The sequence below is a fragment of the Frankia sp. QA3 genome, from assembly GCF_000262465.1.
Lineage (GTDB): Bacteria > Actinomycetota > Actinomycetes > Frankiales > Frankiaceae > Frankia.
This window is the reverse complement of the sequence record NZ_CM001489.1, coordinates 3534725-3592395: the sequence shown is the minus strand read 5'-3', so window position 1 is coordinate 3592395 and position 57671 is coordinate 3534725. Positions and strand designations below refer to the sequence as shown.

The window sequence follows — 57671 nt, the reverse complement described above, 5'->3', positions numbered from 1 at the left end:
GGACAGGCGCCGTCGCAGTGCGCGCGCTGCGCGCGGCGCTGGTCGAGGCGCTCGGACCGGCCGCCGCGCGGGCCGACGACGACGACCTCGCCGCCGCGCTGCGGCGCACCGCTCAGCCCACGGCGCCGACCGCCGACGGGGTCGAAGCCGGTGCCGCCGGTGACGCCGATGCCGGTGACGCCGATGCCGGTGGGGGTGGTGGCGGTGCCGGTGGCGTGGGTGGTGTCGGGATGGCGGCGGGCGAGCCCGGCGGGACCGGCGCTGCCGGGTCCCTGTTGCTCGCGGCCTGAGCCCCGCCCGCGACCAGCGCCGCGAACGGGTCGCTCAGCCGGGCCTGTTCGGGGACCAGCGCGCTCACCGGACGGTCGCCCGCGAGCCGGCGCAGGGCGTCGAACGCCGCGTCGACGGAGGCGTCGAAGTAGGCGTCGAGGAAGCGCGGATCACCCGCCCGCAGCACCGAACCGTCCGCTGCGCGCGGGGCGGACGCGGGCACGTGCAGCAGCCGGGGGTGCGGCGCGAGCAGTTCAGCCCAGGCCCGGCTCTGCGCGGTCAGCTCCGCCGGCGCCGTGCCGGACAGCGCCGCGATGATCTCGATGAGCTCCGGCTCCGGCACCACCATGACCACCCGCACGTCGGGCCCCGCGTCCCCCAGCAGCCGCGCGCTGGGCGCGCTCGGCTCCGGTGACTCGGTGAGCACATGCGCCCAGACCCGGCGCGGGGAGTTGTCCGGGCGGCGCAGCCAGTCCTGCATGATCTCGTCGGCGAGGGCGAAGTCGAGTCGTGCCCCACCGTGTACCGACCGGGCCGCGCGGGCGAAGCTGCCCAGGCCCCAGCCGAGCGCCTTGGCCAGCAGTGCCGCCACCGTGTAGGAGCCGGTCCACTGCAGGCCGGTGACGACGACCCCCTGCGCGCCGACACCGGACGCGTCGGTCGGGGCGTGGTGGGCCGTGGGCTCGTGCGGCGCCGTGAAGCGGTGGACGATCAGCGGCGGCAGCGGGCCCGCGGGCAGCCCCTCGACCAGCAGCGGCGTGGCGTCCCAGCTCGCGGCGGTGCGCTCGAAGACCTCGGCGAAGTCTCGTTCGGCGTCGGCCCGCTCGCTGATCGCGTCGACGCGTTCGAGCAGGACATGGTCGGCGAAGTGGCAGCGGTGGCGCCGGCCCCGCCAGTGCGGCCGCACCGTCACCGACCACCGCCCGTCGCGGGCCGCCGCCGCCGCGAACAGCGCGCCGCCGGTGGTCCGGCCCTCCTGCGCGGAGCGTGCGCGAAGCTGCCACTCCCGCTCCTCGGCCTGCTCGGCCCGGCGGACGAGCTTGCTGATGGACGGGCTGCGCAGGCCGTAGGCGGCGAGCATGTCGCTTTCGTGGGCGCCGACGGCCCGGGCGAGCTCGATGATGGCGTGCGCCGGGACGGTCGTCTCGTTGCTCAGCCAGCGGCGCAGCTTGTGGGTGCCCTGCAGGTCGAGCGGGCCGGCCACCCGCTCGGCGAGCGCGGGCAGGCTGATCTGCTCGCGGTTGAGCACCGTCTTCATCGCGTCCGCCCAGTGGGCCTGACGCGGATCGTCACCGACCCGTGTCGGCAGGCTGTGCGGCTGGAACCGGCGCGCCTGCCGGGCGGGGCCGCGTCCCGGCGCGCCCGTGCCGTTCACCGAAGCCGACCGATCCCTCCTAGCCATCCCTTCATCGTGACTGATACCACCGGTTTGCCGGCCTACAGTCGCCGGGTACTGATCAGAATGTAGTTACCCTTTAACATCCTGTAATGATGATGGAGGTGGGAGTAATGGCGCTCTCCACCCGAAGCACGCCCGGCAGCGGGGCCGCCCTGGGCCGCTGGGACCCCTTCCGCGAGATCGAGGAGGCCTGGAGCCGGATGGGCAGCCTGCTCGGCGACGTCGCGGGCGGCTCGGGCCGGCCGCTCGGCGTGCTGGCCGGGGCGGCGCTGCCGGTCGACATCGAGGAGACCGACGACGCCTACGTCGTCGAACTGGAGCTGCCAGGCGTCCGGCGCGAGGACGTCTCGATCGACCTACGGGACAACGAGCTCCACGTCAGCGGGGAGATCCGCGAGCGTGAGCGGACAGGTGTCGTGCGCCGCCAGTCGCGGCGGGTCGGTCGGTTCGAGCATCGGATCACCCTGCCCGGCGAGGTCGACACCGAGGGCGTCTCGGCGAGCCTGGCCGACGGGGTCCTCACGGTGAGCCTGCCCAAGGCCCGCCGCAGCCAGCAGCGGCACATCGAGATCACCGCCGGTGACCGGGATGAGGCCGGGACGAGCGCCCAGCGCTCCGCCGAGTTCCCGGGCGGCGGGACGTCGACGGCCGGTGGGCGCGCCGGCCAGGGCGGGCTGACCACCGGTGACAGCGGCGTCGACCGTGGCCAGGCCGGGGGCCGGCAGGCCGGGTCGGCTGATCGCGACACGGGCTCGGCCCAGCGGGAGACAGGACCGGCCGGCCGGCAGACGGAGTCGACAGGCCGGCAGACGGAGTCGACAGGCCGACAGACGGGGTCGACAGGCCGACAGACGGAGTCGACAGGCCGGGAGGCCGGGTCGGCTGGCCGGGAGACGGGCTTCGCAGGTCGGGAGGCCGGCTCACCTGGTCGGGAGGCAGGCCCCGGTGGGCGGGAGTTCCGCTGATCCGCTGACTGGCGGCCCCGCCTGACCGATGACGGTCGGCTTTCGGACATGTCGCGGAAGGAGGCCGGAAAACGACCCTCGCGCGGGCACACTATGGTGCGTCTGGCGATCGAGGGAGAGTGCTGGTGGCAGGGACCCCGCTACGCGTCCACACCCCGGCCGGGGAGGTGACGCTCACCGGCGACGAGCCCGTCGTGGTGGGGCGGGCCCGGTCCGCGGACATCGTGATCAACGACGGGCGGGTGTCGCGCCGGCATCTGGTGCTGCACCCCTCGGCGGTCGGCTGGCGCGTCGAGGACATCAGCGCCAACGGGCTGTGGTGCGACGGCCGCCGGCTGGGCGACGTCGACATTGTCGGCGAGCTGCGGCTGCGCCTCGGCGCCGCGGATGGCCCGGAGGTGGTGCTCCTGCCCCGGCCGGCCCGACCGGTGATCCCGCCGACGGCCCCGACCCGCGGGCCGGATGCGGCGCCCATCTCCGTCGAGGACCTCGCGGCCTTCGCACCCACGCCGGCCACGTCGCTCACGTCGGCGCCGGTGGGGCCGGCTGCGCCTGGCGGGCCCCCGGGGCCGGCCGGCGGCGTGCCGGGGAACGCGGAGCCGGGCGGGCCGGGGGTGCCGGGGCAGCCGTCGGGGCCGGCCCGCGCTGCGCCGGGGGTTTCGGGGGGCCTACCGATCGACCCGGCGACGGCGCAGAGCGCGGTCGTGCACGACCGGCGCCGCGTGCATCCCCTTCAGCCTGGCCGGATGCGGATGGGGCGCTCCCGCGACAACGAGATCAACGTCGGGGATCTGCTCGCCTCTCGTCACCACGCCGAGCTGCACATCTCGCTCGGCGGGGTGGAGCTGGTCGACCTCGCGTCGGCGAACGGCACGTTCGTCAACGGCCACCGGATCAGCCGGGCCCCGGTGATGCAGCGCGACGTCATCGCCATCGGCCACCATCTGTTCCAGCTCGAGGGCAGCTCGCTCGTCGAGTACGTCGACTCCGGTGATGTCGCCTTCGAGGTCCAGGACGTCTCCGTCTGGGCCGGCACGAAGCAGCTCATGCACGACATGACCTTCCGGCTGCCCGGCCGGTCCCTGCTCGGCGTGGTCGGCCCGAGCGGCGCCGGCAAGTCCACCCTGCTCAACGCGCTCACCGGCTTCCGGCCCGCCGACCGCGGCTCGGTGCGCTACGCCGGCCGGGACCTCTACGCCGAATACGACGAGCTGCGCCGACGCATCGGCTACGTGCCTCAGGCCGACCCGCTGCACGACCAGCTCACCGTGCGCGAGGCCCTGCTCTACGGCTCCGAGCTGCGCTTCCCGGCCGACACCACCGCGGCCGAGCGGCGTGCCCGGGTCGAGGAGGTCATCGGCCAGCTCGGGCTGTCCGCGCACGCCGACACCCGGGTCTCCCAGCTCTCCGGCGGCCAGAAGAAGCGCACCAGCGTCGCGCTCGAACTGCTCACCCGCCCGTCGCTGCTCTTTCTCGACGAGCCGACCTCCGGCCTCGACCCGGCCAACGACCAGTCGGTGATGGAGACGCTGCGTGGCCTCGCGAAGGGCGGCGGCGCCGGGTCCGCGGACGAGAGCGGCCGGACCGTCATCGTCGTCACGCACAGCGTGCTGTTCCTGGACCTGTGCGACTTCATCCTGGTGCTCGCGCCCGGTGGGCACGTCGCCTACTTCGGCCCGGCCGACGGGGCGTTGCGCTTCTTCGGCAAGCAGGACTTCCGCGAGTTCGCCGCGGTGTTCCGGGAGCTGGAGGCCACCCCGGGCGATCAGATGGCCGCCCGCTTCCGGGCGTCGGAGTTCTTCGTGCCCTCGGCGGTCGTGGCGCCGGCGGTGCGCAAGGCGCCGCCGGAGCTGCCCAGCGTCCGCCAGCAGCCGGTGACCGCGCAGCTCGCGACGCTGACCCGCCGCTACTGGCGGGTCGTCCTCGCCGATCGGTCCTACCTGCGACTGATCATTGCCTACCCGTTCCTGCTCGGCATCGTGCCGCGGGTGCTCAAGGCTCCCGACGGCCTGGGCCCGTTGCCGCAGACGCCGAACGCCGACGCCACCAAGGTGCTCGTCGTGTTGGTGCTGTGCGCCTGCTTCATGGGGATGGCCAACTCGATCCGGGAGATCGTGAAGGAACGCGCGATCTACCGGCGAGAGCGGACGATCGGGCTGTCCCGCACCGCCTACCTCGGTTCCAAAATCATCTTGTTGACCGCGATCACCACCGCGCAGTGCCTGGTCTTCACGCTCATCGCGGTGGTGGGCCGCACTCCGCCGCAGGCCGCCGCGCTGGGTTCGCCGCTACTGGAGTGCCTGCTCGCGGTGATCGTCGCGGCCCTGGCCTCGATGATGATCGGACTGTTCGTCTCCACCCTGATCGACAACGCGGACAAGGCGATGCCGATCCTCGTCCTGGTCACCATGGGCCAGCTCGTGTTCTCCGGCGGCCTGACCTCCATGACCGGGCGGCTCGTGCTGGAGCAGATCAGCTTCCTCGTCCCGGCCCGGTGGGGGTTCGCGGCGCTGGCCTCCACCGACGATCTCAACGTGGTGAGCAAGCTCGGCAACCCGACCCTGCGCACCGACCCCCCCGACCGGCTCTGGGAGCACAGCGCCGGCACCTGGGCGCTCGACATCCTGATCGCTGTCGTGATCGGCGCCGTCGCGCTGGCGCTCACCACGCTCATGCTGCGCCGGATCGAACCCAAGGTCACCCGGGCGGCGGACGCCGTGCCGGCGGCGGGCGCGGCGGGGCCGCCCGGGTTCGGGCCCGGGCCGGTCCACGGGCAGCCGCCCACGGGCCGGATGCCGCTGCGCGGCTGACCGCCGGTGGGGGCCTGACCGCCGGTGGGCGGCCGGAGGTCAGCGGCGGCCGGCCTTCGGGGCGGGGACGCCGGCCAGCCCGCGTCCGCCGAGGAGGTCGGCGATCTCCTCGCACCAGAAGGCCAGCCCGCACAGCTGGTAGGTCAGCGGGCCCTCGGTCAGCGCGGGGCGGTTGTGCTCGAACAGCACGTGCCCGGCCACCTGCACGGCCCAGCTCGCCGCGAACACCGGCAGGCCGATCCTGGGCCGGGCGAGCACGACCGGCAGCGAGAACGCCACCCCCGGGATGCCGACCAGATGGGTCAGCCGGATGGCCCGGCCGGTGTGCTGGGAGCGGTAGTACGCCATCTTCTCGGCGAACGGCGCCGAACGGTCCGGTACCCCTGCGCCGGCCGTCCCGGCTGCCCGCGTCCCGCGTCGGATGTTCATCGCCGCCCACCTCCTGCCGGCCCCGGCGCCGGGGTGAAGGTCCCCGCCGAGCCCCGGTCGGCTCGCCCGCCGGCTGCTCGTCCGGTCATATTTACGTTGCCAGGTACCGCGCCCGCGGGGTAGGACCCAGAGATGGGCGAGGTGGACGAACCGGTGCAGGCGGGAACGTCCCGCCCGGGTCGCCTGCTCGCCGTCCTGACGGCCGCGACGCTGCTGCAGTGGCTGGGTTCCTTCGCCATCGCTCCGCTGCTGCCGCTCTACCTGGCCGACCGGCACATCTCCGCCGCCGGCGTCGGGGTCGTGATGGCGGCGTTCTTCCTCGGTGCGCTGCTGTCGCAGTACGCGGCCGGGCGTGCGGCGGCGGCTCGTGGTCACCGCGGGGTGCTGCTCGCCGGGCTCGCCGCCTACGCCGCCGGCTGCCTCGGCCTGTTCGCCTCGACGGGGGTCGGGATGGACGCGGCCATGCGCATGCTGCAGGGCGCCGGCGCGGGCGCGTTCGAGGTCGCCGCGCTGACCGCGGTCGCCGCGACGGTCACCCCCGGTATGCAGGGACGCGCCTTCAGCGCCGTGCACACCGGGCAGCTTCTCGGCATCGCGATCGGCCCGCTGCTCGGCGGGTTCGCCGGCGAGCACCGGATGGACCTGGTTTTCCTGACCAGCGGCGCGGCCGCCGTGCTGGCGTCGCTGCCGGTGCTGTGGCTGCTGCCCACGGGTGCCCGCACCGGGGCGGCTCCCACTGCTGGTGTCGCTGCCGGGGTAGGCAATGCCGTGACGGGGCCGGAGCGTGACCCCCCGGCCCGGCGGCTGCTGCGCCGGGGCGTCGTCGGGCTGCTGCTCGTCGCCGGCTGCAACGGGTTGATCAGCGGCGTCTACGAGACGTGCTGGAGCCTGCTGATGGAGCGTGACGGCGCGTCCACCACGTTGATCGGGCTCACCTTCACCCTCTTCGCGCTGCCGTACCTCGTCTTCGCCTGGCCCGCCGGCTGGCTCGCGGATCGGTTCGACCGGCGCTGGCTGATCGGGGTGACCACACTCGTCCTGTCCGTGACGGTCGCCAGCTACCCGTTCCTGCACTCGATCCCGCTCATCGTCCTGTTGAGCTGTCTGGAGGCGGCGGTCCTCGCCGTCGCCTTCCCCGCGGCCCAGTCCCTGCTCGCCCAGGAGAGCGCCGCCGGTGACGGCGCCGGCCGCGGCCAGGGCCTGTTCGCGACGACGCAGACCGGCGCGACCGTGCTCGCTGCCCTGGTCTCCGGGGCGCTGTTCGCGGCGGATCCGCGGCTGCCGTTCGTGCTGGCCGCGCTCGCGGCGCTGGTCACCGCAGCCCTGCTGCCGCCGCTGTGGCGGGAGGTCACCGGCACGGTCGCCCAGGCGCGGGCCCAGGCGCGGGCCGCCGGGAGGCCAGGGCTGGCCGGGAGGCCAGGGCTGGTCGGGACGGGCGCGGCGGTCGGGACGGGCGCGGCGGTCGGGATGGCGGCGGGGCCGGACTCGGCGGCGACACCCGGCCGGCCGTAGGCCGCGGGGCGGCCCCCGGTGGTGGCGCGCCGGATCAGTTCGCGAACCCGGGCGTCCGGCCGGCCACAGCATGCAGGGCCTGCGCGAGCAGGCCGACGGCGGTCGGGATGTCCTCGTTGCGGATACCGGCGTAGGACAGGCGAAGATGGCCCGCCTCCTGCTCGCCGATGGTGAAGAACCGGCCCGGGGCCACCGCGACCCCGAGCCGCCCGGCGCTGGTCGCCACCGCGATGTCGTCGACCCCCTGGGGGAGGCGCAGGAAGAGGTTCACCCCGCCGCGCGGCGGGGTGAAGGAGCATTCGGGCAGCTCGCGGGCGAGCGCCGCGCCCAGCGTTGCCGCCCGCTCCCGCAGGGCGCTACCCACCGTCCGGACCTGCGCCGACCAGGCCGGCCCGCTGACCAGCTCGATCGCCGTGTGCTGGACCGGGCGGGCGACGAAGGAGTCGTCGACGATCCGCATGGCCGCGATCCGGCTCATCACCGGCCCGCGGGCGATGACCGCGCCCACCCGCAGGCTGGGGGCGAGAACCTTGGTCAACGAGAGGATCGTGATGACCTGCCCGTGGTCGTCGTCCTGCCACAGCGGGGGCGGCGGGACGGCGGCGAAGCCGAGCCAGCGGGCGAAGTCGTCCTCGACGATGAACGCGCCGGCCCGCCGGCAGATGTCGAGCACCTCGCCGCGGCGCTGCGCCGCGAGCACGCTGCCGTCCGGGTTGGCGTACGTGGGCTGGATGACCAGCAGCCGGGCCGACGTCCGCGCGAACGCGTCGCGCAGCAGCTCGGGCCGAATCCCGTCCTGGTCGCCGGGCACCGGGATGGGGATGAGCCCGGCACTGCGGGCGACGGCGAGCGCGCCGGGATAGGTGGGGGTGGCGAACAGCACGGGATGGCCGGCGGGCAGGATCGCGCGGAACGTCGCCGACAGCGCGCCCTGACTGCCAGGGGTGATCAGTACGTTCTCCGGTTCGGCGCCGATCTGCCGGCTGAACCAGCTCCGCAGCTCCGGGATGCCGGCCGTGGGGGAGCTGGCCCAGGCGTCCGGCCGCCGCGCCGCCCGGCTGGCGGCGGCGGCCAGCCGGGTGTCCGCCCGCAGCCCAGGATCGAGATAGCCGGCCCCCAGTTGGAATCCCGGGGTGCCCATGAGCTGGAACAGCACGTCGAGGCCGGAGGTCTGCACGGGGCTCGGGCCGAGCGCGACCTGCTGCCAGTCGGTGTCGCTGGCCTGGACGGTGCGCCGGGCCGAGACGAACGTGCCCGCGCCGGGCCTGGTCACCAGCCTGCCCTCGGCGACCAGGCGGCCCAGCGCCCGCTGCACGGTCACCGGGCCGACGCCCAGCCGTTGCTGCAGCGCCCGCGTGCTGGGCAGCTTCTCCCCGACAGCCCCGCTGTCCGCGAGCCGGCGAAGCTCGACCACGACCCGGTCGATACTGCTATCGTTGACCATGAGATTAGATGATAGCGCTATCGCGTGTCAGCCCACAGTGCTTTCGCACCTCGGCATTGTCGGGCGGGTTCCCGATGCCTGAACTTCTGCTACTGGGGCTGTTCGCGATTCTGGTCGGACTGGCCGCGGTGTTCGGGCCGGATACCCGCGACCGGAGCTACGGCCTGCCCGCCCCGCGTCCCGGGAAGGCGCGCCGGGTGTCACGGCCGGGTGTCGGTCGCTGAGTCGCCGCCGTCCGGCCGGTGTCGTCTCGCCGAGTCGTGGTCGTTCGGCCGGTGTCGCCCGCGTGTCCGTGTGCCGCCGGTCGACTCGTGGGGGGCGGTTGTCCGGCCTGGTGTTTTCCGGTTGGGCAGCGTGTCAACGTGCAGGTCAGATGGCGCTCGGGCGGCACTTCTCTTACGTTAAGGTTAAGATCCTCAGCGTTTGCTAATGGCCGAAACCCCCCGCGGCAGCTCGATAAGCTGGCGCTATGGTGAGCCGTCCGGAGTTCGCCGCCGTGGGGGATGGGTATGGAGATCGTCTTCTTGTGCGAGCAGTATCCGCCGATCATTTGGGATGGGGCGGGTGTCTACACGCACGACATCGCTCACGCGCTGGCCGCGCTCGGCCATCAGGTCCATATCCTCTGCGCCCAGGGACGTCGCCGCACCGACGAGGATCATGACGGGGTCAAGGTGCATCGGCGCCCGTTGCTCCGTTTGCCGGTCAGCAGATATCTCGGCCCGCTGGGGCGGTCGTTTCAGGGGAAGAACCATCCCCGCGATTCCCTCTCCCTGCGGGTGGTTCTCGCCGTCTCCTATGCTTTCTGGCTGCGCCGCCTCGGGCTGCGCCCCGACGTCATCGAGACCCAGGACGGCGAGACCCGGGGATTGCGTACCGCGCTGCGCCGCGACGTTCCCCTCGTCATCCATCTGCACACGCCGACGATGATGGACGTCCGCCTGCGCGAGGGCGAGCTGCACGGCCGGGGCGCGCTGGCCGACCGGCTCGACCGGTTCTCCGCGCTGCGCGCCGACGCGCGGACGGCCCCGTCCGAGCTGATCGTCACCACCCTGCGCGGCTTCGGCTGGCTGAAGACGAACACCGACGCCGACGTCATCCCCTACCCGTTCGACCGCTCCTCGTACCTTGCCGTGCCGCCGCCGCAGCAGACCGACCCCACGCTGCTCGTCGTCGGCCGGCTCGAATGGCGCAAGGGCCTCGACGTGCTGATCGAAGCCGCCGCGCTGCTCGGGGAGCGCGGCGTCAAGCCGACGGTGGTCTTCGCGGGCCAGTCGTCCGGCCTCATCGACGGCGTCCCCACCGGCACCTGGCTGGCGCGCCGCGCCGCCGAGCTCGGCGTCACCTGCCGTTTCGCGGGCCACCTCACCAGGCCCGAGCTCGTCAAGGCGTACGAGGAGGCGCGGGCGGTCGTCGTCCCGAGCCGGTTCGAGAGCTTCTCCATCGCCGGCCTGGAGGGGATGGCCTCGGGCCGGCCGGTCGTCGCGACCGCGACCACGGGCGTCGCGACCTGGGTGGCGAAGTGGGAGGGCGGCACGGTCGTCCCGCCGGAGGACGCCCCCGCGCTCGCCGACGCGCTGGAGCCGTACCTCACCGACCCGGAACTCGCCGCCGCCGTGGGCGCCCGCGGCCGGGCCGGCACCGAGGAGCTGGAGCCGAAGCGGATCGCCGCCCTGCGCGTCGAGGTCTACCAGAAGGCCATCGACCGGCACCGGACGCGCCGCGGCCGTGGCCGCGGCAAAGGGTCGCCGGCCCTCGCCTGACCGGCGGGCGGTGCGGCGGCGGCCCCTAGGCTGGCGGGCATGAGTGCTCTGGCGGGCGTCGCCCTGGAACACCCGGTCATGAACGCGGCCGGCACGTGCAAATCGGTGGAGGATGTCGACGCCTTCGCCCGGTCCGCGGTCGCGGCGATCGTCGTCGGCTCGATCACCCGCCAGCCGCGGACCGGCAACGCGGGCAACGTCTACTGGCCCGGGCGGGTCTACTCGATCAACGCGCTCGGGCTGCCCAACCGCGGCCTGGACTACTACGGCGCGCACCTGCCCGGGATGGTCGAGCGGGCGCACGAGGCGGGCAAGCCGTTGATCGTCAGCGTCGCCGGGTTCGACGTCGGGGAGTACCAGGAGATCGCCGAGGTCGTCGCGGGGACCGGGGTCGATCTCATCGAGCTGAACCTGGCCTGTCCGAACGTCTGGGACGGCGGCGCCCAGAAGCGCATCGCCTGCTTCGACCCCGGCCAGACCGCGGCGGTCTGCACGGCCGTCGGGGACGCACTGCTCGCGCGGGCCGCGGGCGACCAGGGCCGCCGCATCCCGTACGGCGTCAAGATCTCGCCGTTCTCCGACCCGGCGGCGCTCGCCGAACTCGCCGTGGTGCTCGCCGAACTCGCCGGGCGCCCCGGCGGCCCGGGGTTCGTCACCGCGGTGAACACCTTCCCCAACGCCCTCGTCGTCGACGCCGACAACCGTCCCGTCGTCGACGTGGAGCTGGCCGGGATGAGCGGGCCGGCGCTCAAGCCGGTCGGTCTCGGCCAGGTGCGCCAGCTACGCCGGCTGCTGCCCGACACCGTCGACATCGTGGGGGTCGGCGGGATCGGCGAGGGACGGGACGTCGCAGAGTACCTGCGGGCGGGGGCGGCGGCCGTGCAGGCGGCGACGGCGTTCTGGAACCGTGGCGAGGACCCGTCGGTGTTCGGGTCGATCCTTGCCGGCTGGATCGACCAGGTGGACCCGGCGGTCCCGTGAGCCGCGGCGGCCTTGGCGCGCCTCGCGGTGACCGTCGGCGCGGCCGTCGCCCGCCGTGGTGGGCCGGGCTCAGCCGCCGGCGGCCAGGCTCCTCGGCGCGTCGACGTCGGCGGGACCCGCGGGCTCGGCGGCGAGCTCCGTACCGCTGCCCGGCACCAGGGAGATCCGCCGATCCGGCGGGGGGAACGTCAGCCGGAAGGTGAACGCGGTCGCGGTCGGCCCGTGCGTGCGCAGGTGCCGGACCCGTTCCTCGGCCTCCGGCGTGCCGGGCCGGTGCCCGGCGGGCACCCACCACAGGGCGTTGGTGGCGCGGTCGGTCGGATGGAACCACTCCCGCCGGCGCCGCAGGAACGCGCCCTGATCGTTGCGGAAGACGAAGTCGGCGAGCGCGTCCGCCGACTCCCACACCGTCAGGTTCACGATGACGGTGAGGTCGGCCTCGGCGTCGAGCCGGAAGGTGTGCACGGCGGCGGCGCCCTGCTCGGGCTGCAGCCGCCAGACGAAGCCGGGCTGCCCGTCGCCGAGGTCGCTCACCGGCGCGAGGCCGGCCACGATGTCATCCGGCGCGGGGGAGTCGAGCGGGGTGAGTACTCGGGCGATGTTCACCTGGGCCAGATGGTAACCCGTCATGAAAGTAGCCTAGGGATGTCGTCCCGCATCCGCCAGGAATGACGCGCAATCACCCCCTGATGGAGATCGGCGTGCCGATGGGGAGGATTCCCGCCAGCTTTTCGATGTCGGCGTTGCGTAGTCGGATGCATCCGTGGCTGGCGTCCGTCCCGACCAGGTCGGGACGGTTCACGCCGTGCAGCCCGATGAGCCCGTTGGCGCCGTTGAACTGGGTAATCACGTCCGAGAAGCCCGACAGGCCGAAGGCGTACGGGCCCCACGGCCCGGTCGGATCCGCGGGTCGCAGCAGTTCGGTGAGGTAGAACTCGAGCGCCGGTAACGGCCGGGGGACGCGTTGCCCGGGCCGGCGGCGCCGAGGCCCGGCGTTGGCGGGCGGCCCGTATTGGTGCTGCGCATCCAAACCCCCTCGGCCCTCTGTCGATTACTTTGTGTAGTCGGAGGGGCGGGTGCGCCCACGCGGGCCGGTGTGGCCCCGTGGCGGGCGCCGGTTGCTCCCGGCGGACCGGGGCATGCCGGCCGATCCCGGCGGATGGCCGCGCCACGCCCGTCGCACCCCGCCCGGGCCCGACCGTGCACCGCGGGGCCAAGTCGTCGAAATCTCTTTCCGGTGATTCTTCGGTCATGAGTGGCGAGCGCGAGGAAACGCGGGATGAAACGTGAATAAAACCGAGGGTGAGTGGCTGGATTTGCGGTCCGCGGCAGGCCGGATAGGCTTTCTCGTGACCTTGGTTGGTTGCTTTTCCGAAACCGTAGGGGAGAACTGTGCGGAGATCAATGAGGACCCGGGCGGCAGTGGTCGCGCTGTCGAGCATGGCGACCATTTTCGTCGCGCTGGGACCAGCGGCTTCGAGTGCCTGGGCGTCCGACGGTGGGGACACGGTCAAGCAGGCCCAGCACTGGGGCGGCGACGATTGGCGCAAGGATGACCGTCACAAGGATGACTGGCGTAAGCACGACCGTCACAAGGACGACTGGTTCGATGACGACTGGTTCGGTGACAAGCGCAAGGATGACTGGCGTAAGGACGATTGGCACAAGGACGACCGGCACAAGGACGACTGGCGTAAGCACGACCGGCACAAGGACCACTGGCGTAAGCACGACCGGCACAAGGACGACTGGTTCAAGCACGACCGGCACAAGGACGACTGGTTCAAGCACGACCGGCACAAGGACGACTGGTTCGATGACGACAAGCACGAGGACAGGTGGAAGGACGACGACCGGGAGTGGCGCGACGACCGGGAGTGGTGACGCGGCCGTCGCGCCAGGTTGCTCCGGTCGGTGGAGCGCCAACCGGCTGACGGTGAGCTGATCGCACCCCGGTGACCTGCCGGTCGGGAACCCATCAGCGGGCCGGCGACACCCCGGCCGCCGGGTGGGCCTGCCGCTCGTCCGGGTCTGGGAGATGGTGCCGGTCGTCAGTGTCGACGGCCGGCACCATCGCGCTGACCCCCGTTGCTCCCGGGCAGCGTGGCTGGTGCGCCGGCTGAACGGCTACTTCTGCGACGGCGCTAGAGTCGGCGGGCGAGGATCCGGTAGGCGTTCGCCCGCGAGCCCGACGTCAGGTAGGGGCGGCTCACCTCATCCAGGACCAGGCCGGCCGCGAAGGCCGGCACCAGCGCCGCCGCCGTCAGGGCCCGGACGGCCCGCGCTCGGCCGGGAAGCGCGGCGGTGCGCCAGGCGGCCGACGGCGACGGCGCGAGCCGTTGCAGCAGGCCGTACAGGGCCATCACCGGGTCACCCTTCTGGTGCACCTCGCCGAAGCGGGTCTCCTGCACCGCGAAGCCCCGTTCCTGCAGCGCCACCGCCACGTTGGCGGCGGGCATCAGGTGCTGGTGCTGCGGGATCAACCAGCCCGGCCACAGCGGGCCATACAGTCGGGCCGCCGGACTGTCGGGATTCGGCACCTCGATGAGCAGATGACCGCCCGGCTGCAGCACTGCCGCGGCGGCGTCCAGCTCGGCCAGCGGATCTCTCGTGTGCTCCAGGTAGTGGAACATGCTGATGATGTCGTAACGTCCCTTGACCTCGGCGGCGAGCTCCGGGAAGAAACCGCGGTAGGCACGGTCCACCCAGCGCCGCCGAGCGGCCTCCTCGATGCCGGCGCCGATGTCCAGGGCGTCGAACCGGGTCGCCGGCCAGACGGTTCTCGCCACATTGCAGAAATGCCCGTGGCCGCCCCCCACGTCCAGCCAGTTCCGGGGAGTCGGAATGGCCTGGCGGGCGCGGTCGAGGTAGGGCTCCGGGCTGAAGCCGAATACCTCCTCCAGCGCCGTCGCGCCGAGTCCGTCGTAGAAGTCCCGGTAATAGAAGTCCAGCCCGTCAAGGGACAGCCGCGGGTTCTGGAAGACGTGGCCGCAGCCCGCGCACCGGTCGTACCGGAACTCCCCGGGCTTGCCCTGAGCCACGTCGCGGCCGCGCAGGCGCGCGGCGAGCTCGCCGCCGCCGCACCACGGGCAGGTGGTGCGCGGCCGCTCGAAGAAACGGTCGAGGCCGCCGGCGAGGTCCGCCCGGTAACCGGCGCGCTGGCGGGCGATCTCCGCCGGGCTCGGCCGCCCGGGCGGGGGTGGCGGCCGCCGGCGCCCCCCGGGGACGTCTGGGGCGACCGCGGGAGCGCCGAGCAGCTCCCGCACGCGGCCGCCCGCTCCCCGCACCTGGGCGGCGGCGACCCGGCGGCGGGTGAGCGCGCTGTGGCGCAGCGTCCCGGATGTCACCCGCACCCGGTCCCCGCCGACGATCACCGGCTGTAGCCAGGACAGTCCGAGCGCGGCGAGGGTGGCCGGCGGGTTGCTCGCCGCGCCGAGCAGGATCGCGCCGTCGCGCAACGCGGGCAGGATGCGTCGGGCGGGCTCCCAGGCGTACGCGGCCCGCTGCACGGGCAGCCGGGTGGCACCGTCGTCCGGCCCCCCACCGGTCAGCCCGGGCAGGACGGCGAGGTCGGTGGTGGTGGCGGCGTGCCGCTTGCAGACCTGCACCACCGCGACGAGCTCGGCGTCGGTGAAGTCGGTGAGCTCCGACCGCTCGGCGAGCCGGGGGTCGTCCGCCGCCGGGAGCCGGGTACGCGCCAGCACCTCGCGGTCGACGAGCACCGCCTGGAACGCCCCGCGGCCGCGGGCGAGCCGGGCCGCCCGGTAGGTGGCCGGCTCGACCATCCGGGCCAGGTCGAGGACCCGGTGCGCGGCCAGCTCCGCCGGGACCAGGTCGAGCACCTCCAACCCGTGCCGGTGGGCGTGCGCCTCGGCGGCGCGGCGCTGGGCGGCAGTGAGCGGCATCCCCGACACGGAAAGCAGGACATAGGAGGAGGAGTTCGGCCCGGTGCCGGGCGCGTCGGTCGCGGTCTCCTCGCCTGCTTCGATCACCTCGATGGCGTGCAGCCGAGCGCGCAGCCGGACGGTGTTCATCCCGATCCCGATCCCGACCGCCACCGGTAGCCAGCCGCGGCGCCTCATCACCATGTGCACTCCTTCGGGTGGTCCGGCGGCAGTCACGGGCCGGTGTCGGGGGAAGCCCCCGAAAATACGCCCGGGCGTCCGGCGCGCCCTGGCGTGGCCCTCGATTGATCCGTCGACGGACGATGACCGCCCACGTCGTTCCCGGCCACGCGACATGCCGGCGAACATGCCAGCTGGGCATACCGGCGGGCGGACTGGAGAAGAAGGCGGTACCTGCCCAGGGCAAGATCGTCGCCTGCCGAATCGGCGGGGGTGTCACGGGCGGGGACCCGACCTCGGGCGTCCGCATCCGGGTGGGCGGGGCACATCGGCCCCGGTCGGGTCGACGGCTGCCGGGGCGGGGCGCCCGGCGCGACGTGGACCACCGCAGGGCCACGCCGGGCGGTGGGGGAAAGAGCGGGTGACCGGGATCGAACCGGCATGGCCAGCTTGGAAGGCTGGGGCTCTGCCATTGAGCTACACCCGCGGGGTGATCGAAGCGAGCTTACCCCGTAGGATAAGCGGGCAACGCCTCGGGGCGTAGCGTAGTGGCTAGCGCGCCTGCTTTGGGTGCAGGAGATCGGGAGTTCGAGTCTCCCCGCCCCGACCGATAGCCTCGGCGTGTCACCCCGTCCAACGTCGTACCAGGAGACCGCCGCGCCGTGAAGGCCACCAAGGAGACCCTCAGCCCGACCCGGGTCAAGCTCACCGTCGAGGTGCCCTTCGACGAGCTCAAGCCCTCGCTCGACGCCACCTACCGCAAGCTCGCCCGCCAGGTCCGTGTCTCCGGCTTCCGGCCGGGCAAGGTCCCGCCGCGGATCCTCGACCAGCGCCTCGGGCGCGGAGTGATCCTGGACGAGGCAGTCCAGGAGGCGCTGCCGCAGCTGTACTCCGAGGCCGTGCAGGCCGAGGAGGTGGACGTGCTGTCGCGCCCCGAGGTGGACATCACCGAGTTCGCCGACGGCGGCCAGCTCGTGTTCACCGCCGAGGTGGACGTCCGTCCCGAGGTGGTACTGCCGGAGTTCTCCGACCTGTCGGTCACGGTCGACGCCGTCGAGGTCACCGACGAGCAGGTCGAGGAGCAGCTCGGCGCGCTTCGGGACCGGTTCGCGCAGCTCCAGCCGGTCGAGCGGGCGGTGCAGACGGGCGACTTCGTCTCGCTCGACCTGTCCGCGCAGGCCGACGGCAAGCCGATCGAGGGGGCCGAGGCCACGGGGCTGTCCTACGAGGTCGGCAGCGGCAATCTCATCGAGGGTCTGGACGAGGCGATCGTCGGCGCCACCGACGGTGAGTCCCGCACGTTCACCACGGAGCTGCTGGCCGGCGACCAGGCGGGCCAGCAGGCCGAGGTGACCGCGACGGTGCGCGGGGTCAAGGAGAAGGAGCTCCCCGCCCTCGACGACGACTTCGCCACCACTGCCAGCGAGTTCGACACGCTCGACGAGCTGCGCGCCGACGTGCGCACGCGGCTGGAGCAGTCGCGGCGCACCGAGCAGGTCGGGCAGGCCCGGGAGAAGCTGCTGGAGAGCCTGCTGGAGCGGGTCGAGGTGCCTGTCCCGGACTCCCTGCTCGAGGGCGAGATCGAGGCCCGTGAGCACCGGTTGTCCCACGAGCTGGAGCACATCGGCACCGACCGCGCGACCTACCTCGAGACGCTCGGTCAGAGCGCCGAGGAGTTCGACGCCGAGGTCCGCGAGACCGCGGGCAAGGCGATCCGTTCCCAGTTCATCCTCGACGCGGTCATCGACGTCGAGTCGATCGGCATCGACCAGGGCGAGCTCATGGAGCAGGTGATTCTGCGCGCCCAGCGCTCGGGCCTGCAGCCCGACGTCTACGCCCAGCAGCTCGCCCAGGGCGAGGGGCTGCAGGCGCTGATGGCCGACGTCCTGCGGACCAAGGCGCTGTTCCTGCTGCTGGAGAACGCGAAGGTCGTCGACGGGGAGGGCAACCCGGTGGAGCTGGCGCTGCCGGCCCGCCCGGCGCCGGACGCCGACGAGGCCGACGACGACCACGACCACGCCGACCACGACCACGACGGCCACGACCACGCCGACGGGGAGGCCGCGGCGGAGCCGGCCCAGGCCCCGGCGGCGACCGCCACGAGCGACAGCGGGGACCGCGACATCTGACCTCGCGGCAGAGGCGGGCTTGCGCCCCGCGGATTCCAGCCCGCCAGACGGCCCCCGGACCCGGTCCGGGGGCCGTCTGGCGTTGTCGGCGGGCCGTGGTCGGGCGCTGGCGGGCGGTGCCGCGAGGACGTCCGAACTGGCCGGTCCTCACGCCCAGCGCGAACATCGAGCCTGAAGGGCGAGAACTTGCGCGTGTCACAGATAGTGTCGAGCCGGTCAATCAGCCGCCCCATGTGAGGAAGCCGAGGAGCTGACCGTGAGTAACCTCGCAGTTCCGCGCCTACCAGTTCCGGGTCCGGAGCTCCGTTCGCCCGGCCAGGGTGGACCCGCCTTCGACGACCAGGTGTTCAACCGCCTGCTGGCCAACCGGATCGTCTTCCTCGGATCGGTGGTCGAGGACGCGATCGCCAACGCGATCTGCGCGCAGCTACTGCTGCTCAACGCGGAGGACCCGACCCGGGACATCTTCCTCTACATCAACTCGCCGGGTGGGTCCGTGAGCGCCGGTATGGCGATCTACGACACCATGCAGTTCGTCGAGAACGATGTCGCGACCGTGTCGCTCGGCCTCGCCGCGTCGATGGGTCAGTTCCTGCTCTGCGCCGGGGCGCCGGGCAAGCGCTACTCGTTGCCGCACGCGCGGATCATGATGCACCAGCCGTCGGGAGGGATCGGGGGCACCGCCTCCGACATCGCCATCCAGGCGGAGCAGATGCTCTACACCAAGCGGATGATGCAGGAGCGCATCGCGTTCCACACCGGGCAGCCGATCGAGCAGATCGAGCGCGATTCCGACCGGGACCGGTGGTTCACCGCCGAGGAGGCCAAGGACTACGGGTTCGTCGACCATGTGGTCCAGCAGGCCCGCCAGGTTCCCAGCGAGGGGCCGGTGAGCTGAGCGGGCAGCCCGCTCACCGGACCGAACCATCGTCATCCGTTCCCGGAGGCAGCCATCATGTTCCATGAGACGCTCTACCAGCAGATGAGGTCTGAGCAGGGCCGCCAGGCCGCCGCCCAGCCGCAGGGCCGCTACGTCCTACCGAACATCATCGAGAAGACCTCCCGCGGCGAGTACGGCATGGACCCGTACTCGAAGCTGCTCAAGGAGCGGATCGTCTTCCTCGGCGTGCAGATCGACGATGTGTCGGCGAACGACGTGATGGCGCAGTTGCTGTTCCTGGAGTCGGAGGATCCGGACCGGGACATCTCGATCTACATCAACTCGCCGGGTGGGTCGTTCACGTCGTTGACGGCGATCTACGACACGATGCAGTTCGTGCGGCCGGACATCTCGACGATCTGCATGGGGCAGGCGGCGTCGGCGGCGGCGGTGCTGCTGGCGGCGGGGACGCCGGGCAAGCGGTTCGCGCTGGAGAACAGCCGGATCCTGATCCATCAGCCGTCGGCGTCGGGGGAGGGCCAGTCCAGCGACATCGAGATCCAGGCCCGCGAGATCCTGCGGATGCGGTCGTTGCTGGAGCGGATGCTTGCCACCCACACCGGCAAGAAGGAGGAGGACATCCGCAAGGACATCGAGCGGGACAAGATCTTCAGCGCCGACGAGGCCAAGGAGTACGGCCTGATCGACGAGGTCATCAAGACCCGCAAGTCCTCGCGGCTCGCCACCACGCGCTAAAGACGGGTCCCGGGCGTGACCGGACGGCGGGCGCTCACCGGGTACCCGGCGCTGGTCGGGGCACCGGTCCGGCGCCACGCGCACCGCGCGGCCGACGCCTCGCGCGGCATGACGCCGCGCGAGGCCGGCCCGTGGCTGGGGGTGGTCGGGGGCTGGTACACGCGACGCGCCGACAGGTCGAATGTGGTCAGCCCCTCGGCGTCCGTGACGCGTTGGCCTTACAGGACTGCGCGGACGCGCGAGGACGGCCATGGTGACCGTAGGCTGACCGGTATGAGCCGAGCGATAGGGCACTCACCGGGTCGCTCGGCGGGGTACCGTCCCCACGGGGATGGTTGCAGGCAGACACGCGACGACCGGGCGGTGTCAACCGCCCCTGACACGCAGGCGACACCATCGTCTGGACGAAGGGACTGAGTCCTCGGTGGCACGCATCGGTGATGGCGGTGACCTGCTCAAGTGCTCGTTCTGCGGTAAGTCGCAGAAGCAGGTGAAAAAGCTCATCGCCGGCCCTGGCGTCTACATCTGTGACGAGTGCATCGATCTGTGCAACGAGATCATCGAGGAGGAGCTCTCCGAGTCCTCCGAGCTGAAGTGGGACGAGCTCCCCAAGCCGCGGGAGATCTACGAGTTCCTCGACAGCTACGTCGTAGGGCAGGAGACGGCGAAGAAGACCCTCTCCGTCGCGGTCTACAACCACTACAAGCGGGTACAGGCCGGCGGTTCCGGCGGGGGCGGCGGCGGTGAGGGCAACAAGAGCGAGGTCGAGCTCGCCAAGAGCAACATCCTGCTGCTCGGTCCGACCGGGTGCGGCAAGACGCTGCTGGCCCAGACCCTGGCCCGGATGCTCAACGTCCCGTTCGCCATCGCCGACGCGACCGCGCTGACCGAGGCGGGCTACGTCGGCGAGGACGTCGAGAACATTCTGCTCAAGCTGATCCAGGCCGCCGACTATGACGTCAAAAAGGCCGAGACCGGGATTATCTATATCGATGAGGTCGACAAGATCGCCCGTAAGTCGGAGAATCCCAGCATCACCCGGGACGTGTCCGGCGAGGGCGTGCAGCAGGCCCTGCTGAAGATCCTGGAGGGCACCACCGCGAGTGTGCCGCCGCAGGGCGGCCGCAAGCACCCACACCAGGAGTTCATCCAGATCGACACGACGAACGTCCTGTTCATCGTCGGTGGGGCCTTCGCCGGGCTGGACCGGATCATCGAGTCGCGGATCGGCAAGAAGTCGCTGGGCTTCCGCGCCGTGCTGCACGGCAAGGACGACCCGGACTCCTCCGACGTCTTCGGCGACATCATGCCCGAGGACCTGCTCAAGTACGGCATGATCCCGGAGTTCATCGGCCGGCTGCCGGTCATCACCAGCGTGTCCAACCTGGACCGTGAGGCGCTGATCCGCATCCTCACCGAGCCGAAGAACGCCCTGGTCCGGCAGTACAAGCGGCTGTTCGAGCTGGACAGCGTCGATCTCGACTTCACCTCCGACGCGCTGGAGGCCATCGCCGACCAGGCGATCCTGCGCGGCACCGGCGCCCGCGGTCTGCGGGCGATCATGGAGGAGGTGCTGCTGTCAGTGATGTACGACATCCCGAGTCGCAAGGACGTCGCCCGGGTCGTCGTCACCCGCGAGGTCGTCCTGGAGCACGTCAACCCCACGCTCGTGCCCCGGGACGTCGCCTCGAAGCGGGCGCCCCGCCAGGAGAAGTCGGCCTGAGGCCGCAGCCGGGCCGGGGCGGGACGGGGCGAGAGCCGCCGTCCCGCCCCGTCCCGGCTCCGGATCAGCGGGCGGCTACGCGGCCAGCGCCCGCCGCGCCTCGGTGAGGTGATAGAACGACCCGGTCACCAGGATCGCGCCGGCCGTTCCCGCCCGCCGCCGGGCGAGCCGCACCGCGGCCGCGACCCCGGGGGCGCTCTCGGCCGGAATGGCCCACCGTCGCGCGGTCTCGGCGACCTGCTCGGCCGGGATCGCCCGCGGTGACGCCGGTTCGCAGCAGACCAACGAGTCGATCCGCTGGCCGCGCAGCTCCGCCAGAGTGGCGGCGAAGTCGTGGCCGCGCAGCGCGCCGTAGACGACCGTCCAGCTCCGGCCCGGGAACTCCTCCGCGAGCGAGCGGGCCAGCGCCGCCGCGGCCGCCGGATTGTGGGCGCCGTCGAGCACGCACAGCGGCGCCGTCCCGACGATCTCCAGCCGGCCGGGTGCCCGCACCGAGCCGAGCCCGGCCCGGACCGCCTCGTCGGGCAGCGGACGGCCGAGGAACGCCTCCACCGCCGCGAGCGCGCACGCGGCGTTGGCCTCCTGGTATGCGCCGTGCAGCGACAGGAGGACGTCGTCGTAGCGGGCGGTGGGGGTGCGCAGGTCGCCGCGGCGACCGGCGGGGTCGGGGCGGCCGTCGACCATGGCGAAGTCCCGACTCAGACGCAGGACCCGGGCCGCCGGCGTCCGCGTGAAGACGTCGTCGAAGCGGGCGTCGACCTCGCCGAGCACGAGGTCCGCGCCGGGCTTGACAATGCCGGCCTTCTCCCGGGCGACCCCGGCCAGGCTCCCGGCGTAGTCCAGATGGTCCGCGCCGATGCCGGTGACGACCGCGACCCGGCCGTCGGCGATGTTCGTGGCGTCCCAGCGGCCGAGCAGCCCGACCTCGACGACCGCGGCGTCGACGGCCCGGTCGGCGAACCAGCGGAACGCCGCGGCCGTCAGCAGCTCGAAGAAGGTCGGCCGGTCCGCCATCGGCGCGGCCGCGTCCACCGCCGCGCCGACGCAGCGGGCGAACTCGCCGTCGTCGATCGGACGGCCGTCGACGACCAGCCGCTCGTTCGTCCGCTCCAGGTGCGGGCTGGTGTACTGGCCGACCCGCAGCCCCGCGGCGCCGAGCAGGGCCGAGGTGATCCGCGCCGTCGACGTCTTCCCGTTCGTGCCGGTCAGATGGATCACCGCGGCCCGGTTCTGCGGGTCGCCGAGCCGGCGGGCCAGCTCCCGCATCCGGTCCAGACTCGGCACCGGCGGCTCGGCCGTGATCGCCTGCTTCTCCAGGTCCACCGAGCTGGCCAGCGCGGCGCATGCTGCCTCGTAGGTCCACGTCACCTGCTGTTCCCGCCTCCTTCACCCGCGCTCGACAGTAGCGACCCGCGCAACCCGGACGAGTTGGCCGGGCGGCCTGCGGCGGCGCAGAGGCAGGTCGGCGGGCCGCTGCGGGTGCCGGGGACCGCCGGTCGTCCGGACTCGTAGGATCGGTGCCGTGACAGGCGCCGCGGCGAACGCCGGGACCACCTCCGCGTCCGGCGATGCCGCTCGGACGGGCCCTCCGCAGTTCGCGGCCGCGTACGCGCAGCGGGCCGCCGTCGCGGTCCCGGCGGGGCTGGCGCGGCTGCGCCGCCTGCTGGACCTGCTCGGACAGCCGCAGCGTGCCTTCCCCAGCATCGTGGTCGCGGGGTCCGTCGGGAAGAGCTCCACTGTCGCCGCCATCACCGCCCTGCTCGACGCGTTCGGCATCCGCGCGGGCTCCCTGCGCTCTCCCGGCTGGCTCGGCAGCGCCCAGCAGGTGGGCCTGGCCGGCGCGGCGATCCCGCCCGACGTGCTCGGGGCCGCCTTCGACGACATCGCGCCGTACCTGCCGCTGATCGAGGACGACGGCCCGTTGAGTGCCTTCGAGCTGCTCGCCGCCGTGGCCTTCGCCGCGTTCGCGGACGCCCCGGTCGACCTGGCCGTCGTCGAGTCGGGCTGGGACGGCTCCGCGGAACTCGGCGACCTGGCCGACCTGCTCGACGCGCCGGTGGCCGCGGTCACCCAGGTGACGGTCGCCGGGGCGGACGGCGCCGCTGGGGGGAGCCTGCTCGACGCCGCCGACGCCGCCGTGCTCGCCGGGGACACCGAAGCCGCCGAGGCGGAGCTCGACCGGATCGCCGCGCGGGCTGGCTCGGCCATCCGGGCGGACACCCTCGTCGTGCTCGCCCAGCAGGCCCTGCCGGTCGCGCAGGCGCTGCTGCGGCGGGCGGCCGGCAGTGGGGCGACGGTGGCCCGTGAGGGCATGGAGTTCGGCGTGGTCGGCCGGCGGGTCGCCGTCGGCGGGCAGATGATCACGCTGAAGGGGCTCGGCGGCACCTACGACGAACTCTTCCTGCCGCTGCACGGGGCCCATCAGGCGCACGACGCCGCCGTCGCGCTCGCCGCCGTCGAGGCGTTCCTCGGCGGCGGTCGCGGCGCCCTCGACATCGACGCCGTCCGGGCGGGCCTGGCCCAGGTGGACGCCCGGGGCCGGCTGGAGGTCGTGCGCCGCTCGCCGACGATCGTGCTCGACATCGCCCAGGACCCGGTCGCCGCGGCGGCGCTCGCGGCCGCGCTGGACGAGGCGTTCACCTTCGACGTGCTTGTCGGCGTGGTCGCCGTCGACGGCGACGAGGCGCTCGCCGCCCGGATCCTGGCCGCGCTCGAACCGGTCCTCGGCGCCGTGGTCGTCACGACCGGAGCCACGGCGGCGCTGGGCGTCGACGACCTCGCGGCCGTGGCGACGGGGGTCTTCGGTGCAGACCGGGTCGAGGTCGCCCCTCGGCTCGACGACGCGATCGACGATGCGGTCCGGCTCGCCGAGGAGGACGCAGACCTGGGCGGAGCCGGGGTGCTGGTGACTGGTTCGGCCCCCGTTGTGGGTCGGGCGCGGGCGTTGCTGCGGTCCTGAGGTGGCCCGGTTCGGCCATGGTGATGGCGCGGGCACCCTGTAAGTTGACGAGGGGCCCGCGGGCCCTTCGAGGACGACGATGTCAATGATCGAGAAGGAGTACCGTGTCCGCCGAGCGCACCCTCATCCTGGTCAAGCCCGATGGCGTCAGCCGTGGCCTCGTCGGTGAGGTGGTCGGCCGGCTGGAGCGCAAGGGGCTCGCCCTGGTGGCTCTCGAGCTGCGCACGCTGGAGCGTTCCGTCGCCGAGACGCACTACGGCGAGCACGCCAGCAAGCCCTTCTTCGGTGAGCTGGTCGACTTCATCACCTCCGGCCCGCTGGTCGCCCTGGTCGTCGAGGGGCCGCGGGCCGTCGAGGCGTCGCGCGGGCTCATCGGCGCCACCGACCCGGTGAAGGCCGCCCCCGGCTCGCTGCGCGGCGACTACGCGCTGGAGATCGGCCAGAACCTCGTGCACGGCTCCGATTCGCCGGAGTCCGCCAAGCGCGAGATCGACCTGTTCTTCCCCGGCCTGAGCTGAGCTGGGCGGCTCGTCCGTCCCCGCCCGGCTCGCGGGCGGGGACGGTCGGGCGTGCGTCCTCACCGGCACGGATGGGTGAGTGGCCGCGGTGTGGTCCCGGGCGGACCGGACCACACCGTGCGCTCACCGGTTCCGGGTGAGTTCCCCGGCGTCGCGAGGCCCCCGGATGGTCCCGTCCGCGGCGCCGCAAACCGGCGATAGTTGATCGCGGCAGGCCATTGTGTGCCTGCATCGCTTCCTCGTCGGCCTGTCGTGGCCTCGTTGAGACGCGTTGCGTATCGGGATTGTGACCCATTGACAACCTTGGGTCGATCCGACCCAAGGGTGACACGAGCCGCCCCGCCACCGGCCGGGGCGGCGAGGGGCTCCCCGGCGGTCTACCCTTCTAGTACTTGCCCGGAGCGTGTCCGGTGGGTCGCGGGGACCGGCTGTGCTGGTTGGTTGCCGCGGTCGATTCCTCGCGGGGCGCTCCGGGTCGTCCTGCCCGATCTACGAACCCTGTACGTGTTCCACGCGCTTCTCCGGCTCCCTGGCTGGCCGTGCCGTCGGCCGCGCCGGAGGCGGCCAGGACCGCATCCCCCGGGAAGGTCGGTACCCGACGATGTCCAGTTCGCTGTCGTTCCTCGGTCGTGACATGGCCGTCGATCTCGGTACCGCCAACACACTGGTGTACGTGCGTGGCCGCGGGATCGTCCTCAACGAGCCGAGCGTGGTCGCCATCAACACCACGACCTCGGGCATCCTCGCCGTCGGCACGGACGCCAAGCGGATGATCGGCCGGACCCCGGGGAACGTGGTGGCCGTGCGCCCGTTGAAGGACGGCGTCATCGCCGATTTCGAGACGACCGAGCGGATGCTTCGGTACTTCATCCAGAAGGTGCACCGGCGCCGCCACTTCGCCAAGCCGCGGCTGGTCGTCTGCGTGCCGTCGGGGATCACCGGGGTGGAGCAGCGGGCCGTCAAGGACGCCGGCTACCAGGCCGGCGCCCGCAAGGTGTACATCATCGAGGAACCTATGGCCGCCGCCATCGGGGCCGGCCTGCCGGTGCACGAGCCGACCGGCAACATGGTCGTCGACATCGGCGGCGGGACGACCGAGGTCGCCGTGATCTCGCTGGGGGGCATCGTCACCAGCCAGTCGATCCGCACCGCCGGCGACGAGCTGGACGTCGCGATCATCTCCTACGTGAAGAAGGAGTACTCGCTGATGCTCGGCGAGCGCACCGCCGAGGAGATCAAGATGGCGATCGGCTCGGCGCACAAGGTGCCCGACGAGCCCAGCGCCGAGATCCGCGGGCGCGACCTCGTCACCGGCCTGCCCAAGACGATCGTCGTGACCGCGGAGGAGATCCGCAAGGCGATCGAGGAGCCGGTCAACGCCGTGATCGACGCGGTGAAGGTGACGCTGGACCGCTGCCCGCCGGAGCTGTCCGGCGACATCATGGACCGTGGCATCGTCCTGACCGGCGGCGGTGCTCTGCTGCGCGGGCTCGACGAGCGGCTGCGGCACGAGACCGGCATGCCCATCCACATCGCCGAGAACCCGCTGCACTCGGTGGCCATGGGGTCGGGCAAGTGCGTCGAGGAGTTCGAGGCGCTCCAGCAGGTGCTGATCTCCGAGCCCCGGCGGTAGCGGGCTGCGGCCGCAACCCTCGGCGCGCTCGGTCCCGGGCGCTGTCCGGGACGCCCCCGCTGGTGGGGGATTTCGTGTCAGATCCGGGAACGTCGCGGCGATGTGGATCGTCCGACCTCAGCGACGGACCGCGCTCGGCGGCCGGCTCCGGCCGGCGCCACCGGCCCGTCGCCGCCCGGCCGGTGCCCGCCCGAGTGCCCGGGCGGGTGCCCCGTGCCGCCCCGGCGCCCGCCGCGCGGCGGCGCGGGGCCTGAGAGCTTGTTCGGAGGCTGCTGTGGGGCGTGACACGAGGCGATCCCGCCTGGTGATCGTCGCCCTGCTCATCGTCGCCTTTACCCTGATCACCCTCGACTACAAGACCGGCCGCTCCGCCAGCGGCGCGCGGGGTGTCGTGCACTCGGTCCTCGGCGGCGTCGAGGACGGCGTGACCACGGTGACCCGGCCGATCGGCCGGACCGCCTCGTCGCTGACCCACCCGAACCGCTACCACGACCGCGCCGACCGGCTGGCCCAGGAGAACGCCGGGCTGCGCCGCCAGCTCGCCGACAACGCCGAGATCGGCCGGATGTCCAAACAGCTGGGCGACCTGCGGCTGATCGCGGACAAGGGCCAGTACTCCATCGTGCCGGCCAAGGTGATCGCGGTCGGCGACGTGACCGGCACGGACTGGACCGTCACCATCAACGCCGGCCGGGACGACGGCGTCGACGTCGACAAGACCGTCCTCAACGCCGACGGGCTCGTCGGCACGGTCTCCTCGGCCACGGCGCACACGGCGGTGGTCCGCCTCGCCTGCGACCCCGGCAGCCGGGTCGGCGCCCGCCTGGAACGCACCCAGCTGCTCGGCGCCGTGGCCGGCGGGCAGGGGCCGAGCGCGTTGACCTTCACCCTGTACGACGCCTCCTACCGAGTGCAGAAGGGTGACCGTCTAGTGACCTTTGGTAGCATGGACTACGTCGCCGGCGTGCCGATCGGCGTCGTCACCAAGGTCACCGACGTCGGCGGGCTGTCTCGGACTGCGGAGGTCAAGCCGTACGTGTCGGTCGGGACGCTCGATCTCGTCGGCGTGGTCGTCGGCCGGCCGGCGACCGACCCGGGCGACCGGCTGCTGGCACCGCAGCCGGTGCCGCCCCCGCCGGCCGCCCAGGCGCCCGCGGCCGGCACCGGCGCGCCCACCACCCCCGGCGGCGCCGCGGCCACCCCCACCAACCCCGGCTCGCCGCCCGCGTCGGCGCCCGTGGCGGCCCCCGGCACCGGGCCGACCCGCCCCGGCCAGGGCGGGACGGGCTGAGCCGGCATGTGGGATATAGCCGGCTCCGCGGACACCCTGCGCGCCCGCACGTTCGTCGCCGCGGTAACGCTGCTGGCGGTCGCCCTCGTCGTGCAGGTCTCGATCGTCGCCCGACTGGGCCTTCCCGGCGGCCGGCTGGATCTCGTGCTCGTCCTGCTGGCGGTGATCTCGCTGATCGAGGGTCCGGTGGTCGGGTCGGTCAGCGGGTTTGTGGTAGGGGTGTTGGCCGATCTGGCGTCAAGTCACGTTCTCGGGCAGTCCGCTCTCGTTATGTGTCTGGTCGGTTACGCTGTTGGCCTGGTGATGGATGCGGCGGAGTCGTCGGTGGCGGTGCCCCTCTCGGCGATAGGCGGGGCCAGCGTGGCGGGCACCCTGGGCTACGCGGCGACGACCTCGATCTTCGGTGCGGCGGCGCTGACCGGCGGTGAGGCCGTCGGCCGGGCGCTGGCCGCCGGGGTCTACGCGGTGCTGCTCACCCCGTTTCTGTTCCCGTTGCTGGCCGCGGGCTCCCGGCGGTTGTCCGGCCGCCCCCGGCAATCGTCCGGCCGCCTCCGGCGGGGCGCGAGATGAACGATCGGATGCGGATCCGCGTCCTGCTGCTGCGTGTGCTGGTCCTGTCACTTCTCGCGACCCTGGGTGCGAGGCTGTGGGTCCTGCAGGTTCTCGACAACGACCACTACCGCCAGGTCGCCGAGACCAACCGGGTGCGCGAGGTGGTGACGCCCGCGACCCGCGGGATGATCCTCGACGACCGCGGTCAGCCCCTGGTCCGCAACCGCACCTCGCTGGTCATCTCGGTGAACCGTTCCACGACGGACCGGCAGGCCGACCACGGCAAGGCGGTCCTCACCCGGCTCGCCACCGTGATCGGCACGCCGGCGGACGAGCTGACCCGGCGGATCAGGTTCTGCACCGCGCAGGTGAAGCCGCCGTGCTGGAACGGCTCGCCCTACCAGCCGGTCCCGGTCGCCAAGGACGTCAGCCCGCAGCAGGCGCTCGCCGTCATCGAGCATCCGGACCGCTTCCCGGGAGTGTCGGCGGACCTGCAGGCCGTGCGCGAGTACCCGCACGGCTCCCTGGCCGCCCACGAGCTGGGTTACCTCGCCCCGGTCACCCAGGATCAGCTCGACAAGCAGGGCGACGAGAAGGGCTACCACCTCAACAGCCTGATCGGCGTCGCCGGCCTGGAGAGCACCTACGACGACGAGCTGCGCGGCACCGACGGGGTGGAGCGCCTGGAGGTGGACCGCTTCGGCCGGGTGGCCGGCACCGCGTCGACCACCGCCCCGGTCAGCGGCGACCATCTGGTGCTCAACCTCGACCTCGGTGTCCAGCAGGCGACCGAGCAGGCGTTGCAGGACACGATCAACCAGCTCGGCGGCGGCAATCGGACCGCGTCGGCGGTCGTCCTCGACGTGCGCACCGGCGGCGTCGTCGCGATGGCCAGCCTGCCCTCGTACGACCCGTCGGTGTTCGTCGGCGGCGTCTCCGAGCAGGACTACCGGGCGCTGTCCGACCCCGCCAACGGCATCCCCCTGCTCTCGCGGGCCTACCAGGGCTCGGGCGCGGCCGGCTCGACCTTCAAGGTCGTCTCCACCGCCGTCGCGATGCAGAACCTGGGCGCCAAGGGCGACCAGCTCTTCGACTGTGCCCCGACGCTGCAGATCGGCGACCAGGTCTTCCACAACTTCGACGGCGAGTCGGCCGGGCCGATCACCCTGCACCGGGCGCTCGTCATCTCCTGCGACGTCATCTTCGACCAGTTCGCCTACGACTCGTGGCTTGCCGATGGCGGGCTGCGCAACGGCCGGGGGCCCTACTCGCCGCCGAAGGAGTACTTCGCCCGGATGTCCGAGGCCATGGGCTTCGGCAAGGCCACCGGCCTGGACCTGCCCGGGGAGGCCGAGGGGTCCGTCGTCGACCGCGCCGGCGCCCGGGCGATCTGGGAGGAGCTGAAGGACTCCTACTGCCGGCGGGCCAAGAACGGCTACCCGGAGGAACGTGATCCGGTCAAGGCGGAGCGGTTCCGCAAGTACGCCGCCGAGGCGTGCGTGGACGGATACCTCTACAACGCCGGTGCGGCCACCCAGTTCGCGATCGGCCAGGGCCAGTACCTGTCGCTGAGCCCGCTGCAGCTGGCCACCGCCTACGCCGCGATCGCCAACGGCGGCACCCTGTGGAAGCCGACCCTGGCCAAGGCTGCGGTCGCCCCGGACGGCCGGGTGGTGCGGACCTTCCAGCCACGCAAGGCCGGGACGCTGCCGGTCTCCCCGGAGATCCTCGCCTACATCCGCGGCGGCCTGCGCGGCGTCACCACCGAGGGCGGTGGCACGGCGACCGGCGTCTTCGCGGACTGGCCGAGCGACATCGTCCCGATCGCCGCCAAGACCGGCACCGCCGAGGTCGAGGGCAAGGGCGACACCTCCTGGTTCGCCTCCTTCGCTCCGGCCGACGACCCGCGGTTCGCCGTCGTGGTGACGATTCCGGACTCCGGCACCGGCGCCGAGTACGCCGGCCCGGTCGCCAAGCGGATCTACCAGGCCATCTACGGCGTCGGCCAGGCGGCGGCGATGCCGGGTGGCAAGCCCCCGGGCTCCCTACCGAAGATCAACCGGGACGGGACGATCGCCGCGACGTCGGCCGCGGACCCGTTCACCCCGTCCCCGGCGGTGTCCACCGCGTCGACCTCGCGGACCGTGCCGCCGGTCGGGACCATCGTGGCGGCGCCGGTGTCAGCGCCGGGGCCGGGTCCCGTCACCGGCCCATCGGCCGGCGGCCCGCTCGCGGTGCTGCCCGCGCTGTCGACGACCGCCGATGCCGCCCGCACCGGCCCCGCCCTGGCGACCGGTGCCACCGGCCCGGCCGTCTGGCACCCGCCGCCCGGGAACGCGGGCCGGCCCGCCGCCGTCGGCGTTCTGTCATCGGCGCCGAGCCGAGCCCCGCCCGCGGGTACCGCGCGCCCGTGACCCGCCCCGCCGGACCACCCGGCGCCGGTGGGGTCCCGGGCGCGCGCCGACGGCCGGGCGATGTTTGGGAGGAGGCGTTGTGACGCAGGAGGCGGGACCTACCGCGCTGCGTTCGTCCCCGGTACCCGTCCGGGGGCGGATCGGGCAGCTGCGGGACCGCGCGTCAGGGCGCCACTCGCCGCTGCGGCGGCTCGACTGGACGCTGCAGCTGTGCGTCATCGGCTTGTCCGTCGTCGGCGCGCTGCTGGTGTGGTCGGCGACCCGCCAGCGCCTCGGTGAGGCCGGCGGCGATCCGCAGACGTTCCTCAAGCGGCATCTGCTGAATCTCGCCATCGGGCTGGTACTCGGAGCGGTCGCGACCGTCGTCGACTACCGGGTGCTACGCGCGTACGCGCCGTTCGTCTACCTCGGCTCCCTCGTCGGGCTCGTGGCGGTGCTGCTGTTCGGATCGACGATCAACGGCGCGCACTCGTGGATCGTGCTGCCCGCCGGCTTCCAGCTCCAGCCGTCGGAATTCGCCAAGGTGGCGCTGGTCGTCGGCGCGGCGATGATCCTGGGGGAGCAGCACGAGGACCGCCACACCGGGATCCGGCGCAGCGCCCCCGGCCACGGCGACGTCCTGCTCGTGCTCGGGCTGACCGTGGTCCCGATCGCACTGATCATGCTCCAGCCGGACTTCGGCACGGTCATGGTGCTGGTCTTCACCACCCTCGGCATGCTGGCGGTCAGCGGGGCGCCGCGGCGATGGGTGCTGGGGCTGATCCTGTGCGGGGTGCTGTTCGGCGGCGCGATCCTGCAGTTCCACCTGCTCCAGCCGTACCAGGAGGCCCGGCTCACCTCGTTCGTCTCCGAGAACAAGGCCTCATCCGGCACCGGCTACAACGTCGCTCAGGCCATGATCGCCATCGCCAACGGTGGTGTGACCGGCCGTGGCCTGCTGCACGGCCAGCAGACCCAGGGGCAGTTCGTTCCCGAGCAGCAGACCGACTTCGTGTTCAGCGTGGCCGGCGAGGAGCTGGGCTATCTCGGCGCGGGCGGGATCATCGTGCTGCTCGGCGTGGTGCTGTGGCGGGCCCTGTCGATCGGCTTCGCCTCCCAGGACTCCTTCGGTGCGCTGATCGCCACCGGCGTGGTCTGCTGGTTCACCTTCCAGTCGTTCGTCAACATCGGGATGTGCCTGGGGATCATGCCCGTCACCGGCCTGCCGCTGCCGTTCCTGTCCTACGGCGGCTCGTCGATGTTCGCCAACATGATCGCCGTCGGCCTGCTGCAGAACGTCCGTCTGCGCTCGCGTTCCGACCCCTACGCCCTGTAACCGCCGTCGGCCTGCCCTGCTTATCCAGAGGGACGAATCGGGCGCGGAGGCCTCTGGAGAAGCAGGGGAGTCCGCCTGCCCTGCTTCTCCACAGAGACGACTCGGGCACGTGGGGCTGTGGAAGGGCAAGGGAGTGGCCGGAGATCCGGCGAACGCGCGGGCCCGTGGTGGGGTGCTGCCGTGCCGTAGGCTCGCCTGCATGTCCGGACAGTCGCTGTTCGCTCGCCTGGAGCCGCTGCTCCCGCGGGTGCGAAGGCCCGTGCAGTATGTCGGCGGCGAGGGGAACTCCATCGTCAAACCCTGGGACGCCGCCGCGGTGCGCTGGGCCCTGATGTATCCGGACGCCTACGAGGTCGGCCTGCCCAACCAGGGTCTGCAGATCCTCTACGAGATCCTCAACGAGCAGCCGGACGTACTCGCCGAGCGGACCTACTCGGTATGGCCCGACCTGGAGGCCCTGCTGCGCGAGCACGGCCTGCCGCAGTTCACCGTGGACGGGCACCGGGCGGTCGGCGACTTCGACGTGTTCGGCGTCAGCTTCTCCACCGAACTCGGCTACACCAACATGCTCACCGCGCTCGACCTCGCCGGGATTGCCCTGCACGCCGAGCGGCGTGGCGAGTCCGATCCGATCGTCGTCGCGGGCGGGCACGCCGCGTTCAACCCCGAGCCCATCGCCGCCTACGTCGACGCCGTAGTGCTCGGCGACGGCGAGCAGGCAGTGCTCGGCATCACCGACGTGATCCGCTCGTGGAAGGCGGCCGGCGCTCCTGGTGGGCGCACCGAGCTGCTGGCCCGGCTTGCCCGCCGCCGGCTGGTCTACGTGCCGGCGTTCTACGACGTCACCTACCGGTCCGACGGCCGCATCCAGGCGGTCACCGCCAACCGCGACGACGTCCCGGCCCGGCCGAGCAAGCACACGCTGTCCGATCTCGACTCCTGGCCGTACCCGAAGGCCCCGCTGGTCCCGCTCGCCGAGACGGTGCACGAGCGGATGAGCGTGGAGATCTTCCGGGGCTGCACCCGTGGCTGTCGGTTCTGCCAGGCCGGTATGATCACCAGGCCGGTGCGGGAGCGCAACATCTCCACCATCGGAGCCATGGTCGACGCGGGCCTGCGGGCCACCGGCTTCAACGAGGTCGGCCTGTTGTCGCTGTCCAGCGCGGACCACACCGAGATCGGTGAGATCGCGACCGGTCTCGCCGACCGGTACGAGGGCGAGAAGGTCTCGCTGAGCCTGCCCTCGACGCGGGTGGATGCCTTCAACATCACCCTGGCGAACGAGTTCTCCCGTAACGGCCGGCGCAGCGGGCTGACGTTCGCCCCGGAGGGCGGCTCCGAGCGGCTACGCAAGGTCATCAACAAGATGGTCAGTGCCGAAGACCTGGTGCGCACCGTCAGCACTGCCTACGCCCACGGCTGGCGTCAGGTGAAGCTCTACTTCATGTGCGGGCTGCCGACCGAGACCGACCAGGACGTGCTGGAGATCGCCGACCTCGCCCGGGAGGTGATCCGGGCCGGCCGCCGGGCCAGTGGCCACCGTGACATCCGCTGCACGGTGTCGATCGGCGGCTTCGTTCCAAAGCCGCACACCCCGTTCCAGTGGGCGGGGCAGGCGTCGCACGAGGTCACCGACGCGCGCCTGAAGCTCCTGCGGGACACCGTGCGGGCGGATCGGGAGATCGCCCGGGCGGTCGGGTTCCGCTACCACGACGGCCGTCCGGGCATCATTGAGGGCCTGTTGGCCCGCGGTGACCGCCGCGTCGGCGCCGTGATCGAGCGGGTCTGGCGCGAGGGCGGTCGCTTCGACGGCTGGAACGAGCACTTCTCGTTCGAGCGCTGGGAGTCGGCGTGCGCCGCCGAGCTCGAACCGCTCGGGGTCTCCCTCGACTGGTTCACCACCCGCGAGCGCGACGAGCGCGAGGTGCTGGCCTGGGATCATCTCGACGCGGGCCTCGACCGGGACTGGCTGTGGGCCGACTGGCAGGAGGCGCTGCGCGAGACCGAGCTCGACGACTGCCGGTGGACCCCCTGCTACGACTGTGGCGTCTGCCCGACGATGGGGACCGACACTCAGATCGGCCCGACCGGCCGGTCGTTGCTACCCGTGGTGGGCGTGTCGGCGGGTTCGCCGGTGGTCACCGCCCCGGTCGAGGTCGAGGTCGTGGCCGGGAGCGGCGCCGGGGACGTGCCGGCCGCCGGCTCCCGGATCGACCCGGCGGCGGTGGGCAGTGGCACGCCGGCCTGAGGGGCCGCCGCCCCCGCCGGTCGTCCAACGGGTCCGGCTGCGCTTCGCGAAGCGGGGGCGGCTGCGATTCCTGTCACATCGGGATGTGGCCCGCACCTTCGAACGGGGGCTGCGCCGGGCGGCGGTGCCGATGGCGTACTCGGCGGGTTTCAGCCCGCATCCCCGGATCTCCTGGGTCGGCGCCGCGCCCACCGGCGCCGCGAGCGAGGCCGAGTACGTCGAGCTGGCGCTGGCCGTGGTGGTGGATCCGGCGCAGCTGCGGGCCGCCCTGGACGCGGCGTTGCCGCCCGGGTTGGACGTGTTGGAGGCCGCAACGGCCCAGGGGACCGGGCTCGCGGAGCGGATCGACGGCTCCCGCTGGGTGGTCCGGCTACCGGGGGTCGCGGAGCCCGAGCTGCGCGCCGCGGTGGCCGAGCTGTTGGGGCGTGATGTCGTGCAGGTCGAGCGGGCGACCAAGGACGGTCGGCGCCGGTTCGATGTGCGTGCCGCCATGGTCTTGGCCGTTTGTCGTGCAGAGAACGACACGTGTGCGATACTGGAGATGGTCGTGCGGCACACGACGCCCGCTGTGCGACCAGACGACGTGCTGACCGCCCTCGGCGTGGTAGCCGGTCTGCGCCCGTCGGTGCCGCCCGAGCCAACGCGGCTGGAGCAGGGCCGACTGCGCGAGGATAGGACGCTGGCAGACCCGCTGGCGCCGGACCGCAACGACGCTGGCCGGCTGGCAGGTCGATCATCAGCGTGATGCAGGGCGTCGCAGGCTTTCCCGGCAGCACCCGAGCCGGACCGAGACATTGGCTTCTGCGCGGCCGCGACTGCACCAGGCAGCGCGCCCGGGAGCCCGAGAGGCTTCTTAACCCGTGCCCGACGATGATCTGACCACCCAGACCGAATCCGAATCCACCCGCCCCGCGCCGCGTCGGCGCAGGGCCGCCGGGCGGGCAGCAGGCCCGCCCCCCGAGCACCCGGACGGGTCCGCTCCCGACGGCGCCGTGGCAACCGCCGCCCCGAGCGTGACCAGCGACGCGGCCGACTCGTCGGCCCCCGTGTCCTCGTCGGCCCCCGTGTCCTCGTCCGGGGACGGCGGTGCCCCGGCGGGGGAGCCGCAGTCAGCCGACGCGCCGCCCACCACCCGACGGCGGTCGAGGACCAGCACCACGACGCGTACCAGGGCGACCAGGGCGACCAGGGCGAAGGCGAACGACGCGGGCGGTGCCGACACGGCCGATCCAGCCGCGGTGCAGGCAGCGGATGCGGCCGATCCGGCCGTTTCCGGCACCGTCCCGCCCGCCGTCGACAGCGCCACGCCGCCATCCGCCACGGTCACCGACGCCGGTGCGGCCGCGAGCGACGGCGCGGCCCAGGGGACCGAGCCCGCGGCGCCGGCCCGGCGTACCCGCGCAACGCGCAGCCGCCGCGCCGTCCGTGACGTCGCCGCGGCCGAGATCCCGGCTCCGGTCGAGCCTGTGACCACCGCCGACACCGCAGCGGCAGGGCCGTCCGGCGCCGCCGGCACCCCGCCCGCCTCGGCTGTTGCCCCGGTCACCGCCGCCGTTACCACCGAGTTCCCGTCCTCGTCCGCCGTCGGGGCGCCATCGGGTGACGCCGTGGCGGCCCCAATCGTCGAGGACGCGCCGAAGCCCAAGCGAACCCGTTCGCGCCGGGCCACTTCCGGCCCCGTCACGCCACCATCCGTGGCCCCTGCCGCCGAGCCGTCCGCCGCCGTGCCGTCCGCCGCCGTGCCGTCCGCGGTCGAGCCGACGGCCGCCTCCGCCGCGGCCGACGAGGTCAGCGGTGGCGACGCCACCACGACTCGCACTACGCGCACCCGGACCACGAGGCGTCGCGCGACATCCGCCAAGGTCGCGTCCGTCGAGGCCGCGTCCGTCGAGGTTCCCTCCGGCCCGGCGCCCGTAGCCGAGGCATCGGCCAGCGGGGCGCCCTCAGCCGAGGCTCCCGCCGGCACGGCCCGCGCGGCCGAAGGGTCGGCCAGCGAGGTTCCGTCGGCCTCCGTCGCTGAGCCATCGGCCGTCGCTGGGCCGCCCGCCGTTGCTGGGCCGCCCGCCGTTGCTGGGCCGCCCGCCGTCTCCGAGGCGTCGGCTGCGGCTGGTGCCCCGGTCGGCTCGGCTCCTGCTTCCGCACCCGCCGAGGGTGAGCAGGCACAGCCCGTACCGCCTGCCGCCGAGCCGGCCCCGGCCGGCACCCGCACCCGGACGAGGACCCGGCGTGCCACCGCTCCGACCTGGGCTGGCATCGGAGACGAACTGCCCGCCGAGCCCGTGCCCCGCCCGGCGGCCCGCCGCCCGGTGGCGATGGTGACCTTCCAGGCGCCGGAGCCGGCGGCCGCCGAGTCGCGCTGGCAGCGCGCCGACGATGCGGACGAGGCAGGATCGGCAGCCGTCCTCGAGGCCACCGACGCCGACGAGCCGCTCGGCGAGGGTGAGCCTTCCGTCGAGGCCACCGACACCGACATCGCCGCGGCCGAGGAACTCGTCGCCGTTGACGAGGACGGGGAGTTCGACGAGGACGACCAGGGCGGCGGGTCGGGTTCCACCCGTCGCCGCCGCCGTGGCCGCCGGGGCCGTGGTCGGGCCCGCGGAGACGAGGACGGTACCGACGCCGACGTCGAGGACGGCGCCGGCGAGACCGACGAGGGCCCGCGCGCTTCCGTGGCCGCGGACGCCACCGATCGTCCCGGGCGGGGCGGCGAGCTGGAGTCGGCCGCCGCGGCCGACGGCGGCGAGGCGGCGGACCGCACCGACGATGGTGATCGCGACGATGAGGACGAGGACGATCGCGCGGGCGGTTCGCGCCGGCGCCGCCGGCGGCGCCGGCGTGCCGGCGGCGACGAGCCGGCGGTGGCCGACGACCCGCCGAACACGGTCGTGCACGTGCGGGAGATCCGTCGGGACGAGGACCTGGTCCGCGGCCTGAGCGGCTCGACCCGGCTGGAGGCCAAGCGCCAGCGGCGGCGCGAGGGCCGGGACAGCGGCCGGCGCCGCCCGCCGATCGTCACCGAGGCCGAGTTCCTCGCCCGCCGCGAGGCGGTCGAGCGTCGCATGGTCGTGCGCCACGCGGGCGACCGCACCCAGATCGCCGTCCTGGAGGACGGCGTGCTCGTCGAGCACTTCGTCACCCGGGCGAGCTCCGCGTCGTACGCGGGCAACGTCTACCTCGGCCGGGTGCAGAACGTGCTGGCCAGCATGGAGGCGGCGTTCGTCGACATCGGCAAGGGCCGCAACGCCGTCCTGTACGCCGGCGAGGTCAACTACGACGCCTCCGGGCTCGACGGCCGTCCCCGCAAGATCGAACAGGTGCTCAAGTCGGGCCAGTCGGTCCTGGTCCAGGTCTCCAAGGATCCCATCGGTCACAAGGGCGCCCGGCTCACCAGCCAGATCAGCCTGCCGGGCCGGTACCTCGTGTATGTGCCGGACGGCCAGAACGCCGGCATCAGTCGCAAGCTGCCCGACACCGAGCGGGCGCGGCTCAAGAGCATCCTCAAGAAGATCACGCCTGAGGACGGCGGCGTCATCGTGCGCACCGCCGCCGAGGGCGCCAGCGAGGCCGAGCTCGAACGCGACGTCGAACGGCTCGCCGCGCAGTGGGAGGACATCCAGCGGCGGGCGAAGAAGGCGTCGGCGCCGTCCCTGCTCTACGGCGAGCCGGACCTCGTCGTGCGGGTGATCCGCGACATCTTCAACGAGGACTTCACCGAGCTGGTCGTCCAGGGCGCCGGTGAGGCCGCGACGATCGAGGAGTACATCGACGCCGTCGCCCCCGACCTGCGTCCGCGCATCCGTCGCTACACGGGGACCGGGGACGTCTTCGTCGACTACCGGGTGGACGAGCAGCTCGCCAAGGCGTTGGACCGCAAGGTCTGGCTGCCCTCCGGCGGGTCGCTGGTCATCGATCGCACCGAGGCGATGACGGTCATCGACGTCAACACCGGCAAGTTCACCGGCAAGGGCGGCAACCTCGAGGAGACCGTCACCAAGAACAACCTGGAGGCCGCCGAGGAGATCGTCCGCCAGCTGCGGCTGCGGGACATCGGCGGGATCATCGTCATCGACTTCATCGACATGGTTCTGGAGAGCAACCGGGAGCTGGTCCTGCGCCGGCTCACCGAGTGCCTCGGCCGTGACCGCACGCGGCATCAGGTCGCGGAGGTGACGAGCCTCGGCCTGGTCCAGATGACCCGCAAGCGGGTGGGTCAGGGCCTGCTCGAGGCGTACAGCGAGCCGTGCGTGCACTGCAACGGTCGCGGCGTGCTCATCCACCTCAACGGCAACGGCGCCCACGGCGGGCAGGCCCACCCGGGGGCCGGTTCGGCCGCTTCCGGTGGGTCCGGCGCCAGCCAGTCCGAACCGGCCGCGGTCGGTGCCGGGCCCGGCGGGTCAGGTCGGCGCTCGCGGGGCGCCGCTACCCGCGCCGCGGGCGGCCCCGCGCTCGTCGCGGCCGCCTCGTCCGGCGCTCCCGCCGGCTCGGCCGAGGCAGCCACCGAGGTGGCCGGCGGCACCGCACCGGCGGCCGACGTCGACCAGCCGGCCGCGGCGGAGAACGAAGCCACCGGCGTGACGGCAGGCAATGCCGGCGGCACCCCGGACTCGCCGTCGGCACCCACCACCACGGTGCTGGCCGCGGCCGAGCCGATCGTCGCGGTGAATGGCAACGGCCATGTCCCCGCAACGGCGGTTCCGGTGGCCGCCCCGATCGCGGCACCGACCGGCGGCGGGGACACGGCGCCGCCCGTCTATGCGAACTCCGACGACCCCGACAGCCTCGCCACCGCCGACGGCGGTGTGGCCGCTGGCAAGCCCGTCCGCAGCCGGCGACGCCGGGCGTCCCGTCCGGTCTCCAAGCCGGCGGAGTCACTGGAGTCCGTGCCGCCCTCGGCCGAATCCGCCGGCACCTGACCGACCGGCAGCCGCGCGCACGCCGCCGCTGCCGAGCGCAGGAGCCCCCAAGCCCGGCTGGTCGTCCTCCCCCTCGGATCCTTCCGGGCGGGGAGGGCCACCGCCCGGCGCCGGATGAGCGGCAGCCTCAGGCGGCGGTCGGACCGGCCGGGCTCTGGGCCGTGGCCGGTCCGGAGCGGACGAACCCGCGGCCGGGATTCTCCCGCATCAGCAGATCCAGGGTGGCCCGGGAGCGGGACAGCGCGACCTCGACCGCCTGATGGGCGCGCCCAGGGTCGCCCATCTGCAACGCATATGAAGCGATCGTCAGTGACTGGACGAGATCGTCCTGATCGGCGAGGTCCGGACTCATCCGCTGGCGCGCCGCGCCGTCCTGCCCCGCCTCCCCGCCCGCAGGCTGCGCCACCGGCGGCACGCCCCAGGCCGCCGGATCCCGGCGCCGCAGCGCGATCCATCCCGCCGCCAGCGCGGTCCCCAGCAGCCAGCAGGCACCCACCCGCGGCGGCACGCCGGCGAGGGCGGTGAGGACGAGGCCGACCACCACCAGCGCCGCCAGCGCTCCGGTCGCGGCCGGCACCGTGCCGGGAACCGAGCCGTGGCGGCGGGCCGCCTCGGCCGCCGGGCGGCAGGCTACGGCCAGCGCTATGGCGGTCCCGGCGCCCGCGGTCCAGACGAGCAGTTGCCAGACCATCCCCATCACCCCCGACGCGACATTGCCTCCGGCGTCGAAGCCTCACGATCCATCGTGGAACTGCGCCATGCGGACGATCCATGCTTCCCCTTCCCCGGCGTGCTCCACCATGGCCCGTCCGGGTCATCCGGGGATATGGTCCGTGCGCGCGGGGACAGGGTGGTGCGACCTCGGTGACCGGTCCGGGCGAGCCGCCCGGACCGCAGGCGGAAAAAGGCGACCTCGGCCTCCTCGCCGGCCGGCCTCCGCCCGGTGGGCACCGGTGGTGCGGCTCCCGACCGTCACCCACGCGGCGATGACCTGTAAGGTGGAGTCCGCGCGTTCATCCGGACTGGGCCCGGCCCACCGGAAGAGCCGCCGGACGGCTGCGGTGCGGCCGGTGGCGGCGGGGACGCACCCAAAGCTCCGCGGGGAACCTGGTTCCGTGCGGTCACAGCGGTACAACAACAGCAGGGAGATCTGGTGTACGCGGTCGTTGCCAGCGGCGGCAAGCAGCACAGGGTCGCCGTCGGCGATGTCGTCGACGTCGAACTCCTTTCCGGAGAGCCGGGCGCGGCCGTGAACCTTCCGGCGCTCCTGCTCGTCGACGGCGACTCGGTCACCCACGACGCCGACGCGCTCGCGTCCGTCGAGGTGACCGCCGAGGTGGTCGGCGTCGTCAAGGGTCCGAAGATCCGGATCCACAAGTTCAAGAACAAGACCGGCTACCACAAGCGTCAGGGCCACCGCCAGAAGCTGACGCGTCTCAAGGTGACCGGCATCGAGACCGGGAAGGCCTGAGCGAGATGGCGCATAAGAAGGGCGCGAGCTCCTCGCGCAACGGTCGGGACTCCAACGCTCAGCGGCTGGGCGTGAAGCGCTTCGGCGGCCAGTTCGTCAAGGCCGGCGAGATCATCGTTCGTCAGCGCGGCACCCACTTCCACCCGGGTGAGCTGGTCGGGCGCGGTAAGGACGACACGCTTTTCGCGTTGTCGGCCGGCCACGTGCAGTTCGGCCACCGTCGTGGTCGCCGCGTCGTGAACGTGGTCGAGCAGGTGGCGGCGCCCGCCGCCTGACTCGACCGGACGGCGATGCCGGTCGGGTGAGCCAGGCATGGCCCGCCCGTCCACGCGCTCGCCGTCCCCGATGCCAAGCACACAGCCGCGCGCATCATCCCGCTTCGGGTTTGGTGCGCGCGGTTTTGGCATGTGCCGCGGTGCGGAACGCTGGGATCCCTGAACGCGGGGATCCCCGGACGCGGGGATGCGCGGGGCGTCGCGAGACGGGCGCACGATGGGGCGAGGCGCCTGCGGCGGACGACGGTCCGAAGACCGCACGACACAGAGCAGGGGAGAGGAAGCAGCGATGCCGACCTTCGTCGACCGGGTGGTGTTGCACGCGGCGGCTGGGGACGGCGGCCACGGCTGCGCCTCCATCCACCGGGAGAAGTTCAAGCCGCTGGGCGGTCCCGACGGCGGCGACGGCGGCCGCGGAGGCGACGTCCGCCTCGTCGTGGATCCGAGCGTGACCACTCTGCTCGACTTCCACTTCCATCCGCACCAGCGGGCCTCGCGGGGTCGCCCCGGCCAGGGATCGAACCGTCACGGCGCGGACGGGGAGGACCTCATCCTGCCCGTGCCCGACGGCACGGTCGTCCTCACCGACGACGGTGAGCAGCTCATCGACCTGGTCGGGGCGGGCAGCGCGTTCGTGCTCGCCCGGGGCGGCCGTGGTGGCCGGGGGAACGCGGCGCTGGCCTCCGCCCGCCGCAAGGCACCCGGATTCGCCGAGCTCGGTGAGCCCGGCGAGTCGCTCGACGCCGTCCTGGAGCTCAAGACGGTGGCCGACGTCGCGCTCGTCGGATTCCCCAGCGCGGGGAAGTCGTCCCTGGTGTCCGTGCTGAGCGCCGCCAAGCCCAAGATCGCCGACTATCCGTTCACCACCCTCGTGCCCAACCTCGGGGTGGCGCGGGCAGGGGATCACCCGCCGTACACGGTGGCGGATGTCCCGGGCCTCATCCCGGGCGCCAGCGAGGGGCGCGGTCTGGGCCTGGAGTTCCTCCGGCACATCGAGCGCTGCTCGCTGATCGTGCACGTGCTGGACTGCGCCACGCTCGAACCGGGACGCGACCCGCTGACCGATCTCGACGTCATCGAGGCCGAGCTCGCGGCGTATTCGGCCGACCTGTCCGACCGTCCCCGGCTCGTCGTCCTCAACAAGATCGACGTGCCCGACGCCGCCGACCTCGCCGAACTGGTCACCGCCGATCTGCGGGCCCGCGGGCTCGACGTGTTCGCGGTCAGTAGCGCCACCCGCCAGGGGGTGCATGCGCTGTCACTGGCGTTGGCGGAGCGGGTCGCGGCGCTGCGGGCGGCGGCGCCGAGCCGGTCCGCGACCCGCATCGTCCTGCGTCCCCGGGCGGTGAACGAACCGGACTTCACCGTGACGTCCCTCGGTGAGGGCTTCCTCATCTCCGGGGCGAAGCCGCAGCGTTGGGTGCGCCAGACCGACTTCACCAACGATGAGGCCATCGGGTTCCTCGCCGACCGTCTCGCTCGGCTCGGAGTGGAGAAGGAACTCGCCCGGCTCGGCGCGACCGCGGGCGTCGAGGTCACGATCGGCGACGTCACCTTCGACTGGGAGCCGACCCTGAGCGGTGGTGGGCTGGGAGCCGGCGGCGACGTCACCGAGGACCGTCTCGGCGCCGACGAGCCGGGTGCCGGCGCCCGTGGCGCCACGGCGGGGGAGCGGCACCCGGACGTCACGACCGCGCCGCCGCGTCCCGCGGACCGTGCGGCGGGCCCGGCGCCCGCCTCCCTCGGCCCCCGCGGCAGCGACGACCGGCTGAGCGGCTCGGTCCGGCTCACCCGGGCCGAGCGGATGGCCCGGTCGCGGCGTGCCCGCCTGCTCGACGAGGACACCGCGGCCGCCGACGCCCGGACCGGCGGCGCCGCCGACGCGGACGCATAGGAGCGCAGATGCGGGCGTTCGTGGCCGATGCGCAGCGTGTCGTCGTCAAGGTCGGGTCGTCCTCGCTGACGACGGCGGCGGGCGGGCTCGACGTCGCCCGCCTGGAGAGCCTCGTGTCCGCGCTGCTGCCCAGGGCCGGGCAGCTCGTGCTCGTCTCCTCCGGGGCGATCGCAGCCGGTCTCGCCCCACTCGGGCTGGCCCGCCGGCCGCGTGACCTCGCCACCCAGCAGGCCGCGGCCAGCGTGGGGCAGAGCTCCCTGGTCCACAGCTACGCCGCGGCCTTCGGCCGGGCGGGCTACCGCGTCGGCCAGGTGCTGCTGACCGCCACCGACGTCATCCGCCGCACCCACTACCGCAACGCGCGTACCGCGCTCGACCGGCTCCTTGAACTCGGCGTCGTTCCGATCGTCAACGAGAACGACGCGGTGGCAACCCAGGAGATCCGCTTCGGCGACAACGACCGCCTCGCCGCGATCGTCGCCCACCTGGTGTCCGCCGACCTGCTGGTGCTGCTGTCGGACGTGGACGGTCTCTACGACGCCAACCCCCGCCACGGGCCGGCGAACCTGCTGCGCGAGGTGCGCTCGGACGCGGACCTCGCCGGGCTCACCGCCCACGGGACGGGAACCGCCGGCGTCGGCGTCGGCGGCATGGCAACCAAGATCGAGGCCGCCCGCATGGCCGCGTCCGGCGGGGTCACCGCGATCATCACCTCGGCGGCGAACGCCGCGTCGGTGCTACGCGGCGAGGAGGTCGGGACGGTGTTCCATCCCACCGGCCCGCGCCGGGCCTCTCGGCTGCTGTGGCTGGCGCACGCCACTGCGCCGGAGGGGCTGCTGCGCCTGGACGACGGTGCCGTCGCGGCCGTCGTGCGGCGGCGGGCGTCGTTGCTGCCCGCCGGGGTCACCGGCGTCGAGGGCGACTTCGCCGCGGGCGACCCCGTGGATCTCGTCGATCCCGACGGCCGCCCGGTGGCCAGGGGGCTGGTGGCGTTCGACGCGGCAGAGCTGCCGGCGATGCTGGGACGGTCCACCGCCGAGCTTGCCGCCGAACTCGGTCCCTCCTACGAACGGGAGATCGTGCACCGGGACGACCTCGTCCTGCTGCTGCCGACCCGCTGATCCTCGCGCCTCGCCGCCGGGGCGATCAGGGTGTGGTCTCGACGCGGCTGCCGTTCGTGCCCTTGATGACCCGGATCTGATTCGGGATGCGCTGGCGCAGATCGGCGACGTGGCTGACGACACCGACGAGCCGCCCGCCGGAACGCAGTTCGTCGAGGACGGCCATCACCTCGTCCAGGCTGTCGGGATCCAGGGTCCCGAAGCCCTCGTCGATGAACAGCGCATCCATGCGCCGCCCGCCCGCCTCGGCGGTCACGACGTCGGCGAGCCCCAGGGCCAGCGACAGCGCGGCCTGGAAGGTCTCGCCGCCGGACAACGTCCTGGTGTTGCGTCGACGGCCCGTCCACGCGTCCTCGACGAGCAGGCCCAGCCCCGCGCGCCGCCGTCGGTCGCGCCGCTCCTCGGTGTCGTGGACGAGGGTGAACCGCCCGGCGCTCATCGCGGCGAACCGCCGGCTTGCCGCGATCGCCACCTCCTCCAGCCGGGCGGCGAGCACGAAGCTGGACAGCGGCATTCCCTCGGTGTTGCCGCCGCGGCCCGCGGCGAGCTCGGCCAGCTGATGCAGCTCGTCCGCCGCGGCGCGCAGGGGGCCCAGCTCGGTGAGGTCCGCGGTGAAGGTGGTGTGGAGGGCGGCGAGCTCGCTGGCCCGCCCGCTCGCCCGCGCCAGTGCGGCGACGGCCGACTCGTGCGCCTGCCGAGCCGCCTCGGCGGCCGCCTCATGCTCGGCAAGGTGCACCGCGGTGTCGGGGTCGACGGCGAGATCGTCGCTGGCCAGCGCCCCGGCGATCGCGGCGCTCTCCTCCCGGTACGCCTGGACCTCCTGCTCGGCGGCCCGAAGCCAGTCCCCTTCGCGGACGGCGGCGGCAGCGTCGTCCAGATCGGTGAAGCCCGCCTGGCGGACGAGATCGAGCGCGGTGAGGCCGGCCCGGACGTGTTCCGCGCGGGCCCGCTCGGCGGCCAGCTCCGCGTCGTACGTGGCCTCCTGGTCGGCGGCGAGCGCCGTCACCGCGTCCAGCCGGGCCGCCAGCGCCTCGGTCTCGCGCAGGTCGGCGGGTACCGCCGCGAGCCTCGTCGCGGCGAGCTGGCGCATCTGCGTCGCGCGCAGCCGGCCCGCCTGCTCGCTGGACCGCGACGCCGCCAGACGGGCGGCGGCGTTCTTCTCCTCCTCGTACACGGCGAGCAGGGCGGCTTCGGCGGGGGCCAGGTCCGCGGCGGCTCGGGCGCGGACCGTCACCAGGTCGTCCACGCCGGCGGCGAGCTTCTCGAGCCGGAGCGCCGACGCGGGCGCCCGGTCGTCGAGCAGCCGCACGAGATCGAAGCGCCGCACCTGCGCCAGCGCGTCCTCGGCCTCGTCGTCCGGTGCCCCTGACTCGTTTGTGGCCGGGAGGTCGGGCGTGTCGTCGGTGCTCGGGCCCGGCGCGGCGGGCAGGTCCGACAGGCCGGTCGGCTCGCGGGCCAGCTCGGCATGAAGCGTCCGGACCTGCGTCTCCAACCGGTCGACGGCGCGCAGGGCCACCGCCGCCTCGGCCGCGAGCCGATCCGCCTCCTGCTCGGCGGCGGTCTCCTCCTCCTTGCTCACGTGGTCGGCACGGACCTCCGCCGGGTCGGGGTGCTCGAACGCGCCGCACACCGGACAGGGCGTGCCGTCGACGAGCGCCGCGGCGAGTTCCGCGGTGATCGCGTCGAAGCGCTGCCGGCGCACGTCCCCGGCGTGGGAGCGGGCGGTCGCGGCGCGGTCGCGGGCGACGTCGGCGTCCCGGCGGGCCCGGTGCTGGTCCGCGACCGCGCCGGCCAGTTCCCGGGTCCACCGGGCCCGTTCGGTCAGGGCGGGCAGGGCGGCGCCGGCGCGGCGCGCGGTGGCCACCCGGGACTCGGCCGCTGCCCGGACCGCCGGCAGCTCGGTGGAGAGCCGGCGAGCGAGCGCCTCGGCTTCGCGCCGATGCTCCTCGGCCTCGCGCTCGGCCTCCTGCGCGGTCCGGTCATCCTGTTCGGCCTCCGCCCGGGTCCGCGCCAGTCCCTCCAGCCGGCCGACCTCGACGTGGGCGAGCCGGACGAGTCCGGCGAGCTCCTCGACGTCGGTGGGTCCGCCAGGGCCGTCGTCCTGGTCGGTTCCACCGCGGCCCGTGGCGCTGGCGGCAGCCCGGTCGCCGTCCGGGGTTCGCGGCGAGGTCTCGGCGGCCGGGCGCGCGGGCTGGTCGGCGGGGAGCAGGCCCGCGGGGTGAGCGGCCAGGCGCTGCCACGCGGCCTGTGCCGCCGCGCGGGTCTGCTGGGCGGCCGCGGTGCGCCGGCGCAGCTCGGCCAGCGCGGGGGTGACGACCGCGGCCCGTCGAGCCGCATCGGCGTCGGCGGCGAGCCGATCGACCGCGGCGCGGCGGTCGTCCAGCTCGCCGCGCCGCGCCGTGAGCGTCCGGCGCCGGTCGATGCGGCGGACGAGGTCGCGGGCGTCGGCGAGCGCGTCGTCGGCGGCGGTGCGGGCGCGGCCGGCCGCCTGGTGCGCAGCCTCGGCCTGGGCCGCCGCCGCGTCCGCCTGGCGGGCCAGATCGGTGGCCCAGCCGGGATCGTCCGTCGGGTCCGCGGGCTCGGTCACCCCGGCGACCTGGGCGATCCGCGCGGCCACCCGGCCGAGCTCGGCCGTGGCGACCGCCAGCCCGTCGCGGCCGCTCTTGGCCCGGTCGCGCAGCCACTGCTCGGTGAACTCGAAGCGGCTGACGTGGAACAGCGTCTTGAGCAGCTTTTCCCGGTCGTCGTGCTCGGCCTGGAGAAAGTCGGCGAAACGTCCCTGCGGCAGCATGATGACCTGGAAGAACTGGTCGTGGGTCAGGCCGAGCAGCAGGCCGATCTCATGCCCGACGTCCTGCGGCCGGGTGGCGATGGTGTCCCAGCCGTCGGCGGTGTAGCGGTCCAACCGGGCGGTAGGGTGGGCCCGGGTGGTGCCGCCGCCGCGCTTCGGCCGGTCCCAGGCGGGGCTGCGGGTGATCCGGAAGCGTCCCGCCGAGACCGAGAACTCCAGGCTCACCTCCGGTCGAACCGAGGCGGCGGCGTGGTGGGAACGCAGGTCCGGACCACCGGCGATCTTTCCACGCATGCCGGGTACCTCGCCGAACAGGGCGAACCCGATCGCGTCGAGCAGCGTCGTCTTGCCGCCGCCGGTCTCGCCGCAGAGCAGCAGCAGGCCGCCGCCGCTCACCCGGTCGACGTCGATGTCGACCTGGCCGGGAAAAGCCCCGAACGCCTCCAGGTGCAGCCGGTGGGGCCGCATCAGGCCGCCTCCTCGGCGATCCGGGCCGCGTCGAGCGCCTCGCTGAGCAGCGTCCGTTCCCGCGGCGACGGATCGCTGCGCACGTGGGCCACGAACGCTTTGGCGATCTCCAGGTCGGTCCGGCCGCGGGTCCGTTCGCCGAAACTGCGGTCGTCGGCCGCGCCGGCGGGTGGTTCGTGGGCGAGGCGCAGGGCGAAGGGGAAGCGGCGTTGCAGCGTCGCCATCGCGTCGTCCGGCCGGACCGGATCGGTCAGCACCGCCGAGACGAAGTCCCCTTCGTGGGCGGCGAACGTCGCCGCGGTCAGCAGTTCGCGCAGGGTGCCGCGCAGCACCGCCATCCGCCGCCCGGTGGGCACCTCCACGCCGCGGACCGCCCGTACCCCGTCACGGCCGATGTCCACCAGCAGACAGGCCTTCCGGTCGGCGGCCTCGGAGAAGGAGAAGGCCATCGGCGAGCCGCTGTAGCGCACGGCGGGCGTGATCGCCTGGGGGCGGTGCAGATGACCGAGCGCGGTGTACGTGATGCCGTCGAACAGGCTCGACGGCACGTTGCCCACCCCGCCGACGGAGATGTCGCGTTCGCTGTCGCTGCCCGCGCCACCGGTGACCCAGGCATGCGCGACGACGACGCTGCGGGCGCCCGGGTGGCCGTCGAGGTCGGCCCGCACGGCGCGCATCGCGCGGCGCATCGTCGCGGCCTGGGAGAACGTCGCCGAGGCGGCCCCACCGGTCGGGTCCGTGCCGGTCGGGTCCGTGCCGGTAGGGTCCGTGCCGGTCGGGGACGCGGCCGCCGCCGCGGGCAGCAGTGCGTTCGCGGTCGCCGGCTCCAGATAGGGGATCGCGTAGATCCGCACGGGGCCGTCGGCGTCCTCGACGACGACGGGGACGCCCACCGTGGCCGGGTCCGTCCTGATTCGGATCCGCGGGTCGATCAGGCCCGACTTGTCACCCAGGCGGCGGGCGGCGTCGTGGTTGCCGCTGATCACCACGACCCGGGTGCCCGCGTCCCGCAGCCGCGACAGCGCCTCGTCGAAGAGCTCCAGCGCGCGCACCGGCGGGATCGCCCGGTCGTGCACGTCGCCGCCGACGAGGACCACGTCGACGGACTCCGCCCGGACGACCTCGACGAGATGGTCGATGAAGGCGGCCTGGGCCGGCAGCAGGTCATGGCCGTGCAGGCCACGGCCGAGATGCCAGTCGGAGGTGTGCAGGGCGAGCATGCGAGCACGGTAGGCAGGAGCCCGCGCCCGATCATCACGGGGGTCCGCCGTGGTCGTGACACATGCCGTTGCGCAGCCAGAACGCCCGAATCGTCACCCGGTCCACGCGGACAGGCGCGGGTGCCGCCCGGCGCCGGTAGCCTCAGGAGGGTGGGTTGCGCCGCGGCGCCCGCACTTACGGAGGATCCCGAGATGATCACCTCTGCGGAGGCTGTCCGAGACGTAGCAGTGCGCGCGAAGGCGGCGGCGGCCCTGCTGGCACCGGTCAGCCGCGGCGAGAAGGATCGGGTGCTGCTCGCGATGGCCGAGGCGCTCATCGCCCGGTCCGCGGAGATCCTCGCGGCCAACGCCGAGGATGTCGCGGCCGCGCGGGCGGCGGGAACGCCCGGTGCCATGGTCGACCGGCTCACCCTCACCCCGGCCCGACTGGGGGGCATGGCCGACGGGCTGCGGCAGGTCGCCGCGCTGGACGACCCGGTCGGCGAGGTCGTGCGCGGGCGGGTGCTGCCCAACGGCATGGAGCTGCGTCAGGTCCGCGTCCCGCTCGGCGTCGTGGGGATCATCTACGAGGCGCGGCCGAACGTCACCGTGGACGCCGCGGGGCTGTGCCTCAAGAGCGGCAACGCGGTGCTGCTGCGCGGCAGCGCCTCCGCGGTGCGGTCCAACACCGCCCTGGTGGCGGTCCTGCGCGACGTCGCCGCGGCGAACGGTCTGCCGGCCGACGCGGTCCAGCTCGTCCCCGGCCTCGATCACGACTCCGTCAAGCATCTGATGCGGCTGCGGGGTCTCGTCGACGTGCTCATCCCCCGTGGCGGGGCCGGGCTCATCCGGGCGGTGGTGGAGGAGTCGACCGTGCCGGTCATCGAGACCGGGGTCGGCAACTGCCACGTCTACGTCGACGTCGACGCCGATCTCGACCAGGCGCTCGCGATCACCGTCAACGCCAAGACGCACCGGGTCTCGGTCTGCAACTCGGCGGAGACGCTGCTGGTGCACCGCGCCGTGGCGCAGCGGTTCCTGCCGAAGGTCCTGGCCGCGCTGCACGACGCGGGCGTGGCCGTGCACGGCGACGAGGCCGTGTGCGCGGTGGACCCGCGTGCCGTGCCCGCCACCGACGACGACTGGGCGGCCGAGTACCTGTCGTTGGACATGGCCGTCCGCGTCGTCGACTCGCTCGACGACGCGGTGGCGCACATCCGTCGCTGGGGCAGTGGACACACCGAGGCGATCGTCACCCGTTCGCTGAGCGCGTCCCGACGCTTCATCATGAGCTGCGACAGCGCGGCGGTGATGGTGAACGCCTCGACCCGGTTCACCGACGGTGAGCGGTTCGGGATGGGCGCCGAGATCGGCATCTCCACCCAGAAGCTGCACGCGCGGGGGCCGATGGGCCTGCCCGAACTGACCTCGACGACGTGGGTCGGCGTCGGCGACGGTCATCTCGTGAGCTGACCGATCCCGGCGTTGGCCGGCGCTGCGGTCCCGGTGCTGCGGGGTCCCGATGCGTACCGAGGCGTTCACCCGCCCAGGGCCGGACCAAAGCCGCGGGCGGGGCGTAGTCGCCCGTCTGCGGCTTCATCCTGGCACTATGGACGTGGCGATGCTTGACACGGGGACGGAAGGTGGCCATGTCGCTTCAGGAACACGCTTTCGCCGACGTCGCGGATGTGCGGGAACGCCTCCGCGCGACCGGATACCTCGCGGACGAGGCGATCGCCACCACGGTCTTCCTTGCCGACCGGCTGCGTAAGCCGCTGCTCGTGGAAGGGCCGGCGGGTGTCGGGAAGACCGAGCTCGCCAAGGCCCTGGCCACCTCGGTCGGCGCCGAGCTGATCCGCCTGCAGTGCTACGAGGGTCTCGACGAGGCCCGCGCGCTGTACGAGTGGAACTACAAGAAGCAGCTGCTGCGCATCCAGTCCGGTTCCGGCGACGGCGGCGCGGAGGGCTGGCAGCAGGCCCACGACGACATCTTCAGCGAGGAGTTCCTGCTTTCCCGGCCGTTGTTGACGGCGATCCGTCGCGAGGAGCCGACGGTGCTGCTCATCGACGAGACCGACAAGGCCGACGTCGAGGTGGAGGGCCTGCTGCTGGAGGTGCTGTCGGACTTCCAGGTGACGATTCCCGAGCTTGGGACGATCACCGCGACCCGCCGCCCGTTCGTCATCCTCACCTCGAACGCGACCCGGGAGCTGTCCGAGGCACTCAAGCGGCGCTGCCTTTACCTCAACCTGGACTATCCCTCCGCGGAGCGGGAGAAGGAGATCGTGCTCTCCCGGGTTCCGGACCTGCCGGAGAAGCACGCCGAGTCGTTGGTTCGGATCGTGCGTGCGCTGCGCGCGATGGAGCTGAAGAAGGCGCCGTCCATCGCCGAGACCATCGACTGGGCGCAGACGGTACTTGCGCTCGGGTTCGACACCTTCGACGAGGCGGCCGTCGCCTCCACCCTCGGCGTGGTGCTCAAGCACGCCAGCGACCAGGCCCGTGCCATCGGCCACCTCAAGCTCACCGCGAACTGACCCGACCACTGCGACCCGATTACCGCGGCGGCCCTCACACGGCCGCACGTCCACAAGGGGGCGCCGGCATGAACCTGCTGGACCGCACCGTCGAGTTCACCGCCGCCCTGCGCCGGGCCGGCGTCCCGGTCAGCAGCGCCGAGACGGTGGACGCAGCCCGCGCCATCGGGGCCCTGGGCTGGGCCAACCGGGACGCCGTGCGGGCGTCGTTCGCCGCGACCCTGTGCAAACGGCCGGTGTACCGGCCCGCCTTCGACACGCTGTTCGACCTGTACTTCCCGCCGCGCATCGGCGACGGTGTCTCGCTGGACGACCTCGCCGACGACCCGTCGGCCACCGGAGACGGCGCGTCCGCCGACGGCGAGCCCGATCCCGGCGACCTGACGCCGGAGGAGCTGGAGGCGCTGCGGCAGGCGCTGCGCGACCAGCTGCTCGACGCGCTGCGCGACGGCGACGACGAGGCGCTGCGCCAGCTCGCCCGGCAGGCGGTGAGCGCGTTCGGTTCGGCGCGGGGCAGCGCCGGCCGTTCCTGGTTCCTGTACCGGGTGCTGCGCGCGATGTCCGCGGAGACGCTCATCTCCGACCTGCTCTCGGCGCTGCTGGGCGACTCCGAGCGCGGCGGCCTCGCCGAGCGGGCCGCCCGGCAGACGATCACCGACCGGATCCGTGAGTTCGAGGAGCTGGTGGGCGCGGAGGTGCGGCGCCGGATGGCCGAGGAACGCGGCATCGAGGCGGTCGAGCGCAGCGCGGTCAAGCCGCTCAGCGACCAGGTCGAGTTCCTGCGCGCCTCCCAGCGCGACCTCGTCGAGCTGCGCCGGCAGGTCTACCCGCTCGCCCGCCGGCTCGCGACCCGGCTGACCGCGCGGCGCCGCCTCGGCCGCACCGGCCGGCTGGACTTCCGGCGCACGGTTCGCGCGTCGCTGGCGACCGGCGGCGTGCCGGTGGACACCAAGCACCGCCCGCACAAGCCGCACAAGCCCGAGCTGGTCGTGCTGTGCGACGTCTCCGGCTCGGTGTCGTCGTTCGCGCACTTCACCCTGATGCTGACCCACGCGCTGCGCGAGCAGTTCGCGAAGGTCCGCGCATTCGCCTTCATCGACACCACCGACGAGGTGACCCGCTATCTGCGCGGCCTCGATCTCGGCGACATGATGGCGCGGATCTCCGGCGAGGCCGACCTGGTCTGGTTCGACGGGCACAGCGACTACGGCCACGCCATCGAGGTCTTCGCCGAGAAGTACCCGGAGGCGGTGGGGCCGAAGACGTCGCTGCTCATCCTCGGCGACGCGCGTAACAACTACCGGCCGACGTCGGCGGCGGTGTTCCGGCGGCTGTGCGCGCAGGCCCGGCACTCCTACTGGCTCAATCCGGAGCCGCGCAGCTACTGGGGTTCCGGCGACTCGGCCACCGACGTCTACGCCGAGCTGGTCGACGAGATGGTGGAATGCCGCAACATCGACCAGCTCCAGGTCTTCATCGAGCGCCTGCTGCCCTCCTGACCCGCCGCTCCCCGCATCTCCAGAGGGATAAAACGGATACAAAAGTCTCTGGAAGGGCAAGGAAGTCACACGGTCGGTCAGCCGCGGGCGAGGGCGGCGTCCACGATCGCCTGGGCCTGTGTGATCACCTCGTCGAGGTGCTCCGGACCGCGGAAGCTCTCCGCGTAGATCTTGTAGACGTCCTCGGTGCCGGACGGGCGGGCCGCGAACCAGGCGTCGGCGGTGACGACCTTCACCCCGCCGATCGCGGCGCCGTTGCCGGGCGCCTGCGACAGCGCGGCGGTCACCGGTGAGCCGGCCAGCGTCGTCGCGCTCAGGCTCGCCGGGGTGAGGGCCGCCAGGATCTTCTTCTGCGCCGTCGTGGCGGGGGCGTCGACCCGCCGGTACGCCGGGGCGCCGTGCAGCTCGGTCAGCTCCCGGTACAGCGCCCCGGGATCGCGGCCGGTGACCGCCGTCATCTCCGCGGCGAGCAGGCAGGCGATGAGGCCGTCCTTGTCCGTCGTCCACACCCCGCCGCCGCGGCGCAGGAACGACGCGCCCGCGCTCTCCTCCCCGCCGAAGCCGAGGGTGCCGTCGGTGAGCCCGCCGACGAACCACTTGAAGCCGACCGGCACCTCGACGACAGCGCGGCCGATGCCCGCGCCGACCCGGTCGATCATGCTGGAGCTCACCAGGGTCTTGCCGATCGCCGTGCCCGCGGGCCAGTCGGCGCGATGGACGAACAGGTAGGCGATCGCCGCGGACAGGTAGTGGTTCGGGTTCAGCAGCCCGGCGCCGGGGGTGACGATGCCGTGCCGGTCGGCGTCGGCGTCGTTGGCCAACGCCACGTCGAAGGAACCGGCGAGGCGCAGCAGGGAGGCCATCGCGTGGGGCGACGACGGATCCATCCGGATCTTGCCGTCCCAGTCCGTCGTCATGAACGAGAAGGTCGGGTCGACGGTGGTGTTGACCACGTCCAGGTCGAGCTTGTAGCGCTCGGCGAGCGCCTGCCAGTAGACCAGGCTCGCGCCGCCGAGCGGATCGACGCCGATGCGGACGCCGGCGGCGCGGATCGCGTCGAGGTCGACGACGTCACCCAGGTCGGCGACGTAGGCGCCGACGTAGTCGTGCACCACCGCGGCGGCCCGCGCCTGCGCGTAGGGCACCCGGGCGACACCGGTGAGACCGGCCTCGAGCAGGGCGTTCGCCCGGTCCTGGATGACCTTGGTGGCGGCGGTGTCGGCCGGGCCGCCATGGGCCGGGTTGTACTTGAAGCCGCCGTCGGCCGGCGGGTTGTGCGACGGCGTCACCACGATCCCGTCGGCGAGCCCGCGCGCGGCGGCGGCGGCCGCAGGGGTGGCACCACGGTCGCGGTTGTGCCCCAGGATGGCGTGCGAGATCACCGGGGTCGGCGTCGCCTCGCCGTCCGGGGCGATGCGCACCGGCACGCCGTTCGCGACGAGCACCTCCAGGGCGCTGGCCAGCGCCGGGGCGGACAGGGCGTGGGTGTCGATCCCGAGGAACAGCGGGCCGTCGACGCCCGCCGCCGCCCGGTAGTCGCAGATCGCCTGCGTGGTGGCCAGGATGTGGTCGGCGTTGAAGGAGCCGCGCAGCGCCGATCCGCGGTGCCCGGAGGTTCCGAACGACACCCGCTGGGCGGGGTCCGCGGGATCGGGGCGGACATCGTGGTACGCCGCGAGCAGGGCGTCGACGTCGATGAGGTCCTCGGGGGCGGCGGGCTGCCCCGCGCGCGGGCTGGTCGGCATGGGCGGCGCCTCCTCGCGGTGGGACGGGGGTGGCCGGTGGCCTGCCGTCAGCCTAGCCGGGTCGTCCCCCGCGGGGCTGGTTCGTCCCGGGCCGCCAGCCCCGGCGGGGGTGGCCGGGACCCGGACCGCCAGGCGGGACTGGCCGGGTGACGTGCGGTGTGGGGGTCGGGGGCCGCTGGTGGGGAGGCGGGGTCGCTGGTGGGGAGGCGGGGTCGCTGGTGGGAGGCTTTGTGGGACATCTCCCGTCCCGCCGCGCGCTGCGCGCGCGTGCCGGTCTTGCGGAGTTACTGTCCGATCGTGCGTCTCGGCGTGATGGGTGGGACCTTCGATCCCGTCCACAACGGGCACCTCGTGGCCGCCAGCGAGGTGGCCGCCCTGTTCGACCTCGACGAGGTCGTGTTCGTGCCGAGCGGGCAGCCGTGGCAGAAGGTCCACCGCGTGGTCTCGGACCCGGAGGACCGCTACCTGATGACCTTCCTCGCCACCGCGGAGAACCCGCAGTTCACCGTCAGCCGGGTCGAGATCGACCGGGGCGGGGCGACCTACACCATCGACACCCTGCGCGACCTGCGCGGAGCCCGGCCGGACGACGAGCTGTTCTTCATCACCGGCGCCGACGCGCTCGCCCAGATCTTCACCTGGCGTGACCATCGCGAGCTGTTCGAGCTGGCGCATTTCGTCGGGGTCAGCCGCCCCGGCTACCAGCTCGCCCTGGACGCCGCGCTGCCGGCGAACTCGGTGAGCCTGCTGGAAGTGCCGGCCCTGGCGATCTCGTCCTCCGACATCCGCCAGCGGGTCGGGCGCGGTGCCCCGATCTGGTACCTCACGCCGGACGGTGTGGTGCGCTACATCGCCAAGAGGCACCTCTACCAGCCACCGACCCTGACCGGTACCTGCCACCGACCCTGACCGGTACCTGCCACCGACCCTGGCCGGCACCGACCACCTGGCCCGATCGGGCGGCCCGCCCGTCGCATGTCGTTCGCTGGGCCGGTGCCCCTACCGTCCCGAACCGGGGCCGGTGCGGCGATATCACGGCTTTCGGGCCGTCGCCGGCCTGATGGGTGCCCTGCCCGGGCGGGGATGTGTCACGCTGGACTTAGCCGCCCGACCACGGGCGGTGCGCGGGGCGGCCGGTGGCGGCCGGCCCGCGGACGTCGCCACCCTGGAGACCCTGAGCGTGACCGCTTCCCCGCGAGCCGTCGAACTCGCCCTCGCCGCCGCGCAGGCGGCGGCCGACAAACTCGGCCACGACCTGCACATCCTCGACGTGAGCGAGCGACTGGCCATCACCGACTGCTTCGTGCTCGCCTCCGCGGGCAACGAGAGGCAGGTCAAGGGCATCGTCGACGAGATCGAGGAGAAGCTGCGCCAGCTCGGGGTCAAGCCCGTCCGGCGTGAGGGAGAGCGGGAGGGCCACTGGGTCCTGCTCGACTTCGTCGACGTGGTCGTGCACGTCCAGCGGGACGAGGAACGCGTCTTCTACGCCCTGGAACGGCTGTGGAAGGACTGCCCGGTGATCCCGTTCACCGACGCGGCGGTCGGGGCCGCGGCCGGTGCCGCAATCTCGGTGCCCGGGGTGCCCTCATCGGCCGGCCCGCTCGGTGGCGGTTCGGCGAACACCCTGTGAGGCTGCTGCTCTGGCGGCACGGCCGGACCACCTGGAACGACGTCGGTCGTTTCCAGGGGCACGCGGACCCGCCCCTCGACGCCACCGGCCGGGCCCAGGTTGCCGCGGTAGCCCCGATCATCCGGGCGATGCGTCCGGACCTGGTCGTCTCGTCCGATCTGCAACGTTGCCGGGACACCGCGGCCGGGCTCGACCTGCCATTCCGCTCCGACGCCCGGTTGCGCGAGATCGATCTCGGGCTGTGGTCCGGACTGACCGGCGCCGAGGCGGCCGTCAAGTTCCCGGAGGAGGACCGCGCCTGGCGCCGCGGCGAGGACGTGCGCCGCGGCGGCGGGGAGACCTACCGTGAGGTCGCCCGGCGCGCCGGAGAGGTCTTCGACGAGGTCCGCGCCGAGGGGCTGGCGTCCGAGCCGGACGGGCTCGTCGTGTTCGTGCTGCACGGCGGCACCGCCCGCTCGCTGATCGGCCACGTCCTCGGCCTGCCGCCGGAGCTGTGGTGGCACTTCGGCCCGCTGGCGAACTGCCGGTGGTCGATCATCCGTCTCGTCGAGGGCGGGTACCGGCTCGCCGAGCACAACGCGGGTCCGCTGCTGACTGGTAAGGTCGGCATCGCCGGATCGGGTCTGTCCGAGTCCCTCCTGCCGAGCCAGGGGGCCTCGACGGAGTCCGACACGGAGCCTGTACACTTGCCGAAGTAGCCCACCAGGCGCGGCGGTATCGGTGCCAGGGGGGCAACACACCGAGGTTCGCTCGGTCTGATATAAATGAACAGCAGTTGGGGCTGTGGCGCAGTCTGGTAGCGCATCACACTGGCAGTGTGAGGGTCAGGGGTTCGAATCCCCTCAGCTCCACGAGACTTTGGGCGTCTTGTTTTCTCCCTTTTGGGGGAGAAACAGGGCGTCTCTTTATTTTGCCGGGGGGGCCGAGCCCCCCGAACCCCCCCACGAACTTGCCCGTGGTTGGGGGGGTGGGGGTGGGGGGTGGGTTTGGGGCTGGGGGGCACCCAACCCGGATCAGGCGCGGGACTGCGGCCCCGTGCGCGTTCCCACCTTGACGCGGTGATCGTCCGCCACAGCCACCCATCCCAGCGAGGGGGCACCTTCCTCGCGTTGGTGGGATGGGCGCGGGGGGCCGGTCTGAGCGTGGCGTCGCCGTATCCTGAGGGTGACTTTCGCGCGTGGGGCGAGAAGAGGGCGCGATGGTCGACGAGTCGGCACCGGGAACCTCTCTCCAGAACCTGCGCCACCGACGTGGACTGACCCAGGAAGCACTTGCGGACGCGGCCGGACTCAGTGTTTCCACGATTCGTAAGATCGAACAGGGTGGAAGTGCCCGGATCGAAACGCTTCATATCCTTGCGCGTGCCCTCGACGTCGAGACATCGACTCTCTTCGGGTCGGCTTCCCCTACGCCTACCCCCGACCGAGAGGAAGATAATAAGCTGAATCTTCTTCCTTTGCGTCAGGTGCTCACTCCTGTTGTCGGCATCGGGGGAGCCGCGTCCTTCGCGGGACAGCCGTCCGGTGAGGTGTGGGAGGCGGACCTGCGCGCGGCGCTGTCGGAAGCCGTCCGCCTCTACCACGCCGACGACTTCGAAGCCGTCGCCGCGATGCTTCCGCGTATGGTCCGCGAAAGCCATTGGCTGATCGACCATGCCGCTTCCGAGGAACGTTCCACACTGCTGCGACTGCGCGCCGAGATCTACCAGCTTGCCGGATGGTTCCTGACACAGGTGCGACAGTACGATCTTGCCTACACGGCCATTCGTGAGGCAATACAGGACGCAACGGGCGCGGGAGATCCGCTCACCGCCGCATCCGGCGCCATCTCGCAGGCATGGCTGTTCATCCGGCAGGGTCGGTTCACCGACGCGGAGTCGCTCGCCCGAGACACCGCCTCGACGATCGAACCGCGGATGTCCACGGCCAGCGATGCGGAACTCTCGCGTGGGGGTGGCTCCTGCTTCGCGGGTCGGCCGCCGCGATACGCAACAATCGGCGCGACTCCTCCGACGAATTCCTGTCGCTCGCCGAGGTTGCCGCATCGCGCGTGTCCGTCATCCGCTCGCCCGGT

The 57671-nt window shown here is 73.1% G+C and carries 43 protein-coding genes and 3 tRNA genes (2 of these 46 running past the window's edge); 35 read left to right on the top strand and 11 right to left on the bottom strand.

Annotated features, from left to right (window positions below):
• The 3 genes from FRAQA3DRAFT_RS37270 to FRAQA3DRAFT_RS14775 form a co-directional block, all read left to right on the top strand.
• A protein-coding gene (locus FRAQA3DRAFT_RS37270; protein WP_232292055.1) for a hypothetical protein crosses the window boundary here: on the top strand, nt 1-290 show its end. 784 nt of this gene lie to the left of the window's left edge; the window shows 290 of its 1074 coding nt (coding positions 785-1074); its start codon lies beyond the left edge, outside the window; it ends in the stop codon at nt 288-290.
• A 1489-nt stretch (nt 291-1779) separates the two neighbouring features.
• Nucleotides 1780-2634, top strand: a complete 855-nt coding sequence (locus tag FRAQA3DRAFT_RS32085) for an Hsp20/alpha crystallin family protein (RefSeq protein WP_009739836.1) — start codon at nt 1780-1782, stop codon at nt 2632-2634.
• A 125-nt stretch (nt 2635-2759) separates the two neighbouring features.
• Entirely contained in the window at nt 2760-5444 is a 2685-nt protein-coding gene (locus tag FRAQA3DRAFT_RS14775; protein WP_009739835.1) for an ATP-binding cassette domain-containing protein, read from the top strand.
• A gap of 39 nt (nt 5445-5483) precedes the next feature.
• On the opposite strand, the gene FRAQA3DRAFT_RS14770 is transcribed toward FRAQA3DRAFT_RS14775, so the two are convergent.
• Complete coding sequence (locus tag FRAQA3DRAFT_RS14770; protein WP_009739834.1) at nt 5484-5873, bottom strand: DUF962 domain-containing protein; 390 nt, start codon at nt 5871-5873, stop codon at nt 5484-5486.
• Nucleotides 5874-6005: 132 nt separating this feature from the next.
• Between FRAQA3DRAFT_RS14770 and FRAQA3DRAFT_RS14765 the strand changes: the two genes are divergently transcribed.
• The gene (locus tag FRAQA3DRAFT_RS14765) at nt 6006-7385 is read left to right on the top strand and encodes an MFS transporter (protein WP_009739833.1); all 1380 of its coding nucleotides are present in this window, start codon (nt 6006-6008) and stop codon (nt 7383-7385) included.
• Between the two features lie 34 nt (nt 7386-7419).
• On the opposite strand, the gene FRAQA3DRAFT_RS14760 is transcribed toward FRAQA3DRAFT_RS14765, so the two are convergent.
• Complete coding sequence (locus FRAQA3DRAFT_RS14760; protein WP_009739832.1) at nt 7420-8829, bottom strand: PLP-dependent aminotransferase family protein; 1410 nt, start codon at nt 8827-8829, stop codon at nt 7420-7422.
• 74 nt (nt 8830-8903) lie between these two features.
• On the opposite strand from FRAQA3DRAFT_RS14760, the gene FRAQA3DRAFT_RS35060 reads away from it, so the two are divergent.
• The 3 genes from FRAQA3DRAFT_RS35060 to FRAQA3DRAFT_RS14750 all read left to right on the top strand — a co-directional run bounded on the left by FRAQA3DRAFT_RS35060 (nt 8904) and on the right by FRAQA3DRAFT_RS14750 (nt 11573).
• The gene (locus tag FRAQA3DRAFT_RS35060; protein WP_157467377.1) at nt 8904-9053 is read left to right on the top strand and encodes a hypothetical protein; all 150 of its coding nucleotides are present in this window, start codon (nt 8904-8906) and stop codon (nt 9051-9053) included.
• A 285-nt stretch (nt 9054-9338) separates the two neighbouring features.
• Entirely contained in the window at nt 9339-10592 is a 1254-nt protein-coding gene (locus FRAQA3DRAFT_RS14755; protein ID WP_009739831.1) for a glycosyltransferase family 4 protein, read from the top strand.
• A 39-nt stretch (nt 10593-10631) separates the two neighbouring features.
• The gene (locus FRAQA3DRAFT_RS14750) at nt 10632-11573 is read left to right on the top strand and encodes a hypothetical protein (RefSeq protein WP_009739830.1); all 942 of its coding nucleotides are present in this window, start codon (nt 10632-10634) and stop codon (nt 11571-11573) included.
• Between the two features lie 69 nt (nt 11574-11642).
• Here the strand turns inward: FRAQA3DRAFT_RS14750 and FRAQA3DRAFT_RS14745 are convergent, their stop codons facing one another.
• Together FRAQA3DRAFT_RS14745 and FRAQA3DRAFT_RS14740 are read right to left on the bottom strand one after the other, a co-directional pair.
• Nucleotides 11643-12203 (bottom strand): DUF3291 domain-containing protein, encoded by a 561-nt coding sequence (locus FRAQA3DRAFT_RS14745; RefSeq protein ID WP_009739829.1) that lies wholly within the window; start codon nt 12201-12203, stop codon nt 11643-11645.
• Between the two features lie 49 nt (nt 12204-12252).
• The gene (locus tag FRAQA3DRAFT_RS14740; RefSeq protein WP_083873609.1) at nt 12253-12603 is read right to left on the bottom strand and encodes a L,D-transpeptidase; all 351 of its coding nucleotides are present in this window, start codon (nt 12601-12603) and stop codon (nt 12253-12255) included.
• A 392-nt stretch (nt 12604-12995) separates the two neighbouring features.
• Between FRAQA3DRAFT_RS14740 and FRAQA3DRAFT_RS14735 the strand changes: the two genes are divergently transcribed.
• A complete protein-coding gene (locus FRAQA3DRAFT_RS14735; protein WP_232292054.1) occupies nt 12996-13457 on the top strand; it encodes a peptidylprolyl isomerase in 462 nt (153 codons plus the stop codon).
• 260 nt (nt 13458-13717) lie between these two features.
• Here FRAQA3DRAFT_RS14735 and FRAQA3DRAFT_RS14730 read toward each other — a convergent pair whose 3' ends face one another.
• A complete protein-coding gene (locus FRAQA3DRAFT_RS14730; RefSeq protein ID WP_009739826.1) occupies nt 13718-15661 on the bottom strand; it encodes a class I SAM-dependent methyltransferase in 1944 nt (647 codons plus the stop codon).
• 392 nt (nt 15662-16053) lie between these two features.
• A tRNA-Gly gene (locus tag FRAQA3DRAFT_RS14725) sits at nt 16054-16124 on the bottom strand.
• A 47-nt stretch (nt 16125-16171) separates the two neighbouring features.
• Here FRAQA3DRAFT_RS14725 and FRAQA3DRAFT_RS14720 point away from each other — a divergent pair.
• The 5 genes from FRAQA3DRAFT_RS14720 to clpX all read left to right on the top strand — a co-directional run bounded on the left by FRAQA3DRAFT_RS14720 (nt 16172) and on the right by clpX (nt 21125).
• Nucleotides 16172-16244: transfer RNA gene (locus FRAQA3DRAFT_RS14720), tRNA-Pro, on the top strand.
• A 55-nt stretch (nt 16245-16299) separates the two neighbouring features.
• Complete coding sequence (gene tig / locus FRAQA3DRAFT_RS14715; RefSeq protein ID WP_009739825.1) at nt 16300-17766, top strand: trigger factor; 1467 nt, start codon at nt 16300-16302, stop codon at nt 17764-17766.
• Nucleotides 17767-18022: 256 nt separating this feature from the next.
• Entirely contained in the window at nt 18023-18664 is a 642-nt protein-coding gene (locus tag FRAQA3DRAFT_RS14710) for an ATP-dependent Clp protease proteolytic subunit (protein ID WP_009739824.1), read from the top strand.
• Nucleotides 18665-18748: 84 nt separating this feature from the next.
• Entirely contained in the window at nt 18749-19402 is a 654-nt protein-coding gene (locus FRAQA3DRAFT_RS14705) for an ATP-dependent Clp protease proteolytic subunit (protein WP_198287167.1), read from the top strand.
• 424 nt (nt 19403-19826) lie between these two features.
• Nucleotides 19827-21125: an ATP-dependent Clp protease ATP-binding subunit ClpX gene (clpX, locus tag FRAQA3DRAFT_RS14700; protein WP_009739822.1), complete on the top strand. Its 1299-nt coding sequence runs from the start codon at nt 19827-19829 to the stop codon at nt 21123-21125.
• A 75-nt stretch (nt 21126-21200) separates the two neighbouring features.
• On the opposite strand, the gene FRAQA3DRAFT_RS14695 is transcribed toward clpX, so the two are convergent.
• Nucleotides 21201-22493 (bottom strand): folylpolyglutamate synthase/dihydrofolate synthase family protein, encoded by a 1293-nt coding sequence (locus FRAQA3DRAFT_RS14695; protein WP_009739821.1) that lies wholly within the window; start codon nt 22491-22493, stop codon nt 21201-21203.
• 154 nt (nt 22494-22647) lie between these two features.
• Here FRAQA3DRAFT_RS14695 and FRAQA3DRAFT_RS14690 point away from each other — a divergent pair, with 154 nt between their 5' ends.
• The 10 genes from FRAQA3DRAFT_RS14690 to FRAQA3DRAFT_RS37260 all read left to right on the top strand — a co-directional run bounded on the left by FRAQA3DRAFT_RS14690 (nt 22648) and on the right by FRAQA3DRAFT_RS37260 (nt 38968).
• Complete coding sequence (locus FRAQA3DRAFT_RS14690) at nt 22648-24084, top strand: dihydrofolate synthase (protein WP_009739820.1); 1437 nt, start codon at nt 22648-22650, stop codon at nt 24082-24084.
• 104 nt (nt 24085-24188) lie between these two features.
• A complete protein-coding gene (gene ndk / locus FRAQA3DRAFT_RS14685; RefSeq protein ID WP_009739819.1) occupies nt 24189-24602 on the top strand; it encodes a nucleoside-diphosphate kinase in 414 nt (137 codons plus the stop codon).
• Nucleotides 24603-25203: 601 nt separating this feature from the next.
• Complete coding sequence (locus FRAQA3DRAFT_RS14680) at nt 25204-26235, top strand: rod shape-determining protein (protein WP_009739818.1); 1032 nt, start codon at nt 25204-25206, stop codon at nt 26233-26235.
• Between the two features lie 274 nt (nt 26236-26509).
• Entirely contained in the window at nt 26510-27526 is a 1017-nt protein-coding gene (gene mreC, locus FRAQA3DRAFT_RS14675; RefSeq protein ID WP_009739817.1) for a rod shape-determining protein MreC, read from the top strand.
• A 6-nt stretch (nt 27527-27532) separates the two neighbouring features.
• Nucleotides 27533-28096 (top strand): rod shape-determining protein MreD, encoded by a 564-nt coding sequence (gene mreD / locus FRAQA3DRAFT_RS14670; RefSeq protein ID WP_009739816.1) that lies wholly within the window; start codon nt 27533-27535, stop codon nt 28094-28096.
• Nucleotides 28093-30492 carry a penicillin-binding protein 2 gene (gene mrdA, locus FRAQA3DRAFT_RS14665; RefSeq protein WP_009739815.1) on the top strand — a complete coding sequence of 800 codons (2400 nt, stop codon included), beginning with the start codon at nt 28093-28095 and terminating at the stop codon, nt 30490-30492. Before mreD ends, mrdA begins: the two co-directional genes overlap by 4 nt.
• A gap of 79 nt (nt 30493-30571) precedes the next feature.
• The gene (rodA, locus tag FRAQA3DRAFT_RS14660; RefSeq protein WP_009739814.1) at nt 30572-31807 is read left to right on the top strand and encodes a rod shape-determining protein RodA; all 1236 of its coding nucleotides are present in this window, start codon (nt 30572-30574) and stop codon (nt 31805-31807) included.
• 199 nt (nt 31808-32006) lie between these two features.
• Nucleotides 32007-34055 carry a TIGR03960 family B12-binding radical SAM protein gene (locus tag FRAQA3DRAFT_RS14655; RefSeq protein WP_083873608.1) on the top strand — a complete coding sequence of 683 codons (2049 nt, stop codon included), beginning with the start codon at nt 32007-32009 and terminating at the stop codon, nt 34053-34055.
• On the top strand, nt 34039-34800 hold the full coding sequence (locus tag FRAQA3DRAFT_RS14650; RefSeq protein WP_009739812.1) for a TIGR03936 family radical SAM-associated protein: 762 nt from the start codon (nt 34039-34041) through the stop codon (nt 34798-34800). The genes FRAQA3DRAFT_RS14655 and FRAQA3DRAFT_RS14650 overlap by 17 nt, the downstream gene beginning before the upstream one ends.
• Before the next feature lie 115 nt (nt 34801-34915).
• Complete coding sequence (locus FRAQA3DRAFT_RS37260) at nt 34916-38968, top strand: Rne/Rng family ribonuclease (RefSeq protein WP_009739811.1); 4053 nt, start codon at nt 34916-34918, stop codon at nt 38966-38968.
• 127 nt (nt 38969-39095) lie between these two features.
• Here the strand turns inward: FRAQA3DRAFT_RS37260 and FRAQA3DRAFT_RS14640 are convergent, their stop codons facing one another.
• The gene (locus tag FRAQA3DRAFT_RS14640) at nt 39096-39659 is read right to left on the bottom strand and encodes a hypothetical protein (protein ID WP_009739810.1); all 564 of its coding nucleotides are present in this window, start codon (nt 39657-39659) and stop codon (nt 39096-39098) included.
• 462 nt (nt 39660-40121) lie between these two features.
• On the opposite strand from FRAQA3DRAFT_RS14640, the gene rplU reads away from it, so the two are divergent.
• The 4 genes from rplU to proB all read left to right on the top strand — a co-directional run bounded on the left by rplU (nt 40122) and on the right by proB (nt 43729).
• Complete coding sequence (rplU, locus tag FRAQA3DRAFT_RS14635) at nt 40122-40439, top strand: 50S ribosomal protein L21 (RefSeq protein WP_009739809.1); 318 nt, start codon at nt 40122-40124, stop codon at nt 40437-40439.
• A gap of 5 nt (nt 40440-40444) precedes the next feature.
• Nucleotides 40445-40714 carry a 50S ribosomal protein L27 gene (gene rpmA / locus FRAQA3DRAFT_RS14630; protein WP_009739808.1) on the top strand — a complete coding sequence of 90 codons (270 nt, stop codon included), beginning with the start codon at nt 40445-40447 and terminating at the stop codon, nt 40712-40714.
• Nucleotides 40715-41003: 289 nt separating this feature from the next.
• Entirely contained in the window at nt 41004-42608 is a 1605-nt protein-coding gene (gene obgE, locus FRAQA3DRAFT_RS14625) for a GTPase ObgE (protein ID WP_009739807.1), read from the top strand.
• Between the two features lie 8 nt (nt 42609-42616).
• Nucleotides 42617-43729 (top strand): glutamate 5-kinase, encoded by a 1113-nt coding sequence (gene proB, locus FRAQA3DRAFT_RS14620; RefSeq protein WP_009739806.1) that lies wholly within the window; start codon nt 42617-42619, stop codon nt 43727-43729.
• A 25-nt stretch (nt 43730-43754) separates the two neighbouring features.
• Here proB and FRAQA3DRAFT_RS14615 read toward each other — a convergent pair whose 3' ends face one another.
• Together FRAQA3DRAFT_RS14615 and FRAQA3DRAFT_RS14610 are read right to left on the bottom strand one after the other, a co-directional pair.
• On the bottom strand, nt 43755-46988 hold the full coding sequence (locus tag FRAQA3DRAFT_RS14615) for an AAA family ATPase (RefSeq protein WP_009739805.1): 3234 nt from the start codon (nt 46986-46988) through the stop codon (nt 43755-43757).
• On the bottom strand, nt 46988-48208 hold the full coding sequence (locus tag FRAQA3DRAFT_RS14610) for an exonuclease SbcCD subunit D (RefSeq protein WP_009739804.1): 1221 nt from the start codon (nt 48206-48208) through the stop codon (nt 46988-46990). Before FRAQA3DRAFT_RS14610 ends, FRAQA3DRAFT_RS14615 begins: the two co-directional genes overlap by 1 nt.
• A 192-nt stretch (nt 48209-48400) precedes the next feature.
• On the opposite strand from FRAQA3DRAFT_RS14610, the gene FRAQA3DRAFT_RS14605 reads away from it, so the two are divergent.
• The 3 genes from FRAQA3DRAFT_RS14605 to FRAQA3DRAFT_RS14595 all read left to right on the top strand — a co-directional run bounded on the left by FRAQA3DRAFT_RS14605 (nt 48401) and on the right by FRAQA3DRAFT_RS14595 (nt 52223).
• Nucleotides 48401-49660, top strand: a complete 1260-nt coding sequence (locus FRAQA3DRAFT_RS14605) for a glutamate-5-semialdehyde dehydrogenase (RefSeq protein WP_009739803.1) — start codon at nt 48401-48403, stop codon at nt 49658-49660.
• Between the two features lie 176 nt (nt 49661-49836).
• The gene (locus FRAQA3DRAFT_RS14600) at nt 49837-50724 is read left to right on the top strand and encodes a MoxR family ATPase (protein WP_009739802.1); all 888 of its coding nucleotides are present in this window, start codon (nt 49837-49839) and stop codon (nt 50722-50724) included.
• Between the two features lie 68 nt (nt 50725-50792).
• Nucleotides 50793-52223 carry a VWA domain-containing protein gene (locus FRAQA3DRAFT_RS14595; RefSeq protein WP_009739801.1) on the top strand — a complete coding sequence of 477 codons (1431 nt, stop codon included), beginning with the start codon at nt 50793-50795 and terminating at the stop codon, nt 52221-52223.
• 77 nt (nt 52224-52300) lie between these two features.
• Here FRAQA3DRAFT_RS14595 and pgm read toward each other — a convergent pair whose 3' ends face one another.
• Nucleotides 52301-53968: a phosphoglucomutase (alpha-D-glucose-1,6-bisphosphate-dependent) gene (gene pgm, locus FRAQA3DRAFT_RS14590; protein WP_009739800.1), complete on the bottom strand. Its 1668-nt coding sequence runs from the start codon at nt 53966-53968 to the stop codon at nt 52301-52303.
• A gap of 312 nt (nt 53969-54280) precedes the next feature.
• On the opposite strand from pgm, the gene nadD reads away from it, so the two are divergent.
• The 5 genes from nadD to FRAQA3DRAFT_RS14565 form a co-directional block, all read left to right on the top strand.
• Nucleotides 54281-54877 (top strand): nicotinate-nucleotide adenylyltransferase, encoded by a 597-nt coding sequence (nadD, locus tag FRAQA3DRAFT_RS14585; RefSeq protein WP_198287166.1) that lies wholly within the window; start codon nt 54281-54283, stop codon nt 54875-54877.
• A 271-nt stretch (nt 54878-55148) separates the two neighbouring features.
• Complete coding sequence (gene rsfS, locus FRAQA3DRAFT_RS14580; protein WP_035922933.1) at nt 55149-55598, top strand: ribosome silencing factor; 450 nt, start codon at nt 55149-55151, stop codon at nt 55596-55598.
• Nucleotides 55595-56296 (top strand): histidine phosphatase family protein, encoded by a 702-nt coding sequence (locus FRAQA3DRAFT_RS14575; RefSeq protein WP_009739797.1) that lies wholly within the window; start codon nt 55595-55597, stop codon nt 56294-56296. The genes rsfS and FRAQA3DRAFT_RS14575 overlap by 4 nt, the downstream gene beginning before the upstream one ends.
• 79 nt (nt 56297-56375) lie before the next feature.
• A tRNA-Ala gene (locus FRAQA3DRAFT_RS14570) sits at nt 56376-56449 on the top strand.
• A 347-nt stretch (nt 56450-56796) separates the two neighbouring features.
• Nucleotides 56797-57671 carry the 5' portion of a helix-turn-helix domain-containing protein gene (locus FRAQA3DRAFT_RS14565; RefSeq protein WP_232292051.1) on the top strand. The gene runs 19 nt beyond the window's last position, so the window shows 875 of its 894 coding nt (coding positions 1-875); the start codon lies at nt 56797-56799; the stop codon falls past the right edge of the window.

Excerpts from the sequence above, each read along its gene's own strand:
- FRAQA3DRAFT_RS32085 (WP_009739836.1), top strand. The coding sequence starts at position 1,780 with ATGGCGCTCTCCACCCGAAGCACGCCCGGCAGCGGGGCCGCCCTGGGC.
- FRAQA3DRAFT_RS14770 (WP_009739834.1), bottom strand. The coding sequence starts at position 5,873 with ATGAACATCCGACGCGGGACGCGGGCAGCCGGGACGGCCGGCGCAGGG.
- FRAQA3DRAFT_RS14765 (WP_009739833.1), top strand. The coding sequence starts at position 6,006 with ATGGGCGAGGTGGACGAACCGGTGCAGGCGGGAACGTCCCGCCCGGGT.
- FRAQA3DRAFT_RS14760 (WP_009739832.1), bottom strand. The coding sequence starts at position 8,829 with ATGGTCAACGATAGCAGTATCGACCGGGTCGTGGTCGAGCTTCGCCGG.
- FRAQA3DRAFT_RS35060 (WP_157467377.1), top strand. The coding sequence starts at position 8,904 with ATGCCTGAACTTCTGCTACTGGGGCTGTTCGCGATTCTGGTCGGACTG.
- FRAQA3DRAFT_RS14755 (WP_009739831.1), top strand. The coding sequence starts at position 9,339 with ATGGAGATCGTCTTCTTGTGCGAGCAGTATCCGCCGATCATTTGGGAT.
- FRAQA3DRAFT_RS14750 (WP_009739830.1), top strand. The coding sequence starts at position 10,632 with ATGAGTGCTCTGGCGGGCGTCGCCCTGGAACACCCGGTCATGAACGCG.
- FRAQA3DRAFT_RS14745 (WP_009739829.1), bottom strand. The coding sequence starts at position 12,203 with ATGACGGGTTACCATCTGGCCCAGGTGAACATCGCCCGAGTACTCACC.
- FRAQA3DRAFT_RS14730 (WP_009739826.1), bottom strand. The coding sequence starts at position 15,661 with ATGGTGATGAGGCGCCGCGGCTGGCTACCGGTGGCGGTCGGGATCGGG.
- FRAQA3DRAFT_RS14705 (WP_198287167.1), top strand. The coding sequence starts at position 18,749 with ATGAGGTCTGAGCAGGGCCGCCAGGCCGCCGCCCAGCCGCAGGGCCGC.
- FRAQA3DRAFT_RS14680 (WP_009739818.1), top strand. The coding sequence starts at position 25,204 with ATGTCCAGTTCGCTGTCGTTCCTCGGTCGTGACATGGCCGTCGATCTC.
- mreD (WP_009739816.1), top strand. The coding sequence starts at position 27,533 with ATGTGGGATATAGCCGGCTCCGCGGACACCCTGCGCGCCCGCACGTTC.
- mrdA (WP_009739815.1), top strand. The coding sequence starts at position 28,093 with ATGAACGATCGGATGCGGATCCGCGTCCTGCTGCTGCGTGTGCTGGTC.
- FRAQA3DRAFT_RS14655 (WP_083873608.1), top strand. The coding sequence starts at position 32,007 with ATGTCCGGACAGTCGCTGTTCGCTCGCCTGGAGCCGCTGCTCCCGCGG.
- FRAQA3DRAFT_RS14640 (WP_009739810.1), bottom strand. The coding sequence starts at position 39,659 with ATGGTCTGGCAACTGCTCGTCTGGACCGCGGGCGCCGGGACCGCCATA.
- rpmA (WP_009739808.1), top strand. The coding sequence starts at position 40,445 with ATGGCGCATAAGAAGGGCGCGAGCTCCTCGCGCAACGGTCGGGACTCC.
- obgE (WP_009739807.1), top strand. The coding sequence starts at position 41,004 with ATGCCGACCTTCGTCGACCGGGTGGTGTTGCACGCGGCGGCTGGGGAC.
- proB (WP_009739806.1), top strand. The coding sequence starts at position 42,617 with ATGCGGGCGTTCGTGGCCGATGCGCAGCGTGTCGTCGTCAAGGTCGGG.
- FRAQA3DRAFT_RS14615 (WP_009739805.1), bottom strand. The coding sequence starts at position 46,988 with ATGCGGCCCCACCGGCTGCACCTGGAGGCGTTCGGGGCTTTTCCCGGC.
- FRAQA3DRAFT_RS14610 (WP_009739804.1), bottom strand. The coding sequence starts at position 48,208 with ATGCTCGCCCTGCACACCTCCGACTGGCATCTCGGCCGTGGCCTGCAC.
- FRAQA3DRAFT_RS14605 (WP_009739803.1), top strand. The coding sequence starts at position 48,401 with ATGATCACCTCTGCGGAGGCTGTCCGAGACGTAGCAGTGCGCGCGAAG.
- FRAQA3DRAFT_RS14600 (WP_009739802.1), top strand. The coding sequence starts at position 49,837 with ATGTCGCTTCAGGAACACGCTTTCGCCGACGTCGCGGATGTGCGGGAA.
- FRAQA3DRAFT_RS14595 (WP_009739801.1), top strand. The coding sequence starts at position 50,793 with ATGAACCTGCTGGACCGCACCGTCGAGTTCACCGCCGCCCTGCGCCGG.
- pgm (WP_009739800.1), bottom strand. The coding sequence starts at position 53,968 with ATGCCGACCAGCCCGCGCGCGGGGCAGCCCGCCGCCCCCGAGGACCTC.
- nadD (WP_198287166.1), top strand. The coding sequence starts at position 54,281 with ATGGGTGGGACCTTCGATCCCGTCCACAACGGGCACCTCGTGGCCGCC.